This is a genomic window from Methylococcus sp. ANG (genome assembly GCF_040730495.1).
Lineage (GTDB): Bacteria > Pseudomonadota > Gammaproteobacteria > Methylococcales > Methylococcaceae > Methylococcus.
The window spans coordinates 172,061-229,731 of sequence record NZ_CP160399.1 but is presented as its reverse complement, the minus strand read 5'-3'; the positions used below and the strand labels follow the sequence as shown (position 1 = coordinate 229,731).

The 57,671-nt window shown below is 61.9% G+C and carries 50 protein-coding genes and 2 pseudogenes (2 of these 52 running past the window's edge); 19 read left to right on the top strand and 33 right to left on the bottom strand.

Annotated elements, in window-relative coordinates; genetic code table 11:
* The 5 genes in view from ABZN20_RS01060 to ABZN20_RS01040 are tightly spaced (at most 13 nt apart) and all read right to left on the bottom strand, a layout consistent with a single transcriptional unit that may run on beyond the window.
* Positions 1 to 572 carry the 5' portion of an ATPase gene (locus tag ABZN20_RS01060; protein ID WP_218806307.1) on the bottom strand. Its footprint begins 268 nt before the window's first position, so the window shows 572 of its 840 coding nt (coding positions 1-572); its start codon is at positions 570 to 572; its stop codon lies off the left edge, out of view.
* Between the two features lie 10 nt (positions 573 to 582).
* The gene (locus ABZN20_RS01055) at positions 583 to 978 is read right to left on the bottom strand and encodes a group II truncated hemoglobin (protein ID WP_218806306.1); all 396 of its coding nucleotides are present in this window, start codon (positions 976 to 978) and stop codon (positions 583 to 585) included.
* 13 nt (positions 979 to 991) lie between these two features.
* Entirely contained in the window at positions 992 to 1,624 is a 633-nt protein-coding gene (gene nadD / locus ABZN20_RS01050; protein ID WP_218806305.1) for a nicotinate-nucleotide adenylyltransferase, read from the bottom strand.
* A gap of 12 nt (positions 1,625 to 1,636) precedes the next feature.
* Positions 1,637 to 2,929, bottom strand: a complete 1,293-nt coding sequence (locus ABZN20_RS01045; RefSeq protein ID WP_367026503.1) for a glutamate-5-semialdehyde dehydrogenase — start codon at positions 2,927 to 2,929, stop codon at positions 1,637 to 1,639.
* Positions 2,926 to 3,327 carry a hypothetical protein gene (locus tag ABZN20_RS01040; RefSeq protein WP_367026502.1) on the bottom strand — a complete coding sequence of 134 codons (402 nt, stop codon included), beginning with the start codon at positions 3,325 to 3,327 and terminating at the stop codon, positions 2,926 to 2,928. The genes ABZN20_RS01045 and ABZN20_RS01040 overlap by 4 nt, the downstream gene beginning before the upstream one ends.
* 252 nt (positions 3,328 to 3,579) lie before the next feature.
* Here ABZN20_RS01040 and ABZN20_RS01035 point away from each other — a divergent pair, with 252 nt between their 5' ends.
* From ABZN20_RS01035 to ABZN20_RS01005, 7 genes are all read left to right on the top strand, one after another.
* Positions 3,580 to 7,527 (top strand): non-ribosomal peptide synthetase, encoded by a 3,948-nt coding sequence (locus ABZN20_RS01035; RefSeq protein ID WP_367026501.1) that lies wholly within the window; start codon positions 3,580 to 3,582, stop codon positions 7,525 to 7,527.
* Positions 7,528 to 7,554: 27 nt separating this feature from the next.
* Positions 7,555 to 8,508, top strand: coding sequence for an acetylxylan esterase (locus ABZN20_RS01030; protein ID WP_367026500.1), 954 nt, complete (start codon positions 7,555 to 7,557; stop codon positions 8,506 to 8,508).
* The gene (locus tag ABZN20_RS01025; protein ID WP_367026499.1) at positions 8,505 to 9,233 is read left to right on the top strand and encodes an esterase family protein; all 729 of its coding nucleotides are present in this window, start codon (positions 8,505 to 8,507) and stop codon (positions 9,231 to 9,233) included. Before ABZN20_RS01030 ends, ABZN20_RS01025 begins: the two co-directional genes overlap by 4 nt.
* Before the next feature lie 406 nt (positions 9,234 to 9,639).
* Positions 9,640 to 9,912, top strand: a complete 273-nt coding sequence (locus ABZN20_RS01020) for a DUF4160 domain-containing protein (protein WP_218806300.1) — start codon at positions 9,640 to 9,642, stop codon at positions 9,910 to 9,912.
* Positions 9,909 to 10,199 carry a DUF2442 domain-containing protein gene (locus ABZN20_RS01015; protein ID WP_218806299.1) on the top strand — a complete coding sequence of 97 codons (291 nt, stop codon included), beginning with the start codon at positions 9,909 to 9,911 and terminating at the stop codon, positions 10,197 to 10,199. The genes ABZN20_RS01020 and ABZN20_RS01015 overlap by 4 nt, the downstream gene beginning before the upstream one ends.
* A gap of 102 nt (positions 10,200 to 10,301) precedes the next feature.
* Positions 10,302 to 11,372 carry an IS630 family transposase gene (locus ABZN20_RS01010; protein WP_367026497.1) on the top strand — a complete coding sequence of 357 codons (1,071 nt, stop codon included), beginning with the start codon at positions 10,302 to 10,304 and terminating at the stop codon, positions 11,370 to 11,372.
* A gap of 179 nt (positions 11,373 to 11,551) precedes the next feature.
* Positions 11,552 to 12,622 (top strand): IS630 family transposase, encoded by a 1,071-nt coding sequence (locus ABZN20_RS01005; RefSeq protein ID WP_218806107.1) that lies wholly within the window; start codon positions 11,552 to 11,554, stop codon positions 12,620 to 12,622.
* Between the two features lie 114 nt (positions 12,623 to 12,736).
* On the opposite strand, the gene ABZN20_RS01000 is transcribed toward ABZN20_RS01005, so the two are convergent.
* The 18 genes and pseudogenes from ABZN20_RS01000 to ABZN20_RS00910 form a co-directional block, all read right to left on the bottom strand.
* Positions 12,737 to 13,384: an ABC-type transport auxiliary lipoprotein family protein gene (locus tag ABZN20_RS01000; RefSeq protein ID WP_218806278.1), complete on the bottom strand. Its 648-nt coding sequence runs from the start codon at positions 13,382 to 13,384 to the stop codon at positions 12,737 to 12,739.
* Complete coding sequence (locus ABZN20_RS00995; RefSeq protein WP_367026496.1) at positions 13,381 to 14,187, bottom strand: MlaD family protein; 807 nt, start codon at positions 14,185 to 14,187, stop codon at positions 13,381 to 13,383. The genes ABZN20_RS01000 and ABZN20_RS00995 overlap by 4 nt, the downstream gene beginning before the upstream one ends.
* A gap of 104 nt (positions 14,188 to 14,291) precedes the next feature.
* The gene (istB, locus tag ABZN20_RS00990; protein ID WP_367025276.1) at positions 14,292 to 15,047 is read right to left on the bottom strand and encodes an IS21-like element helper ATPase IstB; all 756 of its coding nucleotides are present in this window, start codon (positions 15,045 to 15,047) and stop codon (positions 14,292 to 14,294) included.
* A gap of 26 nt (positions 15,048 to 15,073) precedes the next feature.
* A complete protein-coding gene (gene istA, locus ABZN20_RS00985; protein ID WP_367025277.1) occupies positions 15,074 to 16,612 on the bottom strand; it encodes an IS21 family transposase in 1,539 nt (512 codons plus the stop codon).
* 208 nt (positions 16,613 to 16,820) lie between these two features.
* Positions 16,821 to 16,955: a hypothetical protein gene (locus ABZN20_RS00980; RefSeq protein WP_367026495.1), complete on the bottom strand. Its 135-nt coding sequence runs from the start codon at positions 16,953 to 16,955 to the stop codon at positions 16,821 to 16,823.
* Positions 16,952 to 17,713: an ABC transporter ATP-binding protein gene (locus tag ABZN20_RS00975; RefSeq protein ID WP_367026494.1), complete on the bottom strand. Its 762-nt coding sequence runs from the start codon at positions 17,711 to 17,713 to the stop codon at positions 16,952 to 16,954. The genes ABZN20_RS00980 and ABZN20_RS00975 overlap by 4 nt, the downstream gene beginning before the upstream one ends.
* Before the next feature lie 76 nt (positions 17,714 to 17,789).
* Positions 17,790 to 18,920: an ABC transporter permease gene (locus ABZN20_RS00970; protein ID WP_367026493.1), complete on the bottom strand. Its 1,131-nt coding sequence runs from the start codon at positions 18,918 to 18,920 to the stop codon at positions 17,790 to 17,792.
* A 103-nt stretch (positions 18,921 to 19,023) separates the two neighbouring features.
* Positions 19,024 to 19,338 (bottom strand): BON domain-containing protein, encoded by a 315-nt coding sequence (locus ABZN20_RS00965; protein WP_218806274.1) that lies wholly within the window; start codon positions 19,336 to 19,338, stop codon positions 19,024 to 19,026.
* Positions 19,339 to 19,693: 355 nt separating this feature from the next.
* A complete protein-coding gene (locus tag ABZN20_RS00960; protein WP_367026492.1) occupies positions 19,694 to 20,101 on the bottom strand; it encodes a carboxypeptidase regulatory-like domain-containing protein in 408 nt (135 codons plus the stop codon).
* Positions 20,102 to 20,353: 252 nt separating this feature from the next.
* Positions 20,354 to 21,034 carry a PAQR family membrane homeostasis protein TrhA gene (trhA, locus tag ABZN20_RS00955; RefSeq protein ID WP_367026491.1) on the bottom strand — a complete coding sequence of 227 codons (681 nt, stop codon included), beginning with the start codon at positions 21,032 to 21,034 and terminating at the stop codon, positions 20,354 to 20,356.
* A gap of 135 nt (positions 21,035 to 21,169) precedes the next feature.
* A complete protein-coding gene (gene galU / locus ABZN20_RS00950; RefSeq protein WP_218809093.1) occupies positions 21,170 to 22,048 on the bottom strand; it encodes a UTP--glucose-1-phosphate uridylyltransferase GalU in 879 nt (292 codons plus the stop codon).
* Positions 22,049 to 22,223: 175 nt separating this feature from the next.
* A complete protein-coding gene (locus ABZN20_RS00945) occupies positions 22,224 to 22,445 on the bottom strand; it encodes a hypothetical protein (RefSeq protein ID WP_218806271.1) in 222 nt (73 codons plus the stop codon).
* A 150-nt stretch (positions 22,446 to 22,595) separates the two neighbouring features.
* A complete protein-coding gene (locus ABZN20_RS00940) occupies positions 22,596 to 22,745 on the bottom strand; it encodes a hypothetical protein (RefSeq protein WP_218806270.1) in 150 nt (49 codons plus the stop codon).
* Positions 22,746 to 22,894: 149 nt separating this feature from the next.
* Complete coding sequence (locus ABZN20_RS00935) at positions 22,895 to 23,044, bottom strand: lmo0937 family membrane protein (RefSeq protein WP_218806269.1); 150 nt, start codon at positions 23,042 to 23,044, stop codon at positions 22,895 to 22,897.
* 107 nt (positions 23,045 to 23,151) lie between these two features.
* On the bottom strand, positions 23,152 to 23,517 hold the full coding sequence (locus ABZN20_RS00930) for a Thivi_2564 family membrane protein (RefSeq protein ID WP_255556350.1): 366 nt from the start codon (positions 23,515 to 23,517) through the stop codon (positions 23,152 to 23,154).
* Between the two features lie 139 nt (positions 23,518 to 23,656).
* Positions 23,657 to 32,378, bottom strand: a pseudogene (locus ABZN20_RS20060) (GH36-type glycosyl hydrolase domain-containing protein).
* Positions 32,379 to 32,560: 182 nt separating this feature from the next.
* Positions 32,561 to 33,754: an ISAzo13 family transposase gene (locus ABZN20_RS00915; RefSeq protein ID WP_367025483.1), complete on the bottom strand. Its 1,194-nt coding sequence runs from the start codon at positions 33,752 to 33,754 to the stop codon at positions 32,561 to 32,563.
* Between the two features lie 358 nt (positions 33,755 to 34,112).
* Complete coding sequence (locus ABZN20_RS00910; protein ID WP_266023393.1) at positions 34,113 to 34,400, bottom strand: coiled coil domain-containing protein; 288 nt, start codon at positions 34,398 to 34,400, stop codon at positions 34,113 to 34,115.
* Between the two features lie 506 nt (positions 34,401 to 34,906).
* On the opposite strand from ABZN20_RS00910, the gene ABZN20_RS00905 reads away from it, so the two are divergent.
* Positions 34,907 to 35,686, top strand: coding sequence for a Crp/Fnr family transcriptional regulator (locus ABZN20_RS00905; RefSeq protein WP_218806266.1), 780 nt, complete (start codon positions 34,907 to 34,909; stop codon positions 35,684 to 35,686).
* A 163-nt stretch (positions 35,687 to 35,849) separates the two neighbouring features.
* Positions 35,850 to 36,611: a Crp/Fnr family transcriptional regulator gene (locus tag ABZN20_RS00900; protein ID WP_367026489.1), complete on the top strand. Its 762-nt coding sequence runs from the start codon at positions 35,850 to 35,852 to the stop codon at positions 36,609 to 36,611.
* Here ABZN20_RS00900 and ABZN20_RS00895 read toward each other — a convergent pair.
* Positions 36,568 to 37,434, bottom strand: a complete 867-nt coding sequence (locus tag ABZN20_RS00895; RefSeq protein ID WP_367026488.1) for a transglutaminase family protein — start codon at positions 37,432 to 37,434, stop codon at positions 36,568 to 36,570. The two genes, ABZN20_RS00900 and ABZN20_RS00895, sit on opposite strands and share 44 nt — an antisense overlap.
* Before the next feature lie 154 nt (positions 37,435 to 37,588).
* On the opposite strand from ABZN20_RS00895, the pseudogene ABZN20_RS00890 reads away from it, so the two are divergent.
* Together ABZN20_RS00890 and ABZN20_RS00885 are read left to right on the top strand one after the other, a co-directional pair.
* Positions 37,589 to 37,699: pseudogene (locus ABZN20_RS00890) on the top strand (DnaJ domain-containing protein); the annotation flags it as partial.
* Between the two features lie 47 nt (positions 37,700 to 37,746).
* Complete coding sequence (locus ABZN20_RS00885) at positions 37,747 to 38,046, top strand: hypothetical protein (RefSeq protein ID WP_367026487.1); 300 nt, start codon at positions 37,747 to 37,749, stop codon at positions 38,044 to 38,046.
* Positions 38,047 to 38,441: 395 nt separating this feature from the next.
* Here ABZN20_RS00885 and ABZN20_RS00880 read toward each other — a convergent pair whose 3' ends face one another.
* The 4 genes from ABZN20_RS00880 to ABZN20_RS00865 all read right to left on the bottom strand — a co-directional run bounded on the left by ABZN20_RS00880 (position 38,442) and on the right by ABZN20_RS00865 (position 43,243).
* Positions 38,442 to 39,947 (bottom strand): hypothetical protein, encoded by a 1,506-nt coding sequence (locus ABZN20_RS00880; RefSeq protein ID WP_367026486.1) that lies wholly within the window; start codon positions 39,945 to 39,947, stop codon positions 38,442 to 38,444.
* A 14-nt stretch (positions 39,948 to 39,961) separates the two neighbouring features.
* The gene (gene rlmD, locus ABZN20_RS00875) at positions 39,962 to 41,293 is read right to left on the bottom strand and encodes a 23S rRNA (uracil(1939)-C(5))-methyltransferase RlmD (RefSeq protein WP_367026485.1); all 1,332 of its coding nucleotides are present in this window, start codon (positions 41,291 to 41,293) and stop codon (positions 39,962 to 39,964) included.
* 1 nt (position 41,294) lies between these two features.
* Positions 41,295 to 42,182, bottom strand: a complete 888-nt coding sequence (gene cysM / locus ABZN20_RS00870; protein ID WP_367026484.1) for a cysteine synthase CysM — start codon at positions 42,180 to 42,182, stop codon at positions 41,295 to 41,297.
* Positions 42,183 to 42,298: 116 nt separating this feature from the next.
* Positions 42,299 to 43,243 (bottom strand): cation diffusion facilitator family transporter, encoded by a 945-nt coding sequence (locus ABZN20_RS00865; RefSeq protein ID WP_218806260.1) that lies wholly within the window; start codon positions 43,241 to 43,243, stop codon positions 42,299 to 42,301.
* A gap of 109 nt (positions 43,244 to 43,352) precedes the next feature.
* Between ABZN20_RS00865 and ABZN20_RS00860 the strand changes: the two genes are divergently transcribed.
* Positions 43,353 to 44,174: a hypothetical protein gene (locus ABZN20_RS00860; RefSeq protein ID WP_367026483.1), complete on the top strand. Its 822-nt coding sequence runs from the start codon at positions 43,353 to 43,355 to the stop codon at positions 44,172 to 44,174.
* A 4-nt stretch (positions 44,175 to 44,178) separates the two neighbouring features.
* Here ABZN20_RS00860 and ABZN20_RS00855 read toward each other — a convergent pair whose 3' ends face one another.
* The 4 genes from ABZN20_RS00855 to ABZN20_RS00840 all read right to left on the bottom strand — a co-directional run bounded on the left by ABZN20_RS00855 (position 44,179) and on the right by ABZN20_RS00840 (position 47,626).
* Positions 44,179 to 44,715 carry a hypothetical protein gene (locus ABZN20_RS00855; protein ID WP_367026482.1) on the bottom strand — a complete coding sequence of 179 codons (537 nt, stop codon included), beginning with the start codon at positions 44,713 to 44,715 and terminating at the stop codon, positions 44,179 to 44,181.
* Positions 44,712 to 45,302, bottom strand: coding sequence for an FMN-binding protein (locus tag ABZN20_RS00850; RefSeq protein ID WP_255556347.1), 591 nt, complete (start codon positions 45,300 to 45,302; stop codon positions 44,712 to 44,714). The genes ABZN20_RS00855 and ABZN20_RS00850 overlap by 4 nt, the downstream gene beginning before the upstream one ends.
* An 83-nt stretch (positions 45,303 to 45,385) precedes the next feature.
* The gene (locus ABZN20_RS00845) at positions 45,386 to 46,084 is read right to left on the bottom strand and encodes a hypothetical protein (protein WP_367026481.1); all 699 of its coding nucleotides are present in this window, start codon (positions 46,082 to 46,084) and stop codon (positions 45,386 to 45,388) included.
* A 24-nt stretch (positions 46,085 to 46,108) separates the two neighbouring features.
* Positions 46,109 to 47,626: a hypothetical protein gene (locus ABZN20_RS00840; RefSeq protein ID WP_367026480.1), complete on the bottom strand. Its 1,518-nt coding sequence runs from the start codon at positions 47,624 to 47,626 to the stop codon at positions 46,109 to 46,111.
* A 245-nt stretch (positions 47,627 to 47,871) separates the two neighbouring features.
* Between ABZN20_RS00840 and ABZN20_RS00835 the strand changes: the two genes are divergently transcribed.
* Positions 47,872 to 49,044, top strand: a complete 1,173-nt coding sequence (locus ABZN20_RS00835; protein WP_367026479.1) for a cytochrome-c peroxidase — start codon at positions 47,872 to 47,874, stop codon at positions 49,042 to 49,044.
* A 5-nt stretch (positions 49,045 to 49,049) separates the two neighbouring features.
* On the opposite strand, the gene cax (ABZN20_RS00830) is transcribed toward ABZN20_RS00835, so the two are convergent.
* Entirely contained in the window at positions 49,050 to 50,135 is a 1,086-nt protein-coding gene (cax, locus tag ABZN20_RS00830; RefSeq protein WP_367026478.1) for a calcium/proton exchanger, read from the bottom strand.
* Positions 50,136 to 50,239: 104 nt separating this feature from the next.
* On the opposite strand from cax (ABZN20_RS00830), the gene cax (ABZN20_RS00825) reads away from it, so the two are divergent.
* The 6 genes from cax (ABZN20_RS00825) to ABZN20_RS00800 all read left to right on the top strand — a co-directional run.
* Positions 50,240 to 51,307: a calcium/proton exchanger gene (gene cax, locus ABZN20_RS00825; RefSeq protein WP_218806253.1), complete on the top strand. Its 1,068-nt coding sequence runs from the start codon at positions 50,240 to 50,242 to the stop codon at positions 51,305 to 51,307.
* Positions 51,308 to 51,543: 236 nt separating this feature from the next.
* Positions 51,544 to 51,885 (top strand): hypothetical protein, encoded by a 342-nt coding sequence (locus tag ABZN20_RS00820; protein ID WP_367026477.1) that lies wholly within the window; start codon positions 51,544 to 51,546, stop codon positions 51,883 to 51,885.
* Positions 51,886 to 51,970: 85 nt separating this feature from the next.
* Entirely contained in the window at positions 51,971 to 54,604 is a 2,634-nt protein-coding gene (locus ABZN20_RS00815) for a heavy metal translocating P-type ATPase (protein ID WP_367026476.1), read from the top strand.
* Positions 54,605 to 54,697: 93 nt separating this feature from the next.
* On the top strand, positions 54,698 to 55,219 hold the full coding sequence (locus tag ABZN20_RS00810) for a hypothetical protein (protein ID WP_218806252.1): 522 nt from the start codon (positions 54,698 to 54,700) through the stop codon (positions 55,217 to 55,219).
* 55 nt (positions 55,220 to 55,274) lie between these two features.
* Positions 55,275 to 55,466, top strand: coding sequence for a hypothetical protein (locus ABZN20_RS00805; protein WP_218806251.1), 192 nt, complete (start codon positions 55,275 to 55,277; stop codon positions 55,464 to 55,466).
* A gap of 37 nt (positions 55,467 to 55,503) precedes the next feature.
* A protein-coding gene (locus ABZN20_RS00800) for a cation-transporting ATPase (RefSeq protein WP_367026475.1) crosses the window boundary here: on the top strand, positions 55,504 to 57,671 show its 5' portion. Its footprint extends 193 nt past the window's final position; only the first 2,168 of its 2,361 coding nucleotides appear in the window; it begins with the start codon at positions 55,504 to 55,506; its stop codon lies beyond the right edge, outside the window.

Below are 57,671 nucleotides of genomic sequence, written 5' to 3'. Positions count from 1 at the left end.
GCGGCGCGCTCGACCAGCATCTGCTCCAGTTCCGGGCTGGTGCGGATGTAGAGGATGAGGGTGTTTTCCGCCAGCACTTCCAGGGTTTCCGAGTCGTCCAGTTCGCACACGCTGCCGCCGGCGTCGTTGATGAAATGCTGGTAGCCGTAAATCTCGCGCACCTTGTCGATGAATTCCGGCACGTCCCGCATCGCCGCGATCTCGGCCTGCCGGTGCAGCGCCTGGCGCCGCTTGAACTCCTTCAACGGCAGCCCGCCCTTGGCCGGATCGCCGAGCTTGCCCAGGAAGGACGAGATCGGCGCCAGATTGTCCACGGTGATGTTGCTGCAGATGTAGATCGAATCCGACATCAGCAGATCGCGCAGGAACGGCACGTCCATCGCCTGGCGCTTGATGTTGTCCAGGATCGGCTCGTCCAGATAGCGGGTGCCGATCCGGTAGTCGCCGGAATAATGGAACCAGGTCCGCTTCGGCAGCCTGTTGGCCAGCGTGGTCTTGCCGGTACCGGACATGCCGAGCAGGGTGATCTTCTTGCGGTCCCAGTCCAGGAATTCTTGGGGGGTCAAACGCATCGGGAGTTCTTCAATCTTCGCGGTTGATCATGTGATGGGCGGTGCGTGCCAGCGCCTCGTACAGTGCCTCGCGGAACGGGCCGTCCATCGGGATGTCGTCGAGCGCCTTGCGCATGCACAAGAGCCACTGGTCGCGCTCGGGCACGCCGATCGAAAACGGGAAATGCCGCGCCCGCAGACGCGGATGGCCGAACTCCTGCATGAACAGGTCCGGGCCGCCCAGCCAGCCGGAGAGGAACTTGAACAGCTTGGACTTGGCGCCGGACAAGTCGTCGGCATGCATCGCCCGGATCGGCGCCGCCTCCGGCAGCGTGTCCATGTAGCCGTAGAAGCGTTCGACCAGTTCGTGCAGCACTTCTTCGCCGCCGAGGCGCTGATAGGGCGTCTGTGTCACGGGTTCCTGCATGGCTGAAACGATCTCACTTGGCGTAAAGCGATTCCCGACGGATCAGCTCGAGCACCGCGTCCGGCAACAGGTACTTGGCGTTGCGCCCTTCCCGCAGCATGCGGCGGATCGAAGTGGAGGCGATGGCGAGCTGAGTCACTTCCAGAAAGTAGATCATCCCTTCCGGCTGGGCCGTGAGCTGCGACGGGTCCGCCACCTGACGCTCCTCGACGCAGCGCTCCAGATCTTCAGCGTATTCGACGTCGTAATCCGGCCGCTGCAGCACCACGATGTGCGCCAAGGCGAACAGCCGGCGCCAGCGGTGCCAGGCCGGCAGCGCCAGGAACGCGTCGAGGCCGAGGATGAGGCAGAGCGGCTCGTCGCCGACCTCCTTGCGAATCGAGCCCAGGGTATCGACCATGTAGGACGGGCCGCTTCGTTCGAGCTCCCGCGTATCGAGGGCGAAGCCGCCGTCGGCATCGGCCAGCGCGATTTCCAGCATGCGCAGCCGGGTCCCGGCATCGGCCACGGGCGGCGGACGGTGGGGCGGCTGGCGGCAGGGCAGGAAGCGCAGCTCCCTCATGCCGACCGCCTCCTTGACCTCCAGCGCGGCCCGCAGGTGTCCGTAGTGGACCGGATCGAAAGTGCCGCCGTAGATGCCGATCATCCTTGCGTCATTTTAAGTTCTGACCTGGCCGTCGCCCAGCACGATGAATTTCTGGGTGGTGAGCCCTTCCAGGCCGACGGGCCCTCGCGCATGCAGCTTGTCGGTGCTGATGCCGATCTCCGCCCCCAGGCCGTACTCGAAGCCGTCGGCGAAACGCGTCGAGGCGTTCACCATGACCGAAGCCGAATCGACCTCCCGCAGGAAGCGGCGGGCGCGGCTGTAGTCTTCTGTGATGATGGCGTCGGTGTGGCCGGAGCCGTGCTGATGAATATGCTCGATCGCCTCGTCCAGGCCGACGACCACGCGAATCGCCAGGATCGGCGCCAGGTATTCGGTATCCCAGTCCGTCTCCGAAGCCGGACAGCAATCCGGCACGATGCGGCGGGTTTCGGGGCAGCCGCGCAGTTCGACGCCCTTGTCCCGATAAAGCGCGGCCAGTTCCGGCAGGATCGCCTGCGCGACGCCCGCGGCGACCAGCAGGGTTTCCATGGCGTTGCAGACCCCGTAGCGCTGGGTCTTGGCGTTGATCGCGATGTTGCGGGCTTTGGCAAGGTCCGCGCCGTCGTCGATGTAGACGTGGCAGATGCCGTCCAGGTGCTTGATGACCGGAATCCGCGATTCGGCAACGATGCGCTCGATCAGCGAACGCCCGCCGCGCGGCACGATGATGTCGACATATTTGTCCGCCGCCAGCAGCGCGCCGACCGCCGCCCGGTCGGTGGTCTCGACGAGCTGGACCGCGTCGGCCGGCAGGCCGCCGGCTTCCAGGCCCTGGCGGATGCAGGCCGCGATGGCCTTGTTGGAATGGATCGCCTCGGAGCCGCCGCGCAGAATGCAGGCGTTGCCGGACTTCAGGCACAGCCCCGCCGCATCGGCGGTCACGTTGGGGCGGGATTCGTAGATGATGCCGATGACGCCGAGCGGCACCCGCATCCGCCCGACCTGGATGCCGGACGGCCGGTAGGTCAGCCCGCTGATTTCACCCACCGGGTCGGGCAGCGCGGCGATCTCCCGAAGGCCCGCCGCCATGGCCGCGACCCGTTTGGCGTCGATACCCAGCCGCTCGAGCTGGGCCCGGTCCAGCCCCTTGACCTCACCCGCCTCGAGGTCCTTGCGGTTCGCCTCGATCAGCGCGCCCGCCGATCCCTCGAGCGCATCGGCGATGGCCAGTAGCGCCCGGTTCTTCGCCGCGGTCTCGGCCCGGCCCAGGACCCGGCTGACTTCGCGGGCGCGCCGCGCCAGGCCGTCCACGTATGTCGCCACGGCCTCCGGTTCGGCCGGACGCAATGCGCTCACCGCCGTCATTGTTCCTTCGGCCCGCTGCGTTCGATCGCCTGGCCCATGCAGGTCATGATGTAGTCGGTCATGCGCAGCGCCGCCTGGTTCGCGGCCTTGACCGATCCGAACAGGTCCTTGTACTCCTCTGCGACTTTCTCGAAATCGCCCGAGCCTTTCACCGAATAGAACTTGGCATAAGCCGTCAGATATTGCTTGCGCCGCGGGTCCCCCGGAAAGCCCGGCAAATCGTCCGTCAGATCGTGGATCACGCAGTCCGCGATTTCACCCGGATCGAGCTTGTAATCCTTGAGATCGCTGTCGTCCTGGAGCTTGGTCAGCAGCGCTTCGCGCAGATCGCCCTGTTCCTTGCCGGCGCACGCGGTCAGAAGCGCGAGCACAAGAACCAATGAGAATTTCCCCTTCATGCAATCAACCGTTTGATGATAATAATGCCGACTCGGCCGCTCGCCGCCATCGGTCCGGATTGTACCCGCAACTCGGGTATACGAGGCCTGACAGTGGAAATGATACAGCGAATCCGCACCTTTTGCGGAATGGAGCGGCACCGGCTTTCGCCGGACCCATGAATATCCTATAAATGTCCAATCGCTTACACATCTTGAGGCTATTCTGGGCAAGACCCGTGGCACTACGGTAAGGACGTAAGGGAGCAGAACGTGACAGATTGCTACGCGCTTTCGCCGATGCAGGGAAACATGCTCTCGGCGACCCTGTTCGATCAGCGGGAAGGTACCTATATCCAGCAACTGGTGTTGCGAACCGGCGAAAACCTCGACGAAGACGCTTACCGGGAAGCCTGGACCCGCATGGTCGCGAGGCACGACATCCTGCGGACGGCATTCGTCTGGCGGAACCTGGAGGCGCCGCTGCAACGGGTCGAACCCGCCGTGACGATGCCCTGGTCTGACCTCGACTGGCGCGGGCTGGCGCGGACGGAACAGGAGAGCCGGTTCGACGCCTTCCTCGCCGAGGACAGGCTGCGGGGCTTCGACATGGCTGAGGCGCCTCTCCACCGCCTGACCCTGATTCGCATCGCCGAGGAAGAATACTGGGCAGTCTGGACTTACCACCACGCGCTGCTGGACGGACGGGCGCGGCTCATCATCATGGAAGAGCTGTTCCGGGTCTACCAGGCGCTGCGCGACGGCCACGAGCCGGAACTGCCGCCGGCGACGCCGTACCGCAGCTACATCGACTGGCTGGACTCCCTCGACTTCGCGGCGAGTGAAGGCTACTGGCGCGGTCTGCTGGCGGATTTCGAAGAACCCAACCGCGTCCTGAGCGCCCTGCCCGAGCCGCGGCCCCTGTCGCCCGCCCACACCGGCGGACTGGTTCAAGCCTGGGCGCCTCCGGCCCTTTATGAGGCGCTCCAGGAACTCGCGAAGAAACAGGACGTCACGCTCAACACCCTGGTCCAGGCCGCCTGGGGCCTGCTGATCGCACGCCACAGCGGGCTCGACGACGTGGTGTTCGGCGCCACGCGTTCCTGCCGGAAATCCGTGCCGGAGGGCGAGGCCATCGTCGGACCGATCATCAACACCACGCCGGTGCGCCTGAAGATCGACCCCGACTTGTCCGTCGCCGAATTCATCCGCGAGCTTCGGCGCCAGCACCTGAGCGTGCGCGAACACGAGCATACGCCGACGGCCCGCATCCACGCCTGGAGCGGCCTGCCGGCCGGCATGCCGCTGTTCACCACCATCGTAGTCTTCGAGAACTACCACGTGGTGAAGTCCCGCGGCGGCGACTGGGACAAGCGCCGCTTCGAACTGAAGGAACAGACCGACCACCTCATCCTGGCGGGCTACCTCGCCGACGGCCTGCTGCTCAAGATCGAATACGACCGCCGCCTGTTCGAGGACGGCACCGTCGAGCGCATGCTGCAGCAGCTCCTGACGATCCTCGAGAGCCTGGCGGCCTGCGCCGGCGGCAAACTCGCAGACCTGCGCAGCCTCCCGGACGACGAACTACGCCGCCTGCTGGTGGAGTGGAACGACACCGGCACCAGCTACCCCGAAGCCACGCTGGGCGAACTCTTCTCCGCACAGGCGCGCCGCACGCCGGACGCCATCGCGGTCCAAAGCGGAAACCAACGCCTCAGCTACGGCGAGCTGGAACGGCGCTCGAACCGGTTGGCGGCGCTTTTGCTGCGCAAAGGCACGGGTCCCGGTTCCGTGGTCGCCCTGCTGCTCGACCGCGGTTGCGAACTCGCCGTCGGCCTCCTCGGCGTGCTGAAGGCCGGCGGCGCCTACCTGCCGCTGGACCCCGCCTACCCCGAAGAGCGGCTCGCCTACATGCTCGAGGACTCGGGCGCGCGGATCGTACTGACCCGGACCGCCCTGGCCGATGCCCTTCACCATCCCGGCGTCGAACTGCTGCGGCTGGACACCGGCTGGGAAACCGACCCCGCCGGCTCGGACGAAGCTCCCCCGTGCTGCGCGACGCCGGACGACGTCGCCTATCTGATGTATACCTCCGGTTCCACGGGCCTGCCGAAAGGCGTGATGGTCCCGCACCGCGGCGTCGTCAACCTGTGCGCGGCGATGCGGCGCCGCTACGGGCTGGGACCCCACGACCGCGTCCTGCAGTACGCCTCCATCAGTTTCGACATCTGCGTGGAGGAGATATACCCGACTTGGCACGCCGGCGGCACGGTCGTCTTCCGCGACGAGACCCAGGGCCATTCGGTCCACGAGTTCCTGGAGTGGGCCGCCCGCGAAGGGATCACCGTGTTCGACATCCCTACCGCGTTCTGGAACGAACTGGTACGGGGACTCACCGCCAGCGGCGGAGGTCTGCCCGACAGCCTGCGATTGACCGTGGTCGGCGGGGAAAAGGCCTCCCGTGCCATGCTGGAGGCTTGGGACCGGCTGCCCGGCGCGGAACATGTGGCTTGGCTCAACACCTACGGCCCGACCGAAACGACGGTCACCGCGACCGTCTACCAGCCGCCGCAGTTCTCCCCTGCCGGCCCGTCGGCCGCCGATCCGCCGATCGGCAGGCCCATCGACAACGTCCGCCTGTACGTGCTCGACCGCCATCTGAAACCGCTGCCCATCGGCGTGCCGGGCGAGCTGTACATCGGCGGCGCCGGCGTGGCGAAAGGCTATCTGCGGCGTCCCGAACTCACCGCCGCGGCCTTTCTCCCCGATCCGTTCGCCGGCGACCCCGAGGCCCGGATGTACCGCACCGGCGACTTGGTGCGTTACGGCGCGGATGGCCAGTTGTCATTCGTGGGACGCAACAACGACCAGATCAAGATCAGCGGCTTCCGCGTCGAACCGGGCGAAATCGAGGCGGCGATCGAGCGCCATGACGGTGTGGCGCAGGCCGCGGTGAAGGCCATCGAAGCGGCCGGCGGGAAATATCTCGCCGCCTACGTCGTTCCGGCGCCGGGCAGCCGGTTCGAAGCCGAGGGCCTGGAAGCCTTCCTGCGGAGCACCCTGCCGGAGCACGAAATCCCCCGCGTATTCGTAGCCATGGCGGAATTCCCGCTCACGCCGGGCGGCAAGCTGGACCGCAAGGCGCTGCCCGATCCGGCCACCCCCTCTGCCACAACCAGCAGCGCCGAAGTTCCCCGCAACGACACCGAGCGTAAACTCGCCGCGATCTTTGCGGAAATCTTCCCGGCCCGTTCTATCGGCATCCGGGACAGCTTCTTCGCCATGGGCGGCGACTCCCTGCGCGCCTTCCAGCTCCTCACCCGGATCGAACTGGTTTGCGGCCAACGGCTTTCGTTCGCCGCCCTGGCGAGGGCCGCCACGGTCGAACAACTGGCGGCACTGGTCGACGGCAGCGGCAAGACCGAGGCGCAGAACACCCACATCGTTCCCCTGAGCCTGGAGGCCGCCCAGGCACCCGCGCTTTTCCTCGTCCACGGCGTGGGCGGCAGCGTGCACTGGTATCACGCCCTGGCTGAACTTCTGAAAGCCGACTTCAACGTCTACGGCATCCAGTCGCCCGGCATGGACGAAGGCGAGGACGACATGGTCGGCGCCGATGTCGAAAGCCTGGCCCGGCTCTACATCTCGGAAATCAAGGCCGTCCAGGCACAGGGACCGTATTGGATCGGCGGCCACTCCATGGGGGGCATCATCGCCTTCGAAATGGCCCGCCAGTTCCACGCCCTGGGAGACGGGGTCGCGCTGGTGGCGAACTTCGACAACTGGAACCGCGCGGCGGACGCCCCCGGTTTCATCACCAAGCTGCTCCGCCTCGCCGTCCATTTCCTGAAACTCGGCACCGCGGACAAGCTGCGGTTCCTGCGCGACAAAATGCAGTGGGCGAAACAGTGCTTCAGCGCACGTCTGGCGCGCGACCGAGCCGACGTCCGCCCGCTGGAGGAAATGAAAGCCGCGAACGTCAAGGCCGCCTACCGTTACGCGCCCGGCTTCTATCCCGGCACCCTGACGCTGTTCCGCGCCCGCCAGCAGGCCGCCACGGCGCTGGACGATCCGCTGCTCGGCTGGAACGGACTAGCGGAGGAAATCGACGTCGTGGAGGTGCCCGGCAACCATTACACCCTGCTCGGCGAACCGCACGTCCGCTCGCTGGCCGACGAACTGAGGCGCCGGGCGCGGACCCCCGGAAACAGCGGGCGTTGATCCCGCTCCCACACCTCGCGGGATACCATGCCGTTCAGCCATTCCTACCCGTTCGACCCGGCCTACGGGTTTTCTCTCGACCAGTTGCTCCGGGTGGAACCGCCCGACCCGCCGGAAGACTTCGCCGCTTTCTGGTCGGCGCGGTATGACGAGGCCAGGAACGTTGCGCCCAGGCCGGAACTCCGCCGCTGCGGCTGGAGCCATCCTCGCTTCCAGGCATTCGACCTCACCTACCGATCGACCGGCGCGATCACCATCGGCGGCTGGGCGCTGGTTCCGGCGCACGGCCGGATCCGCCGCGGCTTCGTGGTCGGCCACGGCTATGGCGGCCGCGACGGGCCCGATCTCGACCTCCCCTTCGACGACGCCGTCGTCCTGTTTCCCTGCTTCCGCGGCCTCTCCCGCAGCCGCTGCGCCGACATTCCGGAAACGCCGGACCGCCACGTCCTCTGCGGGATCGAGGACCGCGACCGCTACGTCCTCGGCGGTTGCGTCGAAGACCTCTGGCTGGCCGTCAGCACCCTGCTCGATCTGTTTCCCGAGGTGGAGGGCCGCGTCGGCTACCTCGGCATCAGCTTCGGCGGCGGCATCGGCGCCTTGAGCCTGCCCTGGGAACCACGCCTCCAGAGGGCCCATCTCAACGTCCCGACCTTCGGCCATCAGCCGCTGCGGCTGACCCTGCCGACCGTCGGCAGCGGAGAATCGGTCCGGCGGTATCGGTCCTCACACGGTAACGTGACGGCAACCTTGGCCTACTACGATGCCGCCATCGCCGCGCGTTTCACGGGCATCCCGGTACACGTCGCCGCCGCCCTGTTCGATCCAGCCGTCGCGCCCCCCGGCCAGTTCGCCGTCTTCAACGCGCTCGCCGGACCGAAGGAGCTGTTCGTGTTGGACGCCGGGCATTTCGACTATCCGCGCAAGCCCGAACAGGACCGATCGCTGTCCGCCGCCATCGCGGCATTTTTCGAACCGCTATGAACCGGGAATATCACCGCTGGTACACCGAACGCCTGGGCCGAGACATGGAACTGCTGGTTTTCGGCCATGCCGGCGCCAAAGTCCTGGTCTTCCCGACCCGTGACGGCCGCTTCCACGAGTACGAAGACCTCCGGCTGGTGGAAAGCCTGCGGCACAAGATCAAGGCCGGACACCTGCAACTGTTCTGCCTGGACAGCATCGACCACGAATCGCTCTATTGCTTCTGGCGCCATCCGGCCGAGCGCATCCGGCGCCACGTCCAGTTCGAGGAATACATCCTCAACGAGGTGTTCCCGCTGATGGCCGCGAAAAACCCGCATCCCTGCACCATCGCGCACGGCTGCAGCCTGGGCGCGTTCCACGCCGTCAACATCGCCTTCCGCCACCCTCACCTGTTCCGCAAGGTGGCCGCCTTCTCCGGCCGCTACGATCTGACGCTTGGCGTGGAACACTTCCGCGACCTGTTCGACGGCTATTACGACGACACCATCTACTACCACACCCCCTCCCATTTTCTCCCCAACCTGGAATGCCACTGGCGGCTCGAAGCGCTGCGGCGCATGGACATCGTGCTCGTGGTGGGCGGCGACGATCCTTTTCTAGGCAACAACCGCGACCTGAGCCGGATTCTGTGGTCCAAGGGCATCCCCCACGCCCTCCATACCTGGGACGGGCGCGCCCACCAGGGTCGTGCCTGGCGGAAGATGGCGCCGTTGTACGTCTGAGCCATCCCGTTATACACAACTCCCAGCCCCTCGACTCCCGTCCCCTCTCGCAAAAAGACCGGGAGAATACGGCTTGCCACAACTTGGGTATAACGGGATGCCAATAACCGAGCCACTTCTTCCTGGGTCAGGCGCTTGGCCTGCCAACCCCGATACGCTTCTTCAAATCGCATCTTCCCGATCTCCTGTGACAACTCCGTCCGTCTCATCAGGCACCTCCTTACAGCACCCAATAAAACCGGACAAACCTCGCGCTACGAGTCCGGACAGTTTATTTGCTCTCAACACGGGACGTTGGCTGTTTCAAAGAATTAGTGGTAAAGTCAGGGTTCGTGGTTTCGCTCGAGGTCGGTATCCGGCGCGCCGCTTAGTTGTCACGCTGGACGTAACACAAGAGTTCGTTGTAATGCCTACAATCTCAATGTTCTATGGAATACTTATCCGAATGTTTTTCTATGATACGGATAAGCATAACGTGCCACATATCCACGCCGAATATCAAGGCCAAGTAGCCGTTTACTCGATTCTCGATGGAACCGTCTTGGCGGGTGAACTTCCACAGAAGAAACACAAACTGGTCGTCGCATGGATTGAAATACACCAAGATGATTTGCTTGCTGATTGGCAATTGGCCATCAATGGCAAGAAGCCGTTTCCAATTCGAGGACTCGATCAATGAATATTGCCGAGATCATTCCGAAAGATAACTATATACTATATATAAAAGCCGAAAATGGAAAAGCGGGTTTATTCGATGTAAAACCGTTTCTTGACTCCGATGCCTTTGCTCCGCTGAAAGATAAAGCTGAATTCGAACGAATTCATAACGGTAAGTACTTTATTGAGTGGGACTGCGGAGCAGACCTCTCTGCCGATACTATTGAGGCACGATGGAAAACTACATCAACTGGAGACGCCCTGCAATGCGCCCCAGCGGACTCCACGGACGCTGCGCCGCCGAGCTGATTCGTTCGGGTCTATGAGGACTGATGTGACAACTAGTGTCTAATTGCATTATTAAGCGACTGTAATATCATGTCTCCGTTACCCACAGGAACGGAGGGAAGGATGGCGCGAGTTGCCATATCGGTGAGTTGTACGGACCAAGATCGGCGTGAGTTGGAGCGTTTGAGCAATAGCCGCACCGATGAGGCTCGTCTGGTCGAGCGCGCCAAGATTGTCATGGGCTGCCTGGCGGGCAAGCGCAATGACGAGATTGCTGCTGAGTTGGGCATCCGGCCCGGCACGGTGGGTATCTGGCGCAGACGCTTTGCGGCTGAAGGGTTGAAAGGACTGCGTGATCGAAAAAGACCGGGCAAGCCTCCGCGGTACCCGCCGTCCGAGTTGCGCAATCGATTGCTTGCACAGATTGAACAGCCGCCGCCGGCCGGACAGGCGACGTGGGATGGCGGGTCGTTGTCGAAAGCCTTGGGGGTTTCCGATGATGCCGTCTGGCGCCTGTTGCGCAAAGAAGGCATCCAACTCCAGCGGCATCGCTCGTGGTGCGTCAGCACGGACCCTCAGTTTGCCATCAAGTCGGCCGACATTATCGGGCTGTACCTGAATCCGCCGCAAAATGCGTTGGTCATTTCCGTTGATGAAAAGCCTTCCATTCAGGCGCTGGAAAGGGCCAGCGGTTTCGTCTTTACCAGCAGCGGCAAGCTGGTTCGTGGATTGAAAAGCACCTATAAGCGCCATGGCACGATCAATCTTTTTGCGGCCTTGAATGTGGCGACCGGTACCATTCAGTCCAAAACCACCACGACCAAGAAGCGTCCTGACTTTCAGGCCTTTCTCGATGAGGTGGTCGCCGATGTTCCGGCTGATCGGGAAATTCATGTGATTCTCGACAACTATTGCACTCACAAGAAGAACGATGACTGGTTGGCCGCCCATCCCAACGTGCACTTTCACTTCACGCCCACTTCAGCCAGTTGGTTGAACCAAGTGGAAATCTGGTTTGGCATCATGACCCGCAAGGCCTTACGTGGGGCCAGTTTCAACAGCATCGACCAACTGGCGCAGGCGATCAACGATTTCATCGCCGCCTACAACGACAAGGCCGCCCCATTCGTCTGGCGCAAGCGGGAAGTCAAAGGCTCCCAGCTGCGCAATACTATCGCTAATTTACGCAATTAAACACTAGCTGTCTCTGCACCACGGCACATCACCTGTTCACTCGAAGAACGTAGCGACCCCCGTTAGCCCTCTTTGAACCCCATTACTTTACCCAGCCCACCGGCTGAATCTAGTGTCTAATTGCATTATTAAGCGACTGTAATATCATGTCTCCGTTACCCACAGGAACGGAGGGAAGGATGGCGCGAGTTGCCATATCGGTGAGTTGTACGGACCAAGACCGGCGTGAGTTGGAGCGTTTGAGCAATAGCCGCACCGAGGAGGCTCGTCTGGTCGAACGCGCCAAGATTGTCATGGGCTGTCTGGCGGGCAAGCGCAATGACGAAATTGCTGCTGAACTCGGTATCCGGCCCGGCACGGTCGGTGTCTGGCGCAGGCGCTTTGCGGCTGAAGGGTTGAAAGGACTGCGTGATCGAAAAAGACCGGGCAAGCCTCCGCGGTACCCGCCGTCCGAGTTGCGCAATCGATTGCTTGCGCAGATTGAACAGCCGCCGCCGGCCGGACAGGCGACGTGGGATGGCGGGTCGTTGTCGAAAGCCTTGGGGGTTTCCGATGATGCCGTCTGGCGTCTGTTGCGCAAAGAAGGCATCCAACTCCAGCGGCATCGCTCGTGGTGCGTCAGCACGGACCCTCAGTTTGCCATCAAGTCGGCCGACATTATCGGGCTGTACCTGAATCCGCCGCAAAATGCGTTGGTCATTTCCGTTGATGAAAAGCCTTCCATTCAGGCGCTGGAAAGGGCCAGCGGTTTCGTCTTTACCAGCAGCGGCAAGCTGGTTCGTGGATTGAAAAGCACCTATAAGCGCCATGGCACGATCAATCTTTTTGCGGCCTTGAATGTGGCGACCGGTACCATTCAGTCCAAAACCACCACGACCAAGAAGCGTCCTGACTTTCAGGCCTTTCTCGATGAGGTGGTCGCCGATGTTCCGGCTGATCGGGAAATTCATGTGATTCTCGACAACTATTGCACTCACAAGAAGAACGATGACTGGTTGGCCGCCCATCCCAACGTGCACTTTCACTTCACGCCCACTTCAGCCAGTTGGTTGAACCAAGTGGAAATCTGGTTTGGCATCATGACCCGCAAGGCCTTACGTGGGGCCAGTTTCAACAGCATCGACCAACTGGCGCAGGCGATCAACGATTTCATCGCCGCCTACAACGACAAGGCCGCCCCATTCGTCTGGCGCAAGCGGGAAGTCAAAGGCTCCCAGCTGCGCAATACTATCGCTAATTTACGCAATTAAACACTAGGTATCGCATGTCCGACCCACCTCTATGGTTCTGGATCGACGCTAGCGGCATCTTATCTTCCAACGCGTCACCCAAAGCAGAGTGAATCGAAATAATGCCGCTGTGATTCACCTTTTCATCCCAGCTCGGAGCGCCGCCTCGGCGCAGAACGCGGACAGGTCTTGGAGTACGGTTTGTACCGTCTGATTGGCCGCCACCACTCCTCCGTAGGGATCCTCGCTGGAGGCCGGAACGACGGCCTCGAACTCGCGCCGAGCCAGCACGCGGCGCGTTTTGTCGTCGATGAGATAGGCGCGGAGCGTGAAACGCACGCGGCTGGGCTGGGTTCCGAATTCGTGTTGCAGCCGAATGATCTCGGTATCTAGCCGCAGGTCGCTGCCCGCGGCACTGGGTGTCAGTATCACGGCGCGGAATGCCCCGGAGCGCTCGAGAGCCGCGACCAGCAGCGGCGCGAGCATGCGCGCCGGCGGGTCCACCCATTCGCTGTGCGCGAAATATTCGAGTTTATGGGCCTCCCGCACATAGATGATGCGCGTGCTGTCAAAACCGGCAGCCGCGAGCGGAGGACTGACGGTCAAGGTCGGTGCCGCAGCGGCCAAGGACTCCGTCGGCTCTATGCCCCGCGCGCTGTCGAGCGAATAGAAGGCCGGGTGCGGCGTCGCCGCCGGAAACAGTAGGCTGCAGGCGCAGGACGCCACGAGGGCTGAACCGGCGGCAAAGCGCCGGCACCAGCGAACGATCGCTATTTTGGTCAAGGCTTTGATGATTCCGTCTCCCGTTCTCCCGGCCCTTCTGGGACCGCTGCATGGCCGAACAACAGTCCGGCCGGATTGCGTTCGGTCTGCTCGCTAAGGCGTCGCAAGGAGGTCGACAGGATGTTGAGTTCGCCGAGCAGGCGTTCCAGTTCGGGCAGTGTTTCCCCGGTGAATCGCGTTAGGTCGGCGCCGAACGAGTCGACTACTGTGCCGACACCGGCGCTTGTCCGGGCGACGGTATTACCCATGTTCTCCACCGCATCGGCGCCGCGTCCGATGCGATCGATCACGGGCCCGGCCTGCGCGGTTATCCGCGCTGTGTTGCCGAAAGTGCGGGCGGCATCGGCTATGCCCGCGTCCAGGGTGTCCTTGCGCGCCGCGAGAGTGCGCGCCACGGTGGCGATATCGGCGAGCACGCTGGTGAACGCTGCCCGGTTCTCGCCGCTGAGCAAGGCATTGAGGTTGTTCGAGGTGCTGTCCAACTTGGCAAGCGCGGTGGTGAGCACATTCTCCAGCCGCGCGCTGAGCGAGGGTTTGGTGCGGATCACCGGATATCCGCTTCCCACGGCCGCGCGCAGTGGCGGCGAACTCGGGGTGCCGCCGCTAAGTTCGACATAGGCGATGCCGGTCAGACCCTGGGTTTTCAGAACCGCCAAGGTGTCCTCCTTGATGGGCGTGCCGCGCTCGATGGCGAACACTAGGTTCACCCGTTCCGGGTTGCCCGGGTCAAGCCGGATTTCCCGCACTTTGCCCACGTCGACACCGTTGTATTTGACCGGCGCGTTCAGGTTGAGGCCGGCCACCGATTCGTCCGAGACCGCCAGATATGCGCATTCCGGCGAACGTGACCGTTGATTCCGGTGATCGTGACCGCCGGGGATCTCATGCCGCGCTGGAGGTTGGTTTTTTACTTGGACCGGTCACGTTGGGTCAAGCCGGCGGTGGTTTTGCGCATCGACTCGCCGGTCAGGGGTAGCCGGTGGGCGTTGTGCAGGAGGCGGTCGAGGATGGCATCGGCGAGGGTGGGCTCGCCGAGGTAGTCGTGCCAGTGCTCGACCGGCAGCTGGCTGGCGATGAGGGTGGAGCGCAGGCCGTGGCGGTCTTCGATCAACTCCATGAGGTCGTTGCGCTGAGAGGCGGTGAGCGGCTGGATGCCCCAGTCGTCGAGGATGAGCAGGTCGGTGCGGGCGAGCTGGTTCATGAGCCGGGAATAGGAGCCGTCGCCGCGGGCGACGGCGAGCTGTTCGAGCAGCCGAGGCAGGCGCAGGTAACGGACGGCTAGTCCCTGGCGGCAGGCCTGATTGCCGAGGGCGCAGGCGAGATAGGTCTTGCCGGTGCCGGTGGGGCCGGTGAGGCAGAGATTGTGATGGGCGCGCAGCCAAGAGCCTTCGGCGAGCGCGGCCATTGGGGGACGATGCAGGCCGCGGGGGTGGCGATAGTCGATATCCTCGATGCAGGCGGCAAGGCGCAGCTTGGCGTCCTTGAGCAAACGGCTGAGGCGGCGGTTGTCGCGGTAGAGCAGCTCCCGGTCGACGAGCAGCGCGAAGCGCTCGTCGAAGGAGAGATCGTGGGTGGCGGGCTGTTCGAGCTGTTGTTCGAAGGCCTCGCGCATGCCGGTGAGGCGCAGGGTGTGGAGCTTGTCCAGGGTTTGCTGGGTGAGCATGGTTTTGTCTCCTGTTGTAACGGGTTTCAGTTGTAGTAGTCGGGACCGCGCACGTTGCCGTGGGCCGGCAGCGCCGCGGCGGTCTCGTCATGGGCCTCATGCGGCTGGCGGTCGAGCCCCTTGTCGAGGATGGAGCTGACGGAGCGATAGGACGGTGATTGGATGGCCAAGGCCCGCGCACAGGCCGCCTCCAGCCGCGCTCGGCTGTAGCGCCGAGCGAGATTGAGCAGGCCCAGGCAGGCGCGGTAGCCGTGCTCGGGATGGGGCCGGTTGTTGAGCTGGTGTTCGACCACGTGCAGCGTCGCTACGCCGATGTCTTTGGCCCAGTTCATGAAGCGCCCCGGTGACCACTGGCGGTGCTCGCGGTGGGACTTGGGCATGTGCTCGGGGAGGGTGGAGAAGCGGCCGGCGCCCTGGCGCGGGTGCGCGGCGACGCGGTGTCCCCGGTGCAGCACCTCGATGCTGGTGGCGGTGGCGCGCAGCTCCAGCACCTGGCCGACCAGCGCATGGGGCACGCTGTAGAGGCGACCGCCGAACTCGACGTGGTAGTCGATGCCGGGCTTGACCTGTTTCCACTCGGCGTACTCGTAAGGCACCAGCGGCAGGGGTTTGAGGGCCGGCCGGTCGAGGGACTCGAACAGGTCGCGGCGGCTGTCGGGCTGGCGCTGGAAGGGGCGGCCGTTGAGTGACTCCAGCAGCTCGTGTATGGCCTGGTTGAGGGCCGCCAGGGAGTGGAAGGTGCGATGGCGCAGCCGGGCCAGAATCCACCGTTCCACGACTTGCACGGCCACCTCCACCTTGGCCTTGTCCTTCGGCTGGTAAGGGCGCGCCGGCAGGATGGCGGCGCCGTAGTGGCGGGCCAGCTCGGCGTAGGTGGCGTTGGGCTCGGGGGCGTAGCGGCAGGGCTGGCTCACCGCCGCGCGCAGGTTGTCCGGCACCCACAGCGCGGGGGTGCCGCCGAAGTAGCGCAGGGCGCGCTGATGGGAGGCGATCCAGTCCGGCAGCGCCTGGGTCCAGGTGGCCTCGGCGTAGGTGTAGCTGGAGGCGCCGAGCACGGCGACGAACACCTGCGCCTGGCGCAGCTCGCCGGTGGCGGGGTCGATCACCGGAACGGTGGGGCCGCAGTAGTCGAGAAAGAGCTTCTCGCCGGCGTGGTGAACCTGGCGCATGCTGCGCCGCTGCTGGCCCTGCCAGAGCCGGTAACGGTGGCAGAACTGGCTGTAACGGTAAGCGGCCTCGCCGTGGGTCGCCACGTACTCGGCCCACAGCAGCTGCAGGGTCACCCCCTTGCGCTTGAGCTCGTGGTGAAGGCGCGGCAGGTCCGGCTCCACGAAGCGCGCCGGGGCCGTGGGGGCGGGGAACAGCAACCGCTCCAGGGCCGCCTCGTCCATCGCCCCGGGCAGCGGCCAAGCAACGCCCTTCGCCTGGGCGAGGCTCACGTACTTGCTGACCACGCCCTTGGAGACGCCCAGCGCCCGGGCGATCTTCTCGTGGCTGAGCTTCGCCTCGTGCTTGAGGCGCAGAATCTCGGTGATGTGTCGCATGGAACTCCTCTTTGCCGGCATGTCGCCCCCTTCGAAAGTAAAAGGGCGGCTCTATGCCTGTTGGGGTTGAGAAATTCCAGCGCGGCTGAGGTGATTCCGGGAACGTGACCGCGATTTCCGGCATCGTGACCACCGATTCCGGCCGGAAGGCCAAAATCGGTCACGATCAAACGGAATCGCCGGTCACGTTCACCCGGCATGGGCGGTCACGATCAAACGGAATCGGCGGTCACGTTGGGCCGGAATACGCAAGATACAGGTCGTAGCGTTTTTGGAAGGCGCCGCCCGAGGCGAGCCAGAGCGTTCCGGCGATCATCCCGGCGCCGAGAATGAGGACAAACGCGCCGACGAGGGCGTAGTTCACTTTGGTTTCGATGATGGCCCCCGTGGCCTTGTTCTTGCTTTGGCCTGCTGATTTTTCTGTTCCAGTGCTGCCCTTCCGCGCGGACCGTCGAAGAATTGCCGGATGGCGGGATGGCCCATCGCCGAGAGTTCGGACATCGAGCCGACGCCTTGCACCTTGCCCTCGGCGAGGACGGCGACGCGGTCGGCGACCTGCCACAACAGGTCAAGGTCGTGGGTAATGATGACGAGGGTCAAGCCGAACAGGTCGCGCAGCTTGAGCACCAGCTCATCGACGCCGCTAGCACCTTCCGGATCGAGCCCGGCGGTGGGTTCGTCGAGAAACAGCAGTTCCGGATCGAGCGCCAGTGCGCGGGCGAGGGAGGCGCGCTTCATCATGCCGCCGCTGAGTTCGGACGGATACTGCGCGCCGACCGCTGGCGCAAGGCCGGCCATGGCGAGCTTCCAGGCCGCGATCTCATCGATCAGCCCGTCGGCCAGCCCAGTGTGTTCGCGCAGGGGCAGGCCGACGTTTTCCTTGACCGTCAGCGAGCCGAACAAGCCGCCATGCTGGAACATCACGCCCCAGCGCCGGCGCAGCGCTCGGGCGTCGTCGTCGCCGACTTTTCCAAGATCAACGCCGAGCACCCGGATGGAGCCGGAGTCCGGACGTTGTAGCAGGATCATTTCCCGCAGCAGCGTCGATTTGCCGGAACCACTGCCGCCGATCACCGCGAAGATTTCCGCGCGGCGCACTTCGAGGTCGATGTCGGAATGCACCACATGGTCGCCGAAGCGCGTCGATACCTTGTCCATCTCGATGACCGTTGCGTCCGTGGGCGTATCGCTGGGCATTTCAGAGGTCCAGGGCGCTGAAGGCGATGGAGAACAGCGCGTCGGCGACGATCACCAGGAAGATCGATTGCACGACGCTGCGCGTGGTCTGGCGGCCGACGCTGTCGGCCCCGCCCTTGGTTTGGAAGCCCTGGAAGCAGCCGACCACGGCGATGATGGCGGCGAATACCGGCGCCTTGCCGATGCCGACGCCGTAGGCCGCGACGCCGACGGTCTTGACGAAACGGTCGAGGAATTCGCCATAGCCCACGCCGAGTTGCTCGCGCGCCATGAGCATGCCACCGAACACGCCCAGCGCGTCGGCGAACACGGTTAAGAGCGGCAGGGCGATCATCAGCGCGACGATCTTCGGCAGGACCAGGAGTTCCAGGGGCGCGATGCCGAGGGTGCGCATGGCGTCGATCTCCTCGGTCACGGCCATGGTACCGATCTGCGCTGCGTAGGCAGAGCCCGAGCGTCCGGCGACGATGATGGCGGTGATCAAAGGCGCGAACTCGCGCAGCATCGACAGGCCGACCAGATCGGCCACGAAAATGTTGGCGCCATACTGCCTGAGCTGGTCGGCACCTTGGTAAGCGACCACGATCCCGAGCAGGAACGACAGCAGCCCGACGATAGGCAGCGCGTCGAACCCGGCGCGACGTAGGTTGTAAAGGATGGGACGCCATCTGAATCGCGCCGGGCGCGCTACGCATCCGGCGAACGCGGCCGCGCTTTCGCCCACGAATTCGAGTAGCGCGACAGCCTGTTCGAAGACGGTTCCGGCGCTTCGACCGATGCGCTCCAGCGCCGTCAGGGACGGGACAGCGGGGGGCTGGTCGACCGGGTCGGCAAGATATTGCGCCACGACTTCCAGCAGCTTCGCGAATTTCGGGCGCAAGCCGCGCAGAGTCGCGACCCTGTCTTGTTCGCGCAACCGCAGCAGCAGCTTTTGCAGAACCCACGCTCCAGCTGTATCCAGCGCCTCTATACGCGCGCAGTCGACTCTTGCCTCCGTCACGGAGGGAAGGCTCAGCGATTCAAGCTGGGATTCTATGGCGCCGATGCCGAGCGCGGTCCAGCATCCCGATAACTCGAACTCAGCCGGGGCTTGTTGAGCAATTGCCGCAGGTGCTACCGGCATGGGATTCATAGATAGATATTCCGCGAGCTAACTCAATAACCACCAACTCCCAGCTGATGGGTTGAAGATCGGCGAACTAAATCCGCTGACTGAAAGCCAGTGGTATTCTTCCCTATTTAAGCCGCATGTCGTTTTTGACCGATTTCACGCCGCCAACCCCACGCGCCACCGCAACCGCTCTGTTAATATCGGCGCGGGAGTTCACGAAGCCGCTCAGTTGAACCACGCCCTTGAATGTTTCAACGTTGATCTCCGCAGAACTCAAGGAAGGTTCGCTAAATATGGCCGTTTTGACTTTTGAGGTTATTACGCTGTCGTCAACATATTCTCCCATTCCCTCCTGTGTTTGCGTCGACGCGCAACTTACGGTAGTGAGTAACATCAGAGTCAAAAAAAACGCATAAAATAATCTCACAAGGCATTTCATGGCTAATTCTCCTGTTAAACGGCTATCCCAGCAGACTAAATCAAATCATCAATACCGCAGCAAAAAAGGCCTACTGAGATAAGTTCAAGACGCAATAATATGAAGTTTGGGTCGGGATCTAGGGGCAGGTCAAACTTAGAAAACACCTTAGCTTTAGAATTCGCTGGAGTCGGTACGGTAACGCACATACAGGACGCCACCGCAAACTCCACATCAAGACCGCAATTCTACGGTCCAAATCGCTTCGTTCTCGCCCGCCAAATCCATACATAATTGAGGTCCGCGGTCACAGCCCTCATCTGGCGGCCGTGAAGCCTCCACCAGAGCCCTGGAGTCTTGCCTGCCTTCTCTTAGCTTAGGGCCAGGTGAACGACAGCGAAGTCGTCTGCTTGTTTTCGAGCGTTGCGGCTTTATGGATGACCTGCCCGGCCCGATCGGCGGTAACGATGTAACGGCCGGGCTTGAGTTTGGCGAAAAGTTCAGGGCCGTCAGACACCGTTTCCAGGACAGTGTTGCCCCTAGAATCCGCAATATGGACTTTCACGTCGCTGGCATATTCACCTGTGCGTTTCATCGAAAATAGCAGCCTCAGGTTGTAGTCAGCGCGGATGGCTTGCATAGCGCTCCGTTCATCGGCCCCCACCCCACCGCTGACGAACGTAACTTCGCCTTGGGTTTTGGGTTTGATCGGCGACAGCTCCGCAACCGAAAGCAGGCTGAACAATATGCAAGAAAAAATAACCACTAAGTGCAATCGTTTCATGGGAAGTGCTCCTTGACCGTATAGAATAACGACATTGAACACAGCATACAGACGCTGCCGTCTATGTCTGTACGCTACCGTACCGACTGCAAAATTGCTCAACTGAAATGACTGTCAGGGTTTCAGCCCATCCCGTTTACGCCGAGAAGATGGGTTTTGTCTCTCCATGAAAGCCGTGCTCTAGACATAAGGTTCTGGCCTGGACCTCGTCCTTGGTGTCGCTGCCGACTCTGACGAAAGGATCGCGATTCGTCACGCTACATAGTAGAGAACCGCAACATAATGATTGAAGCTGCCTGCCATTACGAAAAGATGCCATATTCCGTGAAAATAGCTGAGTTTTTCATCGAGCGCATAAAACAACACGCCAATGGTATAGAACAAACCACCCAATAGAAGGCAATAAAAGCCCTCAATGGGCATGGCTCGCAACAAGGGGTCGAGCGCGACGATAATCAGCCAGCCCATCGCGAGACAAATAATTATGCGAAGCACTCGATTCTGGTTCTTCGGTGTCAAATCAAGAATAATCCCAAAGCACGCCATTCCCCAGATGGCGACAAATACTTGCCAACCTACGCTTTCGCGGAGAGTAACCAGGGTGAAAGGTGTGTAGGTGCCGGCAATCAAAAGATAAATGGACAGGTGGTCGAGTTTTGAAAAGACGGCCTTGGCGCGGCCCTCTGAGCCGTGATAGAGCGTTGCAAAAACGTAGACCGAGATGAGCGTAAACCCATAAATGCTGAAGCTTGCTATCTTCCAGAGATCGCCCTGACGGACAGCAAACGCCACCAACCAAACAACCCCAAAAATTGCGGCCATCGCACCCGAGAAGGCACTGAGGGTATTGAATCGCTCGGCTTTATTCTCGACCACGAAACCAAGCCAGCTATTTCTGCGTTTCGGATGCGACGAAAACGAACTGGACTCCATAGTGAACCTCTTTAAATATTTACAATGGGCTCAGCGACTCGTTGATTTCGGTATTAGGTAGCGAGATGGAAAGAGAGTAAAACCAATGGTCCCAAGAGTCGCCGGTGCCTGCGAACGACTGTCAGGGGACGACGCTTAATCTAGATCGAGTGCTTGAAGGAACTTCTTGAACGGTTCTTTGAGTTCGGCATGCTTCAGGCTTTGTTTCACCGTAGCGGCCAGATAGCCAAGCTTCGAACCGCAGTCGTAGCGCTGACCTTCGAATTCGTACGCGAGCACCGTCTCATCCGCCAGTAGCATGGCGATCGCATCGGTCAACTGAATTTCTCCACCTGCGCCCCGCGGCACGACTTTCAGTTTATCGAAAATGGCAGGCGTCAAGATGTAACGCCCTATTACCGCCAAATTCGAAGGCGCTTGGTCGGGCTTGGGTTTCTCAACAATCGCATCGAGCTTGCTCAGACGATCGCTGACGGTAGAAACGGCGACAATGCCGTAATTTCCGGTTTCCGAGGGCTGCACTGTTTGAACGCAAAGCACGGAACACTGCTGATCTTCGAATACTCTCATCATTTGAGCCAGACAACCCGATTGCTCGTCGTCTATCATGTCGTCGGCCAGAACAACGGCGAAAGGCTCGTCGCCGATCACGGCTTTTGCGCAGGCCACAGCATGACCCAGGCCCAATGCTTCGGCTTGTCGAATGTAAACGCAAGTCACATGAGGCGGCACGATGTTCTGAACGATCGTCAGGGTTTCCGCCTGGCCGCGATTTGCCAACTCGGCCTCCAATTCATAAGCCTTATCGAAATGATCCAGTATGGCTCCTTTACTCCGTCCGACGATGAAGATCATTACTTCGATACCCGCCGCCACGGCTTCCTCGAGGGCATATTGAATCAACGGTTTATCCACTACCGGCAGCATTTCCTTGGGACTGACCTTGGTCGCTGGCAAAAAGCGGGTGCCCAGGCCGGCGACGGGAAACACGGCCTTCCTGACGACTTTTTTCATTCCCGCCCGTCGCCCTGACATAGCTCCATGAACCGGCGTTGGCTGTTCCAGGGTGCGAAGCCGATCGCCCAATCGTCCCCTCTGATGTGGCGTCAAATGCTCGATCTGCGCGATCAAGCGCTGGAATTCTGCGGCATTCATGAAATTGTCCTTGGTCTACTCATCGACGTAGCCGCTAGCTCTTCCTGCTTGCAAAAAGCAGGAGCACGCCGCCAGCCACTATGGCTCCCACACCAGCCCAGACCGGGACATTGACCGTTTGGGTGTCTTTAACCGACAGTTCGAATGGGCCCAACTTGGCTTCCTGGGTTTCCCGGGTATAGCTGAAACGGCCATATACCAACCCAAAGATGCCAGCTAGGATCAGCACGGCGGCCACGACCTTGACAGCGTTCATTTTCTCACTCCCATGATTGAAGGCCCTGGATCCCGGCCTCGGACTGCGCGCCCAGAAGTACCGACCTAGGCCGGAACCCTAAGCGCGCCGAACCGGTTCTCGCACTCCTGGCGCATAGATCCATTCAGGCGCGAGTCGTTTTGCCGGGGGTCACCGGAAAAGCCGATGGAATAGACCCACCACAGTATTAACGGCGCTTTTCATTGTGTCGGCGACCGCGTTAACTGTGGTCGTCAGTGCATTGCCAATGGCACCTACCACGCTGCCGATGGCACTGCCAATATCATCGATTAGGCTCATGACCGCATCTCCTGATTTCAATATTAAAATAAGAATTATTGGTACAACTGTAAGCAGCCTGTGCGAATTTTGGATGTAAGCTCCCGGGTGACCTGACGTTTCCGGATCTGCCCGACGGCACTTCGTCGCAAAACCACATTCCAGGGGCGCTACAGTGGCCTTCGACCTTGAATGACACGAAGGACGATCACGATGATCGCGATAACCAATAGAATGTGAATGAATCCGCCCAGTGTGTACGAAGAGACCAAACCCAGCACCCAGCCAATAATCAAGATAATCGCTATAGTTTCTAACATTGTTGCTTCTCAAAAAAAAGGCCATCCGTAGCCGATACTACCGCCTAACACGGTCAAGGGGTTGTCGGAAATGACACATCATGGAAAGTCCTCGACCGGAACTGAAATTAAGGGCTTCCGACGTGGATCCGCGGGAGTCCACTCAAAACACCGAATGCGCTCAGCAGCCACAGAACCACCGCGATGATCACCACGATATTCAGGATCTGCTTGATCCGAGTCTCCATCGGTATATAGCTGTTAACCAGCCACAGTAAAATGCCGACGACAATCAGCGCCACCACTACCGAAAGCAACTCTCTCGGAACGGCGCCCAAGACACCAAATACGTTCAACAGCCATAGCACCACCGCAATGATCACGACGATGTTCAGGATCTGTTTAATCCGTGCTTCCATCGGTATGTAACTGTTGACCAACCACAGCACCACACCGACGACGATAAGAGCTACAACAAGTGAAATTAAGTCCATCGCCCTTCTCCTAGAAATAAAAAATCGGGTTGACGTATAAAACCTTGGCACACATTATTTTACTTTCTCCTCTTCGGCATTTTATGCCATGCTCGAGACTGAGCCGGCGTACAGAGCAGCAAACCATTCGAACAAGTTATTAACCCAGTAGTACCCGCACCCGATGCTGTTGTCTATCATCCTGTAACGCAATGCTATTACCGTCTAACTGGCGTACGCCATCCAGCTCTATCGCGGCGACACCACGTGCCACGCCATTCGGGTTTTCAATCGTGACTTCATAAGAGGCATTTCCGTGCTGATAAACAATGCTGTAATTGTGCCAGGCTCTGGGAATGCATGGGTCAAACACCAATCTGTTGGCGCGGACCTGCAGACCTAAGATCCACTCCAATCCGGCACGGTAAAACCAGCCTGCCGCTCCGGTGTACCAGGTCCATCCGCCACGCCGCACGTGGGGAGGCTCGGCATAGATATCCGCCGGCAGCACATACGGCTCGACCTTATAGGCGTAAACGCCGGTGCGGGTGGCCGTTCGGTTGATTGGATTTAGCATACGCATCAGTTCCGCCGCCTGGTCGCCATCACCGAGCATGGCATAGGCGATGACGGACCAAATCGCCGCGTGGGTATACTGACCACCGTTCTCCCGAACTCCTGGGGGATAACTCTTGATATAACCCGGATCTCGCTCGGTTTTGTCGAAGGGAGGGGTGAATAGCAACACCAGGTCGTCGCCGTAGCGAATGAGGTATTCCCGTACCGACAACATCGCCCGCTGCGCTCGTTCGGCTTCCGCGGCACCGGAAATAACACCCCAGCTCTGAGCAATCGAATCGATGCGGCACTCGGCATTGGCGGCGGAACCTAAGGGTGTGCCATCATCGAAATAGGCGCGCCGGTACCATGCCCCGTCCCATCCTTCCGTTTCCACAGCGGCCTTGAGTTGGCCGGCGTGTTCACGCCAGCGCATGGCGCGCTCGTTATCTCCCCGCGCCTCCGCCACAGTTGCGAATTCGGAGAGCGTGGCGGTCAGGAACCAGGCCAGCCATACGCTCTCCCCCTTGCCTTGGTGGCCGACCCGGTTCATACCGTCATTCCAGTCACCACTCCCCATCAGGGGCAGCCCGTGCGAGCCCGTTTCCAGGCTCAGGTCGAGCGCACGTGCGCAGTGCTCGAAAAGACTCGCTTGCTGGGCCGACGGGGTCGGCTCGTAATAGGCGTCATCCTGCTCCGGCGCCAGCGTGGGGCCCTCCAGAAAGGGTAGTTCCTCCTCAAGCACGCCGGCATCGCCGGTCACTTTGATGTAGTGGGCCACGGCGTAGGGCAGCCAGACCCGGTCGTCGGAAAAATGGGTACGTACGCCGCGGCCGGTGGGTGGATGCCACCAATGTTGCACATCGCCCTCGACGAACTGGCGCGCCGCAGCGCGCAGGAGATGGGCGCGGGTCAGATCGGGCCGAGTAACCACCAGCGCCATGCTGTCCTGCAGTTGATCGCGAAAGCCGAATGCCCCGCCCACCTGATAGAACCCGGCCCGAGCCCACATGCGGCAGCTCAGGGATTGGTACAGCAGCCAGCGGTTCAACAGGAGATCGAGCTCCCGGTCCGGTGTTTTCACTTGAATCTTGCCGAGCATTTGCTCCCACGACTGCGTCACCCGGCTAAACGTCGCGGCGACCTCGGTTGCTCGATAACGCCGAACCAACTCGCCGGCATGGGCACGATCATTGCCTTGTCCCAGCAGGAATACGATCTCGGCTCGACCGTTGGGCTCGAGTTCGATCACCGTCTCCAGTGCTGCGCAAGGATCCAGCCCGGCGCCGACGCGGTTTCTCAGCGCCTTGGGACGCAGCAAGCCCGCCGGTGCATCCAGGCTCCCGTTACGGCCGATGAATTCAGCCCGATTCCCGGTCCACCCGGTCTGCCGACCGGCGAGATCGGCGAATGCGATGCGATGGCCGAATTCCACGTCCCAGGGGTTGTAAGCGAACAGGGCGCCCGTTTCCGGATCAAGCTCGGTGATGATGTGAGCTGCCGTCACGGTACGCGAGGCACCGAGCACCCATTCCACGTAGGCCGCGACCGTCAGCCGGCGGGTTCGCCCGGAAATATTCTTCAGCGTTAAAGACGAGATCTTCACCGGATCGTCCGGGCTGACGAATTGCAGAAGCTCGCTATGAATCCCATGGGAGGCGTGCTCGAAACGGCTGTATCCCTGCCCATGGCGAATCACATAGCTCGCATTATCGACCCTGATCGGCAAGGCGGTCGGACTCCACAACTCGTTCGTCTCATCGTCACGCAAATACAAGACTTCCCCGGGGGGATCACAGACCGGATCGTTCGACCAGGGTGTCAACTGATTTTCGCGGCTGTTGCCACACCAGGTGCAGCCGCTGCCCAACTCCGAGACCATAAAGCCGAAATCAGCATTGGCTATCACATTGATCCAGGGGGCCGGTGTCCATTGGCCGCTGTCGAGCACGATCACGTATTCGCGTCCGTCGTCGCTAAACCCACCGAGACCGTTGAAGAATTCGAGCGTGGGCAACGCCCACCGTGGCGAATGGGCTCCGGGAACGGGCAAGGCTTTTGGAGCAACGAAAGCAGCCGCCGGTCGGGGGTGCCTCAACAGTTGCTCTGCCAGCGTGCCCCGATGGCTGACGAGCACCGCACGTGCAACCGTTTGGAGCAGAAGCCGCTCTTCCGCCGAGAGCTGATCGCCCCGCATGACAAAAATCGCACCGTGGTCCCCATGCTCGTGATGGGCCGAAAGCGCCTGGTTCTCCCGCACCATGCCCTCCAACAGAGTCTGCAGATCCTCGACGTACGACAACTCCTTTGCGTTCAAGATCACCAGGTCGACGGCAAGGCCTTTCATGCGCCAGTACTCGTGGGCGCGCAGCAATTGCTCGACGATGGTCCGGTCTTCAGGCTGCGTGACGCTCAGCAACGCGATCGGCCGATCTCCCGAGATACCGTGCCGCCACAGCCCGGAGCGGTCCAAGGTATTCATCTGCATCAACTTGCCGGCCGGACGCAGCGAGGGATCGGCGTAGAGCAGGCGGTTGGCCAGATTTTGAAACAGCTGGGCCTCGTCCGGCTTGGTCCGCAGATGATGCAGCTGCACATGGGCGTGCGTCCACGCCTGAGCGGACACCCGGTCCCACGCAGCCACGTTGTGGTATTTGTCGGCGGCATCCTCCACTGCCTGGCGTGAGGCAGCGACCAGGGTCGTGAACGTCACGTGTTCGGTTGCACCTGCGGCAATCCGAACCCGTGTGCGCAGACTGAATATCGGATCGAGGACGGCGCCAACGGTGTTGGTCAGGGGACGCCCGTCCATCACCGCAATCGGTTCCCGCAACGTTTGTCCACGTCCGACAAAGCGGGCTCGGTCAGTTTCGTATTGGAGCCCGTCACCGGTTCGGCCGTCGGCCAGCAGGTGGGCTGCCCAGATTTTCGGGTCGCCGGCCGCACGCTGGCGCCGCTGCGCGATCAACCCATGCGCCTGGGGCAGATACTCGGTCTGGACGAACAGATTGGAAAAAGCCGGATGCGCGATGTCCGCAGGAAAGGGTGCGAGTACGACTTCCGCATAGGAGGTGATTTCGATTTCCCGAGCGAGTGCCCCATTATTGGTCAAACTCAAGCGACGGATTTCCGCATCGTCCTCGGGCGACACGACGATCTCCAGGGTACTGACCATGCTGCCGTCCATGCGGGTGATACGGACACGGTCTTCGAGAAAGACCACCTCATAATGGTCGGGAGCTGCCGCCGTCGGCTGGTACCCGGCTGACCACACCTGGCCGCTCGCTACATCGCGCAAATAGATATAACTGCCCCAGGCATCCCGCGTCACGTCTTCGCGCCAGCGCGTCACCGCCAAGTTTCGCCATAGGCTGTAGCCCGATCCGGAGGCGGTGATCATCACCGCGTAACGGCCGTTGGACAGCAGATGCGCCGAAGGGACGGAAGACGTGGGGGAAGGCACGCGCCGGACCGGGGGTTGCACGGATTCCTTGACTTCGGAAAGAACCTGGAGAAACGGCATACTGCGGGTATCCGCGCCCCGCGGAATGCGCTCCTGCAGCAACAAGTCGGCCGCCTGGATCAGTGGCGCGCGGTGGAAGCGATGGCGCATTGCCCCGTCATGCACCACATTGGAGAAGGCCACCAGGGACATGCCCTGGTGGTGGGCCATGTAGCAACGCACCATCGCGAAGCGCTGGCCCTCCGCAAGCCGGATCGGGGTGAAATCGAGCGCTTCATAGAAGCCGAAGCGGCCCAATGCGCCCTCCTTTTCCAATCGCTCGAAGTTTTCCACGGCGGCATGCGGGAGGTACATCGCGGCCAAGGCGGTGGCGTAGGGAGCAATCACCAGTTCTTCGCCGAGGCCTCGCTTCATCCCCAGGCCGGGTACGCCAAATGCGGCGTACTGATAGATGAAGGAGAGGTCGCGGCCGTTGAAAGCCGACTCCGACACGCCCCACGGCACGCCCCGTTCTTTGCCATATTCGATCTGTCGTTTGACCACCAGGCGGCAGGTCTGATCGAGCAGGCTGTAACGTGGGGTAAAGGTCACCAGGGAAGGCATCAGGTATTCGAACATCGACCCCGACCACGACAGCAGCACGGTGCCATGCGCAGCGCGTGTCACCCGGCGGCCGAGGTGGAACCAGTGCGTGCTCGGCACATCGCGCTTGGCGATCGCGACGAAACTGGAGAGGCGAGCCTCGGAGGCAAGCAGATCGTAATAGCTGGGATCGAGGGTACCTTCCGCCACACGATACCCGAGTGCGAACATGTGGCATCCGGCTTCATAAAGAAAGCGGAAATCCATTTCGTGGAACAAGGTGTCCAGCTGTGCGGCCATCTTCTCCAGGCGGTCCGTGAGCGCTTCGGCCCGTTCTCCGGCGCTCCGCAGCACCATCGCCAGTGCGTCCAGATCACTTGGTTCCAAGGGTCCGTCAGGCGATGCCTCAAGGTAGGCCAAGCCCAGGGCATAGCAGCCGGCGAGGTCACTCAGGTGAGTCTCCAGGGTCAGCTGTTGCCGGAACGCCGCAGGATGAGGGCACTGCGATTCCGATTCCGCCCCGGCTTCGAGGCGGTCCGCGAAATGGATCCAGGGAACCAGGCTATCCACATCGCGCGCGTGAGAGCGGATGTCGTCGCACAGCAACGTAGCCCACGCCAACACTTCGCTGTCGCCCGCGTCGCCGCGTTCGGCGGCATAGGCACGTGCCAGGTCCAGCAGCGTGTCGGCGCAGAGTGTCGACTGCCGCCACAACAGACTCCATCCGGCCGGGTCAGCAGGCTGGCTTCCCAAAAGGTCCCCGAGGACGCCTACTTTTTGTCGCAACTCTTTCAGCGTCACGGTGAGCGTACGCCTGTCGTCGCTGATTTTTGCGAGCGCGGCCGTGAGCAGTTGATGGGTATCCAAAAGGCCGGTCAACGCGGTGGAGAACGCGAGCGGTCGCGTCAGTGTTTCCCGGCACGCCTCGGCCAGCGCGAGCAGATGCCCCGCCAGGTTGCCGCTGTCCACGGTCGACACATAGCGGGGTTCCAGCATGTGCAGATCGCGGGTGTCGTACCAGTTGTAGTAGTGGCCGTGCAGACGCGGCAGCGCGGCGAGTGTCGTCAGCGTGGCTTCGATCCGGTCGACGGTGTCTATCAGCCCGAGCCAGCCGAAATCACGGGCGGCCACGACGGACAATAGATAGAGGCCGAAATTGGTGGGCGAACTGCGATGGGCGATAACGGGTAGCGGGTCCTCCTGAAAATTATCCGGCGGCAAATGGTTCTCTTCCGCCGTCACGAAGGTAGTGAAAAAGCGCCAGATCCGCCTTCCGATCAAACGCAATTGCACGCTATCCCGAGGCTCCAGGCATTCTGCCCGATCCAGTCTGGGCGGGAGGCTCAACGCGCGGGCGGCGACCGGTGCCAGCCACCATAACAGCAGGAACGGCGCAGCGTCCTCGATGCCGGCCGGATTGAAAAACAGCACCACGGCGCCGGCACCCATGACGATCGTAGACGAGTTGCGCAGGGGCCGGATGAGGTTTGTGAGCGCGTGACCTGCCGCTGTCTTTGCCTGCAGGGCGGTGACCCACTTCAGCAATTGGCGCCGGGTAATGAATAGCCGCACCAGGGTACTGACGATGGCGTCCACCATCAGCCAAGCGTGTTGCGCGAGCAAGGTCAGCGCCACCAGGCTGTTGCCAATTGCCCATAGCACATCCTCTCCCGCCGCACGCAGATGGGTGCCCAGCGAGATACCGCGACGGGGCCGACCTGAACCCACTCGCGGTCGCCAGAATCGCGGGAAAGGCCAGCGCCGTTAGCACGAACCCGATTAGGATCGACTGCGGTGCATTCGGGATGGCCCAGATTGTGACCAATGCACACAAGGTCCCCGGGGCCGAGAGAGATCGCCGCAAATTGTCGAGCATCTTCCAGCGTCCGATCATGGGCATACCCTTGCCGCGAGCGCCAAAGATCCACGGTAACAACTGCCAATCGCCGCGTGCCCAACGGTGCTCGCGCGATGCTGCGACCTCGGTATGGGAAGGAAATTCCTCGAAAAACTCGATATCGCTCACCAGCGCGCAACGCGCGAATACGCTCTCGAACAAGTCATGACTAAGCTGGGTGTTGTCCGGTACCCGCAGGGCCAGCGCGGCTTCGAAAGTGTCTACGTGATACAAGCCCTTACCGCTGTAAGTACCGAGTGCGAACAGGTCCTGATAAAGTTCGGATACTTCGCTGGCGTAGGCGTCCGTACCGGAGGCGCCGGCAAAGATCTGGTGAAACATCGAGCGCTCCAGCCGCTGCGGCAGGGTCGGTGTCACGCGCGGCTGGAGGATGCCGTAGCCTTCGACAACACGTTGGGTAGCCGGATCGAACACCGGCCGGTTCAGCGGATGGGCGGCCACGCCCACCAATTGCGGCACGACGCCCATAGGCAACTTCGTGTCGGCATCGAGGGTAATGACATAACAGACACCGGGCGGTGCGGCGGCCGGCTTACCGTCGATCGGGAGAAAAGACGTATCGGCGGCGCCACGCAACAGACGGTTGAACTCGTGCAGCTTGCCGCGTTTGCGCTCCCACCCCATCCACTTGCCTTCGCATGGATTCCACAACCGTTTACGGTGGAATACAAAGAATCGTCGTTCGCCGTACTTGGCGTTGAGCGCGGCCACCGAGGCCGCGGCTACACTTAGCAGCCGGTCATCGTTCGGCAGCGTTTCCTCCTCCGCGTCTGCCCAATCGGACAACAGGGCAAAGCGCACCTGGCCGTCCGGATTGGACAGATAGCGGATTTCCATCTGCTCGACCTGCGCCTTAATTCCGGCCTCATTGACGAACATCGTCGGTACGACGACGAACGTGCTCAGCCTCTCGGGCACGCCGTCCTTCAGTTCGAGCCGAGGCAGGTGACGCGGCGGAAGGCTCGCAATGATGAGCCGGTTCACCAGGCCCACGGCGATATCCGAGGCGGGAAATGCGCCGAACAGCGCGAGCAAGAACAGTTCAAATTCGCTAAGCCCCGCCGTGAAGCTCGCGCGCAAAGGAAGTGAGAGCAACAACAGCGTCAACACTCCGAGACTCCCCACATAAGCGAGCCCCGCGTGGGCCATATAGGCGCGCAACAGCCGTTGTTTCAACGACGGCCGATAATCCACTTCCCGTTCGAACGCGTACCGGCCGGCACTGATCAAATAGTAGCCCGGTTCCTGCTGTCGTCCGTCGGTCGTAACGTGCTCGCTGAAGCGCTGGACCTTGTCGATCACCCTGCGAGCGATCTCCACCTCCGAATGCGGCGAGCGTCTGGTGAGATCCTCGATCGCGTGGCGGTAGCGATCACGGGTCAGGAAGTCCATCGCACCGTAGCCGTCGTGAGCGCGCAGGCACTTATCCACCAGGCTGACGTCCTCGACGAATTGGGGCCACTCGAACGCAGAGATGGCGCGCATGCTGGTGATGATGTTACGGACCGTCAGGTTATCGGCGACTTGATCGGCGTGTTCCCGATGCACGATCTCATCGAGACTGACGCCTTGCTCGTTGAGCCAGTCATTCAGAAAATCGAGGGAGAGCGCGGCGCCCGGATGCGGGTCGTGCAAACGCTGCAGGATCTGGACGGCGTACGCCTGACGCAGCGGGGGGGCGGGTAATACCGCCGCGGGAAGCGGCTGGTCTGGCTTATCGGTTTGAGCGGCGATTCGTTCGACCTGATCAACGAATTCATCCGCCGCTCGACGGGCGGTTTGGGAACGCATGATGCGAACCGCCAGACGGCGAAGATTTTCGACCAGCAGGACCCGTAGAGTACTCGGTATCGCCCAGAGTTCACCGAGCGTGAGGGGCTCGACGGTTTGGTACGCCCGCACGAACAGCGTTAGCAACTCCGGGGCGAAGCGGCTGTCCGTATGGGCCATCAAGGCCCAGGCGATGCCGTAGACGCGGGGATAGCCGGCGAGTACGCCCTCGGCCAACTTGGGCAGTTCCCGGTAATAGCTTTCGGGCAAGTCGACATGGTTGTCGATGACCTGCTCTTCGACCACATGAAAATTATCGAGGAGCCACTCCTCGGCCGGCGTGATGGCGTGTTGCTCGCGCACCGCCTTGGCGACGGCTTTATAGGCCGCAAGCAACACCCGGGAATTCTCGCGCACCCTCGGGATCAGTTTCCGTCCTTCCTTGCGGCTACTGATTTTTTGCGCTTGCGCCAAACTCACTGCATGTTGTTCGAGCCGTTCGGCGCTGAACAGCTCGAACCGGATGGGTGTCTCATCTCCCCCCGGATGCTCCACTCTATCGTGCCGCCTTCGTTCTGGCCTTTTCAACATGGTTTGCTCCGAGCCCAAACAAAAAAGCTGTCAGTCGGCTGCATTCGATTGAGCAGAGAGCCTAAGCGACCGGCTTAGGCGACTCTCCAGTAGGCTGAAGAAACCCTTCTATATCTCAGGGCGAGCAGCCTACTGAGACAGGTTCTAAGGCATTGGAACAAAATAAATCTGCCATATGAATGCTACGGCAGGATCGTATAATTCCATTCGCCATGGAAGGCATGGCGCTGTATTTTGAGGCCGTCCATTTCCGCGTCGGTGACCTTGATCCCTTTGGGATATTCGCTATCGTCCAGTTCGCAATAGACCCGCAAGCCTTTGCGATTGGTCGTCGAGGCAATCAAATTCACCACGACCTCGTGACTGATGAGCGGACGACCGCGCCAATTCATCGTGATAAAGGAAAATAGGCGATGCTCAATCTGGTTCCATTTGCTGGTTCCCGGCGGGAAGTGACACACCGTGATGGCCAGTCCTAACTCGGTGGCTAATGCCTGAAGCTCCCGCTTCCATAAGCGCACACGCGAGCCATTGCTCCCACCGCCATCGGCCGTAATCAACAAGTGCCGTGCCTTCGGATAACACGGTGCGCCCATGGAGTGCCACCAGCGGCGAATACTTTCCACCGCGAATTGCGCGGTGTCGTGATCCGTCCCGACATTGACCCAGCCGATATTCAACGTCGGATCGTAAATGCCATACGGTGCCACCTTCCCCAGTTCGGGGTCTTGAAAATCATACACCCGAACGGCTTCCGGCTGCCCTTCGGGGCGCCATTCCAGGCCCTGTTGCTTGAAATTCCCGACCAGTTCCTTCTTCTTGGTGTCCACCGAGATGACCGGATCGCCCCGCCCTTGGAACTGCTTCACCTGGGTGTAGATATGCTCGAACTGGGCATTGCGATCCGGATGCGAACCGCCCTCCAAGGTTTTTCGATTACCTTGCAGGCTATAGCCCAGCGCGCGGAGCAGTTCGCCCACCATCCGATGGCTGGTTCGGTGCCCCATCTCAGTGAGGGCTTCGGCCAATTGCCGCGTGCTCTTACACGTCCAACGCAACGGGGATTCCGGATCCCCGCGCGTCACCGGATCAATCAATCGCTCCAAATCGGCCTTCAGGGTGGAGTCCTGGTCAACCGTCCGTTTCCGGCCTGCCCCCTTCCGGCGAATACGGCCCTGAGGCAAGGCATTCTGTTGTTCCAACTCTTGGCAGCCTTGACGAATCGCCTCTCGACATAAACCGGTTTCCCGTGACACGGCCGAGATTCCGCCTCGGCCAATCGCCAGCGCCTCCGCCCCGGCAACCAAGCGCCGCAGACGCTCGTCCAGGTACCGATCGAGTTTCTCAAAGCGCTTCTTGATTGCGGCATGTTCCATACCGCAACTTTAGAACAAACCCCTCAGTATTTGGAAGAGTTATTTTGTTCCAATGCCTAAGTAAGAGAACAAGTTAGTGGCAGGGTCGCGCGCGGTCTGTACGGTATCGAACAGAAGGTCGCTGTCGGCCGTCCCCGGAACCTTGGCACCGGGCGGGAGTAAGGTTTCCTTTTATTTCCTCCGATCCCGGCGGCTTCGACAAGTTTAGGACAGACTGCTGAGGCGTGGGACGAGCCATAAAGAAAGGCAACGCCATTCAGGCAGGGGAAATCGAATCAGGGCAGGGGGTTTCCGCCCTTGGCGCAGCAATTTATCCCGCTGAGCCGAAAGGCCGCGCTTGCGAGGCGCCGCCATTGGCTTATTTGAGCTTGGAAACAGCATTGGCCAAGCCGGTCCTCAGGTCATCCCAGACCCTATCCGCAGTCTCTTTGACCGTCTCCCACGCATCGCCGCTGTCGTCCTGTAACTCTTTCATCTTTTCAGCGGCCGCATGCTGTTTGGCACGTAAGGCATCGAGTTCTTCGAGATACTTGAGCTTCACATTTGCCGCGGCGTTCTCCGCCTTGGCTGCCAAGAGATCGATCTGAGCGCTCCACTCTTTCAGTTCTGAAGCCAGGCTTTCTATATACTCGTCTTTTGTTTTCATGGGTTTCTCTGTGGTGTTGATCGGCGTTCTTACGTCGTTCCGTATCGGTTTGTGCGGCTTCGAGAGGCGTTGATGCCGATGTGATCCCCGGAAAGAGCGCGCTTTGCGGCAAGTTGTTGCTTGTCGTTTCAGTCACTGGAACGCAGCCTAACCGCAACATCAGGCGCCGTCGGTACGGTAACGCACGTAAGCAGCTGTCGCGGATAGGTTTCCGGATTCCCGTTGGGAAACCGGCAAGGCGGCTTTCCCCTCCAGGCCATAAGAATGGCCGGGTTGGCGGTTGTTCCCGTTCCGGGGCTCAACGCCTCTTGCTATGCCGCGCACAGCGAATCCCACACCGTTCGAATGCGCAGCGAAAAATCTGCTTGCGCTCTTGCAGAACGCCATAGGGTTGCTTTAATTAACGCCGAAATACGAGCTTTGTGCGAATCGCATCACCTGGAATTTTGCGCTTGGCCTCACGGATGCAGGCCTTCGATCTCGATCGGTAAATGTGAGTGCTGCCTATGACCGACCTGGAAAGTCCTCGCCAAAACCATCTCCTCGATGCGCTACCTGCAGCCGAATACGAGCGCCTTTTGCCCCATCTTGAGTTGATCCCAATGCCGCTCGGCCATGTTCTTTACGAGGCAGGGAGCCAGTTGCGTTACGCCTATTTCCCTGCGACTTGCATCGTCTCCAAGCTTTACGTCATGGAGAATGGCGCGTCGGCTGAAATCGCCGTGGTCGGCAATGACGGCGTCATCGGTGTTGCCCTCTTCATGGGCGGTGCGACCATGCCGAATCGTGCCGTCGTGCAGAGTGCGGGCTGCGCTTATCGGCTGCCGGCCCACATCCTTATGCGGGAGTTCGACCGCTCCGGGGAATGCCGAAACGGGGCATTGCACGATTTGTTGCTGCGCTATACCCAGGCGCTGATGACTCAGATGGCGCAGACGGCGGTCTGCAATCGGCATCATTCCATCGACCAGCAACTCTGTCGCTGGCTGCTGCTCAGCCTGGACCGGCTGCCCGGGAACGAGTTGACCATGACCCAGGAATTGATCGCCAATATGCTGGGTGTGCGCCGTGAAGGCGTGACGGAAGCCGCTGGGAAATTGCAGCGAGCAGGATTGATTGATTACAGCCGCGGCCACATCGCGGTGCTGGACCGGCCGGGATTGGAAGCCCGGGTGTGCGAATGCTACCAAGTGGTCAAAGCGGAATTCGAGCGCCTGCTCCCCCCCGGCAGGGCGACCCTCGAGACGATCAGTTTAGCGTGTCCGCCTAAGCCCGATCCAGCGTAGGTGTGTTTGCCAACGCATAGACGGTGGCGAATTTTTTGGATAAATTTAAATTTTTGAGACGCGGGTATCCATCTCCGTGTCTTCGGCCTCCTGCGTCGGGACGACATTGCATCCTCTCCCGGTGTCGCCGGCTGGGTTTTCCAGTGATTTCCGGAGAGTCGCCGTGCCATACACCCAAGCTGTTCCCGCCACCAATCGCCTATTGGCCGCCCTCCCGGAGAAAGACCGTCAACGTTTACTGGCGAGCTGCGAGACGGTCGAACTCGGAGTGGCCGATGTCCTGGGAAACCCCGGCGATCCGATAAGCCATGTCTATTTTCCCACCGGCAGTGTGATTTCGCTGGTGCTGCCCGTCGATGGCAGTACAGGTTTGGAAGTGGCGCTGATCGGCAATGAAGGCATGCTCGGAATCACCCTGATTCTGGGAGTCGATATCGCGCCATTTCAAGCTCTGACCCAGGGGGCAGGTCCTGCGCTGCGCACAACGGCGCAATCGTTTCTCAGTGAGTTCGAACAGAATCCTGCACTGCAGCGGGCGTTGAAGCGCTACCTCTACGTGTTGTTGGTTCAGCTCGCGCAAACGACCGCATGCGCTGGCTTCCATCTGGTGGAGGCGCGCCTCGCCCACCAGTTGCTGACGGCTCGGGACCGGGCGCAGTCCGACACGCTTCATGTCACACCCACCTCTCTTTGGCCTATCGGCTGGGTGTACGGAGCGTGGGCATCACCAAAGCGGCAAATTCGCTGCAGAAGCAAGAACTCATCAGTTACCGCCGCGGGGACGTCACGATTTTCGACCGCGTGGGCCTGGAATCCGCTTCTTGCGGGTGTTATCGGGCCGGGAAAGAAATCTACGAGCGCATACTGGGTTAGGTGGAGGCTTACTGCGCCGGGATTCCGCTCACCTCCACCCTCACCCGCATGACAGGCCATTGGGGGGAGGCAGACAAAAAAGCGCCGGAGACGGGGGGCACCGATTCGGGATGCCGGCCCACGGCCAGGGCGATGTGGTCGTTGCCGACCACTTGGCCGGAGGTGGAGTCGAATCCTTTCCAACCGGCGCCGGGCAGGTAAACTTCCGACCAAGCGTGGGTTGCACCAGCGTTCTCATTCGAGGTGGGCATACACAGATAGCCGCTGACAAAGCGTGCCGCCAAGCCCAAGTAGTGACAGGCTTCGATGAATAAGGCCGCGAAGTCGCGGCAGGAGCCGGTGCGTTTGGCCAAGGTGGCCGCCGGGGTCTGAACGCCCGGTTCTTCCCTTTGCTGATAGGTGAATCCCGTAGCGATGGCTTTATTGATCCATTCGAGCAGGAGATAGGTTTCCACTACTTGACCAGACTTCCAGAAGGACTCCAGCCACTGGCTCAACAGCGGCTCGTCCGGGGCAAATATCGGTACGATATAAGCGTACAAGTCAGCCTGCTCGGCGAGATCGTACCGGAACGGATAGCGCACGGCGTAATCAGCCACGAGAAAGTCTAACGGCTGGTCTTCATAGTGCTGGAGGATGAGGCGGCTGTCGATCGACAGCCGATCGCCCGGCTCGGTGAAAGTGGCCAAGGCCACGGAGTTATCGTACATGTCGCGCTGCCATTGCAGGCGATGGGCGGGGTAAATCGCGAGGTTGGCGGATTCTATGTGGACGTCGTGTCCTTCGCGAGGCCGCAAGATCAGTTTATGCGGCAGCAGGGTTACGGCTTCGGCGTATCGGTAAGTAGTTACATGCCTTATTTGCAGGCGGCGCATCGTCATCACTCCTGGGCTCGGGGCCACGGCGAGCTTCGATCAGCATTCTGACCCAAAGACTGATGTTGCGTCGAATTGGGCGCAGGGCCAATCAAGACAGCGGCACTACAATGCAACCCATTGAACTTGTTTACTGAATATCGCTTCTTGCCCAATGAAATACAAAGACTATTACGGCATCCTGGGCCTCGACCGGAACGCTACCGCCGAGGAAATCAAGAAGGCTTACCGCAAACTAGCGCGCAAGTATCACCCGGATGTGACAGCGCCTACCGCTCGGAAAAACACGAAGAACGTCTGGCCGAAGCGGGGATGGTCAGCCAAATCCACGAAAAAGGCACGCGCGCCGCACCGCTGACGGAAGAACAAACCGTGTCGAACCGCAACAAATCCAAGGTACGGGCGCGGGTCGAACACATCTTCGGCGCCCAGGCCGCCATGGACGGACACATCGTCCGGACCATCGGCCTGGAGCGAGCGCGGGTGAAGGTGGGCCTGCTGAGCCTGGCTTACCACATGAAGCGTCTGGTGCAGTTGACGGCGAACGAAGTCAGAAGGCAGGCCCGCCGGGCGGCAAGCCCGGACGGGATCGGTCTGCCCGCTGTGGCCTGAAACGGGGGAAACACCCCCGCAACAGGCCTTTGCGGACCGGATCAACCCCGAATTTTGCCGTCCTGGGCGCGAAAACCTGAATTTTTCCGGTACGAACGAACTGGAGAGCATGGAATTCGGATTTTTAGAGGTTCCCTATAGCTTTTCATGCTCCGCGGCAATTGCACATCCCTAGTGACCTCCCCCCAACACGGCATGCCAAGCAGTTTCAATCACCCAACCACCGCCGGAATTTCTGATTCGGCCCTGCCCAGCTTGTGGGAGGAGGTCACAGCTTCTCATCCTCTTGCAGCGTTTCCTCTGGCAGCTTGCGCGATGTTGATGGCTGTCTTAAGTCCTCGTCTGGCTCCCAAACTCCAGCTTGGGAGCCAGTGCTCAGCGCACTTCGGTTCCCGTTACTTCACCCCGGCCACCGGCCGCATCTGGGTATCGCATCGCCCGCCGACTACGGCTGTTTTTTCCACCGCAGGCGCTTGGCAATTTTCGCCGCGGTCCTTGATATGGCAGCGCAGCTCCAGCGATTTGCCCGAGTTCAGCCATGCCGGCGTGGTACGGTAGCGTCCGGGTTCGCCGGTTTCGCAGCCGGCCGGGATGCCGTAGGGCACGCAGCGGGCGGTGGGCTTGAGATCGATCTTGCGGGCGTCGATGACGAAACCGGGGTAGTGGTCGGCGATCCTGACCTCGTCCCGGTCGTCCTTTTGCGTCACGATGAAGTCCTGGAAGAAATAGCCGCCGTCGGTGCGATCGTCCACCTGTATCCGGGTGTTGGCGATGAGCGCGAAATCGGTCCCCTTCCTGGCGACCGCGCCGGAGATGTACTCCGCCCGTGTGTGGCCGGGAAAGCATTTGCCCATGGCCGGAGCGTGGTAATAGTGCCTGAGGCTCTTCAGGTCCGCCAGGGAGGCGCCGGGAAAGATGTCCTTGAGGTCGGCGTCATCGCCGAACAGGATGCGCTGCACATCCGGCAGGCTTTGCTCGTACATGGCCTGCAGCTTGGCATAGCGCTCGGCGTGGCTCAGATCCTGGCGCAGGAAGCAGGCCGTGAGGCCCGTGACCTGGGTGAGGTACTCGTCCCAAATGTTGTACTGCGAGGGCTTCGACGCCACCCCCTGGAAATCGCCTGGCCCGCCGCAGCCTTGGCCGCTGCTGCAGCCTTCCTTGCCGCGGTTGCGGATGGACAGGGCGATGACGTTGCGTTCGCAGGCGCCGTAGGCGTTACAGCCCCGCTCCAGGTGCCCCTCGAACAGGGCGGTGCGCATGACGTAGTCGAGATGCCTGGCCTGCTCCAGCGCCCGCGCCGGCCAATGGCCGGGGTTGGCTTGCGAGAACTGGTCCCAGGCGCGGTCCAGGGCGGACCGGCGGCCGGTCAGGTTGCCGTTGCCGCTTCCGCATTGAGGCGAGTCATGGAACGCTTTCACGATCCGGTCCAGTTCACCCTGGTCGGGCCTGGCCGGCCGGCGCGCCGGAGCCGGCGGCGGATCGAAGAAAGGCGCTTTTTCCATGGGATAGAGCTTACGAACATCGATCACGTGCCGGACCGAGCCGTCGCAATGATGGTTGGGAACGGCCATGGCCTTGCGCTCCGCCACGGCCTGCTTGAAGTTCTCCGCCGAGGCGGGAGTGGCGGTGCGGGAATCCACGACGAGCTTGAAACCGACGTAAGGCGTGCCGCCGGCGTCGGTCAGCGGTCGACCGTTTTTCAGAACCAGGCAAGGGATGACCGAACTGCCCTGGCTCAGCGTCCCGGCCGGCGACGCGGGGCCGTTGCGCAGAAAGGCATCGGCATCGTAGTACGGAATATCCAGCGGACCATTGAACTGGTATAGCGTCATCACCGGCGTGGCCGGAATGGCCAGGGCGAGTCCGGGCACGGCGGCCAACGCGAGCAACAGTCTTTTCATGGTGAAAACCCGGTTCAGCGCTCGAACAGAGCGATGGATTCGACGTGGGCGGTGTGCGGGAACATGTCCATCACGCCGGCCCGGAGCAGACGGTAGCCGTATTCATGGACCAGGATGCCGGCATCGCGCGCCAGCGTAGCGGGATTGCAGGACACGTAGACGAGGCGCCCGGCCTTCCACTTCGGCACGCACTGGAGGATTTCCAGGGCGCCGGCGCGGGACGGATCGAGCAGCACCTTGTCGTACTCCCGCTCGGCCCAGGGGCCGCAGCGCTCCGGCTTGGACAGGTCGGCGACGTGGAATTCGACGTTGCCGATACCGTTGTCCGCCGCGTTCCGGATCGCCCGCGCTACCGACTCCGCGCCGCCTTCCACGCCGGTGACATGGGCGGCGCGGCGCGCCAGCGGCAGGGTGAAATTCCCCAGGCCGCAGAACAGGTCGAGCACGCGCTCGTTCGGCTGCGGATCGAGCACCTGCATGACCCGGTCGATCATCTGGCGGTTGATCGCCATGTTGACCTGGGTGAAATCCAGGGGGCCGAAGCGGAAGGTCACGTCCCATTCCGGCAGGCTGTAGCTCAAGTCGTGCGCGGTCTCCGGATAGACCGGCGCGACCGAGTCGCGCCCCTCGCGCTGGACGTAGACGTCCAGCCCCTGGTCCTTGCCGAACTGCGCCAGCCGGGCGAAATCCTCGGGGGTCGGGTCCTCCAGCACCCGGAACACCAGCGCGGTGCGCTCCTCGCCGACCGCCGCCTCGATCTGCGGCAACCGTTCCCGCAGCGAAAGTCCTTCGATCAGCTCGGCGAAAGCCTGGATGCGCTCGCCCAGAGCGGGATGCAGCACCGGGCAATCGGTCATGTCGACGATCTTGGCGCTGGAGTGCTCGCGAAAACCCACCAGCTCCCGGCCCTTCTTGGCGACGTAGCGTGCCCCGAGCCTGGCCCGGCTGCGATAGCCCCAGTGTGGACCGCGTAGCGGCGGAAACCGGGCCGCCGGCTCGACCTTGCCGATGCGGCGGAACTGCTCCAGCAGCAATTCCTGCTTCAGGGCGATCTGGGCGTCCTCGGACAGATACTGCAGGCTGCAGCCGCCGCAGAGGGCGAAATGTTGGCATCGCGCCGGCACGCGGTCGGGCGAGGCCGTGACGATATCCGCCACCCGCCCGGCGGCATAGTCGCGTTTCATTTCGGTGTAGACGAAGGTGACGTCCTCACCCGGCAAGGCGCCGTCGACGAACACCACCCGCCCGTCGACGTGGGCGATCCCCTTGCCGTCGTGAGCGAAGGATTCGATGTGCGCCGCGATCGGCTCGACCGGCAGCGGCTTTCTTTTGCCTCGATAACCCATCTTATTCCGGAAATACGCCGGTGGAGAGATAGCGGTCGCCGCGGTCGCAGACGATGACGGCGATCACCGCGTTCCCGACTTCCCGCGACAGGCGCAGGGCGGCCGCCACCGCGCCGCCGGAGGAGATGCCGGCGAAGATGCCCTCCTGCGCCGCCAATTCCCGTGTGGTGGATTCGGCTTCTTCCTGGGTCACGTCGAGTATCCGGTCCACCAGCGAGGCGTCGTAGATCTTCGGCAGGTAGTCCTCCGGCCAGCGCCGGATGCCGGGAATCTTGGCCTCGTCCTTGGGCTGGACGCCGATGATCTGGATCGCCGGATTCCGCTCCTTGAGATAGCGCGCCGTGCCCATGATGGTGCCGGTGGTGCCCATGGAACTGACGAAGTGCGTGATCCGCCCCTGGGTGTCGCGCCAGATTTCCGGCCCCGTGCCTTCGTAATGGGCGCGCGGATTGTCGGGGTTGGAGAACTGGTCGAGGATCTTGCCCTCCCCTCGCGCCTCCATCGCCCGCGCCAGGTCGATCGCCGCCTCCATGCTGCCCGCCGCCGGCGTCAGGATGATCTCGGCCCCGAAGGCCTTCATCGTCGCCCGGCGCTCGGCGCTCATGTTGTCGGGCATGATGAGCGTCATGCGGTAGCCTTTGATCGCGGCGGCCATGGCCAGGGCGATGCCGGTGTTGCCGCTGGTCGCCTCGATCAGCCGGTCGCCCGGCTGGATATCGCCCCTCGCCTCGGCGCAGCGGATCATGCTCAGAGCCGGCCGGTCCTTCACGGAGCCGGCGGGGTTGTTGCCTTCCAGCTTGGCCAGGATGAGGTTGCCGGTGTCGCCGGGCAGCCGCTGCAGACGCACCAGCGGCGTGTTGCCGACGAAGGATTCTATGGTGGGAAACATGGAGGGGGATGCCTGTGGAAACTTGGGATGACCCTATTGTAGCCGGCAATAGTTTAGCGATTTTCTAAGGATTAGCCGCCAAACGGCCAACGCTCTGTTCATCGCACGACAGCGGCTCATTCTTCGTGATAGCGGTGATTCGGCCGGGAAATGTCGCAATACAGGAGATCCGGCTGGCAGCTCTCGGACTCCAGTTGCAGCGTCGTATGCGCGATGCCGTAACGTTGAGCGAGCAGACGGGTGACCCGCTTCTGCAGCCCCTCGCCTTCGCTGAGCCGGATGTCGTCCGTCACGACATGGGCCGACAGCATGCGCAGTTGCCGCGAGATGCTCCACACATGGAGATGGTGCACGCCGTGCACGCCTTCGACCTGCATCAGATCCCGCACCATCGAACTCATGTCCACGTCCCGCGGGGTGCTCTCCAGCAGGATGTCCAGAACCTCCGCCAGCAGCCCTTTGGCGTTCCAGAGGATGAGCAGGGCGATCAGAATGCTCGCCGCCGGATCGAGCCAGTACAGGCCGGTGTAGCGGATGGCGACGCCCGCGGCGATGGCGCCTAGGGTCGAAGCCACGTCGCCCATCAGATGCAGGAATGCGCTGCGCATGTTCAGGTCGTCGTGGCTGCCGTGATGGACCAGCCAGGCGGTGAAGGCGTTGACCAGCAGCGCCGCTCCCCCTACGCCGATCAGGATGTCGGCCTGAACCGGCGCGGGGCTCTGGAGGCGGAGGTAGGCGTCGTAAATGATGTACAAGGCCACGACCACCAGGCCCGCGGAGTTGCCCAGGGCGGCCAGTATGCCGGCGCGGTGGTAGCCGAAAGTCTTGGCAGCGTGCGCCGGCTGCGCGGTCAGCCGCATGGCGTACCAGCTCAAGCCCAGCGCCAGCACGTCGCTCAGGTTGTGCACCGCATCGGTCAGCAGCGCGAGACTGTTCGCCTTCCAGCCCGCCAGCGCTTCGAACACGACGAAGCCGGCGGTGACGATCAACGCCCAGACCAGTCGCCCTTGTGCTCCGGCGGAATCAGCCGCATGATGATGTTCGTGGTCGTCGTGAGGCACAGCATTCTCCAGGCCGCGCGAAAATACCCATTTTAACGGATTTGCCGCACCGGCAGCCGATCAGCGTCCCGAATCATCCGCTTTACGAAAAATCCGAGCAGGTCATCCCATGGCAAGACTTTTCCGGCGCATCGCATGCGCAATCCTCGCATCCCCTCTTTCCGTCATCCCGGCCTTCGCCGACAGCACTCTGCAATATCAGGTCGCCGGTGAAAAAGCGCCGCAATCGCTGTTCGTCAAGGACGGCCAGGTGCTGATCAAGTCGGCGGGGGGCGACACCAAGCTGGACATTCTGTTCAATCAATCCCGAAACGCGGCTTTTTTGATCGATCACCGCAAACAGGCCTATATGCCCGTGACCGAGCAGCGGGTCGCAGAACTCGCCTCCCAGGTCCAGGACGTGCAGCCGCTCCTGCGCGGCCTGGGCGAACAGTTGAAGAAAGTGTCTCCGGAACAAAAAGCCAAGTGGTCGGACATGCTGGGCGGCGTCGACCTGGACCGGGTCACGGCCAAATCCGAAGACAATCGGCCGATCCTGGTGACGCAGGCCGGCACCGCAAAAACTCAAGGAGGCTATGCCTGCAGCAAAGTGGAATTGCGCCAGGGCGGGGACAAGAAGGGCGACATCTGCCTGGCGTCTGCGGAAACGCTCAAGCTTCCGGCCGGAGACTACGAAACCCTGCGCGCCATGATGATGTTTTCTTCCAGAATCGCCGACAAAGCCAAGGGCGCCGCGGCGCGCTACGTCGATCTCGGGCCGCTGCCCACCGTGAACCTCAGCGAATATCCCGGCATTCCGGTCGAACTCCACGACACCTCGTCCAAACAGGCCGCCACCCTGACCCTGAGCAGGATCAGCTCGGATGCCCTGCCGCCCGGCGTCATGGGCATTCCGGAAGGCTATTCGGCAAAGAAGCTGAAACTCTGGTAAGCGATCAGACGACGTCCGTCACGGCCTGAACGGAGCGCGGCGGTTCCTTGGCCCGCTGCCTCGAACGCTGGGCCAGAAGCGACAGCGACACGACCACGATCAGAGTCGCCAGGCTGAGTTCCAGCAGCAGGAAAGCCCCGATCTTGAAATATGCAAAGGCCGGATGGGCGAAACGGACCAGCCAGCCCGCCGCTTCGTCCGCCACCGCGCCGAAAAACGTCAAGCCGGTCAGCCAGACTTTCAGGCGGGTCGGCAGAGGCGTGAACAGCACCAGGTGTGCGAGCGTGACCACCAGCATCCCCATCGAAAACAGGTGGAAATGCGTAACTTCCAGCAGACTCTGGTAACTCCGGGGCTGGGTGAATTTTTCCGGCGAGCCGAGGTAATACTCGACGACCGATTGCGCCGTCAGCCCCATCTTGTGGAAATACATCAGGCCGTTGCTGATCCAGAACAAGGCGATGTACCCCAGGAACAGAAGCACGACGGCGTTGAGCATCATCTGCCGATTCTGCTCTCCGGTAACGAAAAATCGCATCATTCACCTCCGGCGGGATGCGCCTGCCTGAAAATTGCCTTGACTTTCCTGACGCTGGCCAGCGCGGCCACCGAACTCAGCGTCGCCCCGGAAACGGCGTCGATGCCGTTGCCCGGCATCAACTGTTCGATCGTCCTTCCCTTCATCTGTTCGAACCAGCGGGCCGTGGGCTGATACTCCGGCGGCTCGTGGAACGCCAGCACCTCCACCCGGACCACCTCGCCCTTGGGGGAAAGCACGATCAGGAGACTCTCCGGCTGGGTGCGCACGGTGTGGGACTCGAGGGCGGCGAAGCCCAAGGACTTTCCATCCCGCTCGGCGGTGTAAAAGGTAAAGAGGCTCGACTCGAGCTTCACCCGCGCCTCCCGCTCCACCGCGGCGATCTGCTCGTCGGTCAGGAACACGGGTTCGGACGTCACGGCCACGCCCGGCCCGAAAGCCAGCTCGAAGGCTTCGTCCTGGCTGTAATAAACCGTGGCTCCGCTGTCGGGAACGATCCCTAGCAGGCAGACGCCCATCAGCAGGCCGGCGAAAAACGCGATCTTCCGTTGCCCCTGTTCGCCCCAGGAGACACAAGACTGGCTATGCAAAGGAAAATACTCCTCAATGTCATTTACATGCCCATGCTACACCAAAGACCGCGTCTTCCGGACCACCCGAAGTCACGAAAACGTCAAAATCCGCTGAGAATGCGGTAAACGATCTTGTGGTTGTCGGCCGCCAGCACCTCGGCCTTCAGGTTGCGGAAGGTGATGGTGGTCGGGAAGGCGTCGACCGCGTAGCTCATGTCCAGGGTGACCATGGGCCGGTCGAAATCTCCCCCCTTGTACTCCAGGAACCGGAGACTGAGGGTATTGTTGGCGAACCCCTGATACATCAGCTCGTAGCGGAAGGCGCCCCCGTGCGGCACGACGATGTCCTGGGTCTTGTAAGGCAGCCGCGGCGACAGCGGCTGCTTGAGCCAGGACGATTCCGGCGCCACCCGGACGTGGTCGAAGAGGCCATCACCCGTTTCGTCCGAGAAACAGGCCGTCTTGTAGGCGCCGATCAAGGGATCGATGTACATCAGCTTTTCCGAGCAATAGACCGGATCGTTCTGCACCGTCGCCGGGAACACCGCGTCGCCGGCATCGACGAAGACCGCGCCTTCGCCGACCACCTGCCGGCTCGAATCGGTGAATACGGCCCCCTTGCGGTGCCAGTAGTTGTAGACGGCGAACATGCGGCCACCGGCCGGCGCCTGCGCTTGCTGTCCCAGGGGCGGCTCGAGCCCCGAAACGTCCGAGAAATTCGACTTGTCGACGACCGGCGCCGGCGCGCAGGCGACGCCCGCTATCGCCACCACCGCCAATAAGAGTCCGCGATACAGCATGGATTTTCCTTTCGACTGGATTGATCAGTAAATGAACCCAACACCGAGGTTGAACTGGCCCGGCAGTTGCCCCGCCCCGGAACTGATGTTCTGGTAGTCGGCCTTGATGACGATGTTGGTGATGGGTTTGTAGGTGAGACCGGCCTGGTAGATGCGCTGATCGTAGCGCCCGTCGTAATCGGGGAAGCCGTCCGGCACGGTCGCCAAGGTATTGTAACGTTGGTAACGCACGAACGGCGCGAGGTACTGGGTGGTCCCCTGCCACAGCCAGGGCAGCACATCGTAGGCGCCTTCCACGTACCAGCCGTAATTGGAACTGCCCACCGTCTCGCCTTTGGCTTCGCTGAGTATCGCCGCATCGCCGACCCCGCCCCAGGCGCCCAGGGCCCGGAATTCGAAGCCGCGGTAATGCCATTGGAGATGGCCTTCGTAGAGCTGGGTGAACACGTTCGGCTTCTGCGGACCCGCGGCGGTCATGAAGACATTGCCCTGCCCCGCATCGCCCAGGAATGTCGAGGCGCCGACCATCAGCCCCGGTAACTCGGGCGGCATGTAGTCCACCCGTCCCGTGAATGCCAGGTTTTCCGCCAACGCTTTGCTGCCGCCCTGGCGGCCTTCCTGGATGCCGAGCGAATCGAAGCCTTCCGCATTGAGGCCGTTGATGCCGTAGGCGCGGTAAACCAGGCCGGGCACGATCTCGCCGTGCACGCCAACGCCCATTTCCCGCCAGGTCGTCGGGATGATCAGCTGCTCGACCGCAGGACGCCGGTTGCCGTGGAAGAACGTCGGCTCGTGGATTTCGTTGATGAAGCCCATGGGCACGAGCATCAAACCGGTACGGACGTTGGCCCTGGGGTCGAACAGAAAGTCGAGGTACGAAAATTCGACGGAAACCTCGCCCTTCTCTTCGTCACCCTCGCCGGTCGAACCGTGCTCGAACTCGATTTCGTTGTTCAGCACGATCCAGTCGTTGAACTTGTAGCCCGCGTAGAGAACGAGTCTGGCCATGTCGGCCGTGTTTTTCCGCTGCAGCGATTTTTCCACCCCGTCGTTCTGAAAATTGGTGTAGAAGAATTCGCCGTAGCCGCCGATCGACAGCCCCCGCTTGTTCATGTACACCTGAGAGGCCGCCGGCGCCATGCCATACATGCTCTTGTATTCGCGCTTTTCCGGGATGATCAGCGAGGTCTTGAGCTTTTCGACCTCGGCCGCAAGGATATCGGTCTTGCGGTCCGATTCGGACTTGGCTTTTTTCTTGCCGGCCTCCTCACCCGGCTTTCCCGCCTCGGAGGCCGCCTCCGCCTTGTTGGCCGTCTTGAGGTCCTGCACCTCCTGCTTGACCTCCTTCTGTACGGTCTCGGTCTGGCCGAGTTTGGTCTTCAGCGCTTCGATTTCCTGCTGTTGCTGCTGAATCACTTTCCACAGATCCTCGACCGAGGGCAGCTTCTGGGCGGCAATCGCTTCTCCCGCGATACCGCAGGAAAGAAGGGCGGTGGACAACGCCGCCCGTAGCGGGCTCGGCTTGGCTGCTGGTTCACTCATTGCTGATTCTCCCCTTGTGAAAAAATAACACGCCTGCAAATGCGATTGATTTACGTTTGCGCAGACATTAGCATTAGCATGGAAATCATGCAAGCGCCCACAGGCTGAGCGAATCCATTTCAGGCAACGAACGCTGATGGGACGCGGGAAATCAGGCGGCGGTCAAATGCGGCGCTTGACCCCGCCAGAAAACATAACGAGAATAGTTCTCATTATTTGCATAAACAAGAGTGGGGGAACCTCGAATGAACTACCGTCTCACCGTCGCAGCGGGCATCTTCGGCTTGATGGCGTCCCATTCGGCTTTCACGGAAGAGCTCACCCTGCCGGGCGGAAAACACCTGTCCAAAAAGGCGCAACTCGGCCAAAAGCTGTTCTTCGACACCAACCTGTCCACGCCGCCCGGCCAGTCATGCGGCAGTTGCCATGATCCGGCCACGGCATTTTCCGATCCGAACAAGAACCAGCCGACCTCCAACGGCGTGCTGAAAACCCTCAAAGGCAACCGCAATGCGCCGACCGCGGCCTACGCCGCCTTTACCCCGCCGTTCCACTACGACACCAGTCTGCGCCTGTTCGTCGGCGGACAGTTCCTGGACGGACGCGCGTCGACACTCAAGGACCAGGCGAAGGGACCTTTCCTCAATCCCGTGGAAATGGCCAACCCCGACAAACAAACGGTGGTGAACAAGGTCCGGGAGGCGGAATATGCCTGGATGTTCGACGCGGTCTTCGGGCCCGGCTCGCTCGACAATACCCGCAAGGCCTACGACCGGATCGCCGCTGCGATCGCCGCCTTCGAACGGTCGCCGGTGTTCGCCAGGTTCGATTCCAAGTACGACTACTATCTGAAGGGGAAAGTCAGACTCACACCGCAGGAAATGCGCGGGCTGGTGGTTTTCGAATCCGAGGAAAAGGGCAATTGCGCCGCCTGTCACCCGAGCAGGCCGAGCGCGAACGGTACCCCGCCGCTGTTCACCGATCACACCTACGACAACCTCGGTGTGCCCAAAAACCCGGACAACCCCTTCTACGCCCTGCCGCCGAAGCTGAACCCCGACGGCCCGGCCTTCGTCGACTTAGGGCTGGGCAAGCAGGTGGGCAAATTCTGGGAAAACGGCAAGCTGAAGGTGCCTACGCTGCGCAACATCGCGCTTACCGCGCCCTACATGCACAACGGCTATTTCAGCACCCTGCGCTCCGTGGTGGACTTCTACAACACCCGCGACGTCCGCCCCACCTGCTGGAACGAACTCGTGACCGAAGCCGAAGCCCAACGCCTGGGCTGCTGGCCGGCGCCCGAGGTCGGACAGAACGTCAATGGCGACGAACTCGGCAATCTGCGCCTGAGCGACAGGGAGGTCGACGATCTGGTCGCGTTCCTCAGAACCCTGACCGACGGCTACCGGCCGGAGTGAACGGCTCAGGAGGACGGCGCGGCGGGGATGTAGAAGAACCCGATGGCGAGGATGCAGTAAACGCCTATCAGCAGGAGTCCCTCGAACCAGCTCGACCGACCGTCGCGGACCAGATCGCGCGTGACCACGACGGCAAGCATGACGGCGACGATCTCGAACTGGGAAAACAGGAGGTCCATGTCCTGCCCGATGAGCATGCTGAAAAACACCAGAACCGGAGCCACCAGCAACGCCACCTGGGTGCTGGCGCCGACGGTGACGCCCAGGGCCAGTTCCACCTGGTTGGAGCGGGCGAACCGGATGGAGTTGAAGGTTTCAGCGGCGTTGCCCACGATCGCCAGCAGGAAAACGCCGGCGAACAAGGGCGTCAATCCCATCGCATCGGCCGCCGGCTGGATCGCGTCCGTCATGATTTCGCTCATGACGCCCAGGGCGACGGTCACCACGGCCAACACCCCGAGCGCACGGTTCCTGCTCCACCCGAGCTCCCCGCCCAGCGGCTCCGGCTCGGCCTTGCCTTTTTCTTCGAGCTCCTCGGCGGCCGCCGCGACACCGAACACCGCCTTCTGGCTTCGGAGGGTCAGAACGATGCTCCCGCAGTACACGAAAAAGAGCACGGCGGCGATGTGGACGCTGATTTCCTCCTCGGAGCTCGCACTGAAATGAAACACGGCCGGAATGATCAGAGCGATCGCCGCCAACATCAGCGACCCTGCGTTGCGGCGCGCCGTCTTCGAATCGAACTGCTGCTCGCCCCATTTCGCACCGCCGACGAACAGCGACAAGCCCAGGCCGAGCAACAGATTTCCGATGATGGAACCGGTCAGCGAGGCTTTGACGACGTCGACCAGCCCTTGATGAAGCGCGAACAGCCCCACGATGATTTCGGGGGCGTTGCCGAGGGTCGCGCTGAGGAGGCCACCGTAAGTCGGCCCCAGGTAACTCGCGAGCGATTCGGTGGCATCGCCCATCAGCGCCGCAAGCGGCACGATCGCCAGGGCCGACGCCAGGAACACCAGAATGGGGTGGGCATCTCGCCAGTCCAGGCCCAACGCGATCGGAATGAATACCAGCAACCAGTTCAGTCTCACACTCGGCTCCCAAGGCTCGTGGCCAATAAAAAATCCCTTCAAAAAATTATCACGCCCGCCGACTATAATCGCGCGATTTGAAAAATAGCTGAATGAGGCTGCGGATGAACCTGAACTGGCTGCTTGCGCTGATACCCGTATCGGTTGCGCTGAACTGGTTCCATGCCGATCCGATTCTGGTTTTCTTCTGCTCCGCCCTTGCCATCGTGCCCCTCGCCGGCCTGATGGAAAAAGCCACGGACGCCCTGTCGGAATATCTGGGACCCACGTACGGCGGCCTGCTCAACGCCACCATGGGCAACGCCCCCGAGCTCATCATCGGCGTCTCCGCCTTGCGCAACGGATTGATCGACATCCTGAAAGCCTCCATCGCAGGCTCGATCATGGGCACGCTCCTGTTCGGCATGGGCCTTTCCCTCCTTGCCGGCGGGCTGCGCAAGCCACGCCAGAGCTTCGACAGCGAGATGGTCTCGGTCAACGGCGCGCTGCTGATGCTCGGCACCTTCGGGCTCGTGATACCGGCGGTGTTCAAGTTCGGGGCCAAGCCAGACCAGGAAATCAGCCTGGAAATCTCCATCGTCCTGTTCATGGTCTACCTCGCCAGCATGGTCTTCACCCTGCTCACGCACCGGCCGGCGGTCGGCGCCGTCGCGGTGAAAGCGGAACTGCAGGAAAAAGGAGAAGCCACCAAGGAAGAAAAACCGGCATGGAGCCCCAGGACCGCCTTCTGGATACTCGGCGGGGTGGCCGTCGTGCTGGCGGTCGTGAGCGATGCGCTGACCGACTCCATCGACGACGCAGCCGACGCCATCGGCCTCACCCCCGTGTTTGCCGGTGTGTTCCTGCTTTCCATCGTAGGCAATGTGGCCCAGTACATGAATTCGACCGCTTTCGCCTACCGGAACCAGATGACCCTCGCCCTGTCGGTCAACCTCGGCGCAACGACCCAGCTGGTGCTGCTGGTCGCTCCCGTCCTCGTCATCGCCGGCAACCTCATGGGCATGAGCATGGACCTGCTGTTCACTCAGTTCGAACTCGTCGGCATCATCCTGTCGGTGACGGTCGCCCGGAACCTCCTGGCCGACCAGACCTCGACCTGGCTCGAAGGCGTGATGCTGATCGGAGTCTATATGATGCTCGGCATCGGTTTCTTTTATGCGCCGTCGCCGTAAAACTTACATCTGACCCCAATAAAATCTTAACGGGCCTGCCGGATACTTATACGGCTCGGCCTTGAGAACGGCCCCGCGATATTACGGTAAGGTTAAATCGGGTTCCCGGCGGCATCTTCGTCTTGGCTTTCGCCGGACATGCATGTTAGCCTGGACCCGGGTGCTACAGGCGGTTTCGAACGGCCGGCCTGTCAGGCACAACGAATTTGTCAAACTTCGAGGGAGTATCCAATACCATGGCAGATCCAACCGCGAACAGTACCAGCACCGATGCCGGCGAGGCCGAAGCCCTGAAATCGATCTCGGACGCAATGCGTGACGCTGTACAGAACGCGACGGAAGACGCGGCGAAGGTAAGAGAGAAGCTGGCCGGCATGGACGTGGGACGCTCGCTGTCGCGCTTCGCCTATACCAGTTCCTACATGGTGTCCTACGGCATCGTTTACGGCACCGTCTTCATAGCCCGCGCCATCCCCCAGGACAATCCCATCGTCGAGGGGTTCGTCGACGGCGGCCGTGCAGCGATCGATGCGCTGAACGAAGCCAAGGAAGTACAAACGCCCGCTTCCGGCGCCTGAGCCGCACACGCCGCGGGGCGCGATGACGCCCCTTCATCTCAAGGAATCATCGTAAATTCTCGTTCGTCAATCAGGACAGCTGACAATGCCCCAACTCGCTCCCAACTCCAGCGCTCCGAAACTCTCCGGCTCCACCAGCATCACCGTCTCGTTTCCCGCCCCCGGAACCATTGCGGTCCACGGACAGGAGATGTTCGGCGATCCGGATACGCCGGTCTGCCGGGCCTTCCTGCGGCGGGTATTCCTGGTGCCGGAAATCCGGGGAGCGACGATCAAGGCGGCCCCGGCCTGCTGTGCCGAGCTGCACTTCGACACGAAGCGTCACGCCGCGAAAGAAGTGCTGTGGAAGGTGGCGGATTGTTTGGCGGAAGAAGACGCCGTTCCGGCGGAGGGCGAAGCCGCTCCGGTTTTCGCGCCGATGATCACCGCGCGCGACCGCCACGGCGTCGTGCATTACCATCGTTTCGGCAAGCGGGTCACGGGCTGGCAGGTCGTGAGCGACCAGACCGGTTCGATCAGGCTGAAGAACCCCGTCCTGTACCGCAAGAACAATCTCTGCCAGGCCATCGAGCGGGAGCTGATGAGCGTACTGGGGGTCGATCGCTACAAGACGCACTCGCTGCGCTGCACGGTGCAGATCGACTACGATCCGCGCCGTCTGAGCCAGGCGAATCTCATCGAGATCCTCGACAGCGCCCTGGAAACCGCCGAGCACCAGGAAGAGCTCGATAAACTCGATCTCGACCTGACCATCTGCACCCTGTCCATCCCGCTGGCGGCTACCGCGCAGTTCGCGGTTCCGGCCCTGCTCCCGGTGTCCGCCGCGGTATTCGCCTACACCTCGATCCCCTGCTTCCAGGGCGCGTACGAACATCTCTTGAAGGAAAAGCGGATCGGCTGCGATTTCCTGGATTCGATCGTCGTGCTCGGCTGTCTGGGCACCCTGCAGATTCTGCCCGGCGCGGTGCTGGCCTGGTGCCTGTCCTTCGGCCGGCTGCTGGTCAAGAAGACCGAGGACAACTCCAAGAAGATGCTGCTGAACGCGTTCGGCAAACAGCCTCGCTATGTCTGGCTGGTCAAGGACGGGGTCGAGATCGAAGTATCCATGGACAAGGTCCAGAAGGGCGACATCGTCGCCGTCCACACCGGCGATACCGTGCCGGTGGACGGCCACATCGTCGAAGGCATGGCGATGATCGACCAGCACGCGCTGACCGGCGAATCCACCCCTGCGGAAAAGGGCGTGGGAGACAGGGTGTTCGCTTCCACCATCATGGTGGCGGGCAAGATCTTCGTCTCGGTCGAGCAGTCGGGCAGCGAAACGGCCTCCTCCAAAATCAGCCAGATATTGAACGATACCGCGGGATACAAGCTGTCGTCCCAGAACAAGGGGGAGCGGCTGGCGGATCAAGCGGCCGTCCCGACCCTGGTAGTGGGCGGCATCGCCATGGCGACCATCGGACCGGGCGGCGCCGTCGCCGCCCTGAACAGCGACCTCGGCACCGGCATCCGCATGGCGGCGCCGCTGGCACTGTTGTCCTCCCTGGCACTGTGCGCGCAAAAGGGCATCCTGGTCAAGGACGGCCGGGCGCTGGAACTCATGAGCAAGATCGACACCGTTCTGTTCGACAAGACCGGCACCCTGACTCGCGAGTGTCCGGAGGTGGGCCGCATCATCACTGCGGACGGGTTCGCGGAAAAAGAAGTGCTGATGTATGCCGCCGCCGCGGAGCAGAAGTTCCATCACCCCATCGCCCTGGCCATCCTGAACAAAGCGGAGGAATGGGGGATCGGGCTTCCGGCGACCGATGAGACCCAGTACAAGGTGGGCTACGGCATCGACGTCGGCGTAAACGGCCACCGAATCCGGGTCGGTAGCCCCCGCTTCATGGAAATGGAGGGCATTGCGTTGACGCAGGAGATCAAGGAAGGGCTCGATGCCGCGCATCTCGAAGGCTTTACGATGGTAATGGTTGCGATCGGCGACCGGATCGGCGGAGCGCTGGAACTCCGGGCCGCGGTCCGCCCCGAAGTGAAGGAAATCGTCGCCGGCCTGCGGGCACGCGGCGTCAAGCATCTGGCCATCATCTCCGGCGACCACGAAGCGCCCACGCGCAAACTGGCCGAGGAACTCGGGATGGACCGCTATTTCGCCCAGGTCTTGCCGGCGGACAAGGCGGATTACGTGGATAAGCTGCAGCAGGAAGGCCGCACCGTCTGCTTCGTCGGCGACGGCATCAACGACTCGATCGCGCTGAAGAAAGCCAACGTGTCGATCTCGTTGCGTGGCGCCACCTCCATCGCCACGGATACCGCCCACATCGTGTTCCTCGAGCAGGGCCTGGGCAAGCTCTGCGAACTGCGGGACATCTCCCGGGAACTCGAGCGCAACATCGCGCGCAGTTGGGCCATGATCATCGCCCCCAACGTTGCCTGCGTCCTCGGCGTGTTCACCCTGGGCTTCGGCGTGGCGGCCTCGGTTTTCACCAACAACGTCGCGGCGCTCGCGGCGCTCGCCAACGGCCTGCTGCCGATGCGGAAGGTCGCCCTTCTGGAGGCCGAACGGCGCCATCAGCTCGAACTCGAGTTGAAGCGCGCGGGCTGTGCTAATGTAGACCCGACCGGAATCCATGAAGCCGGCACCGCGGCGGAAGCTGTCGACGCGGCGGCGGAAATCGACGAAGCCGATGACGGCGGGCGGAGCGCGCTGGCGGCCTAGGAGTTCGGTTCCGCCGCTCGCATCACCTCACCCGCATAGCGGCATTCAGGCCATCGCTCACATGCTTCGGAATATTCCAATAGAGGATTGCCCATGTCCGAACCCAGCACACCCGCATCCCGCGGCCGCAGAAGCAAACCAGTACACGCCGCGGCCCCGGAAAGCGCCGGCGGCCGGCCGGCTCCCAGGTTTCGCATATTCATTTTGGATACCGGCTGGACCTCCCCCGCCGCGCAGGTGATCCGGGACAATTTCGAGATGATCCGCTCTTTCCAGGACGGCGATCCGCTTTACGTGCTTTCCCCGGAACAGTCCCGCGACATCGTCAAGAGGCATCCGCAGTTCATCGGCAAGGATCCGGTGCTCATCGTCCGGGACATGCACCGCTCCGGCCCGCGCGACGGCGGCGAATACCACGGATTCCATCTCAATCTGGGACTGATCCAGAAGCCCGTGCGGGCGCTGCACGCTCTGCAGGAGTTCCTGCGCTTCCTGAGCCTACACCACGACAGCCCCAATATCGAACGGGACATCAAGGACAGGCTGCATAAGGACGGGTTCATCGGCACGATCGAGGTGATCCGCGAAGGCGCCAAGGACGCCATGGGCGCCTGACGGAATCGCCCGTCCGATCCGCATTTTCACCACCCCGAAACCGGAGGATAGACGCATGGAACAGGTGACGAACGCACTGACCACCGCCCTGGCGGCCATTTTTCTATCGGCAATGATCATCGAAGTCCGGCGCCGCCAGAGGCAGCTGCAGGAGATCTACAACGTCCTGGACGAGCAGGATAAACAGATCGTCATGGAACTCGACCGTATGGTCGAACTCGGCGAAATCGAGCCCTACGCCGATTAGCCGCCTCTCAAACTAACAGCCCGACAAAAACTGGTATATGGCTGATAGCATCACGTTCGGTTCCAACTGGCTGCGCATCGAGGATGACTCGGTCTTCGGCCCTGGCTGCGGAAGGATTGCCCGCCGCTTTGCCCGGCAGGTCCTGGCCCTCCCGGAAGTCGAATCACTCGGCCTCGAACCCTCCCAAGGAAGCGCGCTCATAAGACACCGCACCGCGAAGGGAGACGCCGGCGCTTTCCGCCGGCGGCTGGCCGCCGCGGTGGGCGCCGATAACGAAGGATTGGAAGACCGGGATTTGCCGCATTGGCCGGCGGATTCCGCGCTGACGCTGCATCGGCACGCGGGCTTGATCTCACTGTTCCGGATCGGAGCGGCCGATGATGGCTGGCTGGAATTGCGGCATCCCCGCCTGAAGGGAAACGCCTCGCTCCTCCGGAACATCGAAACCGGGCTCACCGCACTCGATGCGGTCACGCGCGTCTCCGGCAATGCCGCTTCCGGAACGATCCGGATAAGTTACGACGCCGAGTCGCTGGAACCTTTGACCCTTGTCCGCATCGCCGAGGGACTGCTGACCGGTGAAGTGGCATCGCGTGTTCCCGAACCCGGAGCGGTGGATTTCCGGGTCGCCAACGCCAGCGTCGGACTCGGCGCCGTTGGGGAATTGATGCTGCCGCTTGCGACACCGGTCGCGGCGGGCCTGCTGGTTGCGAGCAATCTCAAGGTCTTGCAGGATGCCGGCAAGCAGATCGGCCGCGGGAAGCTGGGCGTGCCGGTGTTTCATACCGCCCTCCTCGCCTGCTCGATCGCCACCGGCCAGGTCCTCGCCTACGCCCTGACCGAATGGTCTCTGCGCTACTGGCAGCGGAACTGGCGGAAAAATCTGGCACGGGAAGCCCATGCGCTCCTGGAGGACAGCCTGCCACTTCCGGCGCAGACCGTCCTGCTGAATGCCGATGGAAGCGAGTCGCTGACCGCTGTGGCCGATTTGCGCGCCGGCGACCGTGTCAAAGTTCCTGCAACGGAAGCCATCCCGGTCGACGGGGTCGTCCTCGCCGGCCAGGCCCTTGTCCAGGAAACCAGCCTCCGAGGAAGCCAGGGCCCGGTGCGGAAAATTCCCGGCGATGAAGTACTCGCGGGGTCCGTCGTGGTCAACGGCTCCCTGGAAATCGAAGCCGTCCGCACCGGATCGGAAACCCGGGCCGCCGGGCTTACGAGGTCCGTTCTCGAAACCGCCACCCTGATACCCTCCGACCGGGCCATGCGGCGCGAAGCCGAAAACCTGGCGGACCGCACGGTGCTCCCTACGCTGGCCACCGCCGGCGTCGGATGGGCCGCCGGCGACCTGATCACGGTGGGCGCCATCCTGCACCAGGACTGGGTCAGCGGGCCCGGCATGGCGCTGCCGATGCAAGTACTCCGGGACATGCGCCTGGCCTTGCACAGCGGCGCCCTGCTCAAATCGGCTTCCGCCCTCACCCGCCTGAAGGAGAGCGACTTCCTGGTGATCGACGGCGATCTGCCGGGCCTCCTCAATCCGCAGCTCGAACTGGCCGAAGTGGCCAGCCACCTGCCGGACACCGACACGATTCTGCGGCATGGCGCTGGCGCCGCACTCTTCCTCGGCGACGAACGCGCCGAGGCGCTGGCCCAAAGCTGCCTCCGGCGCGGGCTGGTCGTCCGCGAGCCGGAACTGCTGTCGCTGAACGCCGATGCGGTCGAAGTGCGGATCGGCCGCCATACCGTCAGTCTGGTTGGCGGCCCCAGCCGTTCCAAGACGGCCCCGGCGCCGTTGCTGATGCGCATCGACGGCGTCGACGTCGCCGAGCTGCGGTTCGCTTACTCACCCTTGCCGCGCGCGGCCCATACCTTCGCCCGTCTCCGCGCGCTCGGCATGCAGCAGATCTTCATCGTCTCGTCCCGACCGGACGATGAAGCCGCCGAACTCACGCGGCGCCTGGGTGCCGATCTCTCCGGCGGTGGACTGAACGCGGAGCAAAAAATCCGCTTTCTCCAGGGGCTGAAAAAACGGGGCGTGCGTGCCACGCTGATCGGCGACTTCGGCAGGGATCCGGCTGTTGCCGGCGAAGCCCATGTCGCCGTGGCGTTCGGAAGCCAGGCAGCCGACGGCGGCCCCTGCGACATCGCGATCCTGGGCGAGTCGCTCGATCCCCTGGTCGATCTGATGGAGCTGGCCCAAGGCCA

Bases quoted from the DNA above. Each gene is read 5' to 3' on its own strand.
- ABZN20_RS01055 (WP_218806306.1), bottom strand. From the start codon at position 978: ATGCAGGAACCCGTGACACAGACGCCCTATCAGCGCCTCGGCGGCGAA.
- nadD (WP_218806305.1), bottom strand. From the start codon at position 1,624: ATGATCGGCATCTACGGCGGCACTTTCGATCCGGTCCACTACGGACAC.
- ABZN20_RS01045 (WP_367026503.1), bottom strand. From the start codon at position 2,929: ATGACGGCGGTGAGCGCATTGCGTCCGGCCGAACCGGAGGCCGTGGCG.
- ABZN20_RS01040 (WP_367026502.1), bottom strand. From the start codon at position 3,327: ATGAAGGGGAAATTCTCATTGGTTCTTGTGCTCGCGCTTCTGACCGCG.
- ABZN20_RS01030 (WP_367026500.1), top strand. From the start codon at position 7,555: ATGCCGTTCAGCCATTCCTACCCGTTCGACCCGGCCTACGGGTTTTCT.
- ABZN20_RS01025 (WP_367026499.1), top strand. From the start codon at position 8,505: ATGAACCGGGAATATCACCGCTGGTACACCGAACGCCTGGGCCGAGAC.
- ABZN20_RS01020 (WP_218806300.1), top strand. From the start codon at position 9,640: ATGCCTACAATCTCAATGTTCTATGGAATACTTATCCGAATGTTTTTC.
- ABZN20_RS01015 (WP_218806299.1), top strand. From the start codon at position 9,909: ATGAATATTGCCGAGATCATTCCGAAAGATAACTATATACTATATATA.
- ABZN20_RS01010 (WP_367026497.1), top strand. From the start codon at position 10,302: ATGGCGCGAGTTGCCATATCGGTGAGTTGTACGGACCAAGATCGGCGT.
- ABZN20_RS01005 (WP_218806107.1), top strand. From the start codon at position 11,552: ATGGCGCGAGTTGCCATATCGGTGAGTTGTACGGACCAAGACCGGCGT.
- istB (WP_367025276.1), bottom strand. From the start codon at position 15,047: ATGCTCACCCAGCAAACCCTGGACAAGCTCCACACCCTGCGCCTCACC.
- istA (WP_367025277.1), bottom strand. From the start codon at position 16,612: ATGCCGGCAAAGAGGAGTTCCATGCGACACATCACCGAGATTCTGCGC.
- ABZN20_RS00970 (WP_367026493.1), bottom strand. From the start codon at position 18,920: ATGAATCCCATGCCGGTAGCACCTGCGGCAATTGCTCAACAAGCCCCG.
- ABZN20_RS00965 (WP_218806274.1), bottom strand. From the start codon at position 19,338: ATGAAATGCCTTGTGAGATTATTTTATGCGTTTTTTTTGACTCTGATG.
- ABZN20_RS00960 (WP_367026492.1), bottom strand. From the start codon at position 20,101: ATGAAACGATTGCACTTAGTGGTTATTTTTTCTTGCATATTGTTCAGC.
- trhA (WP_367026491.1), bottom strand. From the start codon at position 21,034: ATGGAGTCCAGTTCGTTTTCGTCGCATCCGAAACGCAGAAATAGCTGG.
- galU (WP_218809093.1), bottom strand. From the start codon at position 22,048: ATGAAAAAAGTCGTCAGGAAGGCCGTGTTTCCCGTCGCCGGCCTGGGC.
- ABZN20_RS00945 (WP_218806271.1), bottom strand. From the start codon at position 22,445: ATGAACGCTGTCAAGGTCGTGGCCGCCGTGCTGATCCTAGCTGGCATC.
- ABZN20_RS00940 (WP_218806270.1), bottom strand. From the start codon at position 22,745: ATGAGCCTAATCGATGATATTGGCAGTGCCATCGGCAGCGTGGTAGGT.
- ABZN20_RS00935 (WP_218806269.1), bottom strand. From the start codon at position 23,044: ATGTTAGAAACTATAGCGATTATCTTGATTATTGGCTGGGTGCTGGGT.
- ABZN20_RS00930 (WP_255556350.1), bottom strand. From the start codon at position 23,517: ATGGACTTAATTTCACTTGTTGTAGCTCTTATCGTCGTCGGTGTGGTG.
- ABZN20_RS00915 (WP_367025483.1), bottom strand. From the start codon at position 33,754: ATGGAACATGCCGCAATCAAGAAGCGCTTTGAGAAACTCGATCGGTAC.
- ABZN20_RS00910 (WP_266023393.1), bottom strand. From the start codon at position 34,400: ATGAAAACAAAAGACGAGTATATAGAAAGCCTGGCTTCAGAACTGAAA.
- ABZN20_RS00905 (WP_218806266.1), top strand. From the start codon at position 34,907: ATGACCGACCTGGAAAGTCCTCGCCAAAACCATCTCCTCGATGCGCTA.
- ABZN20_RS00895 (WP_367026488.1), bottom strand. From the start codon at position 37,434: ATGCGCCGCCTGCAAATAAGGCATGTAACTACTTACCGATACGCCGAA.
- ABZN20_RS00885 (WP_367026487.1), top strand. From the start codon at position 37,747: ATGGTCAGCCAAATCCACGAAAAAGGCACGCGCGCCGCACCGCTGACG.
- ABZN20_RS00880 (WP_367026486.1), bottom strand. From the start codon at position 39,947: ATGAAAAGACTGTTGCTCGCGTTGGCCGCCGTGCCCGGACTCGCCCTG.
- rlmD (WP_367026485.1), bottom strand. From the start codon at position 41,293: ATGGGTTATCGAGGCAAAAGAAAGCCGCTGCCGGTCGAGCCGATCGCG.
- cysM (WP_367026484.1), bottom strand. From the start codon at position 42,182: ATGTTTCCCACCATAGAATCCTTCGTCGGCAACACGCCGCTGGTGCGT.
- ABZN20_RS00860 (WP_367026483.1), top strand. From the start codon at position 43,353: ATGGCAAGACTTTTCCGGCGCATCGCATGCGCAATCCTCGCATCCCCT.
- ABZN20_RS00855 (WP_367026482.1), bottom strand. From the start codon at position 44,715: ATGATGCGATTTTTCGTTACCGGAGAGCAGAATCGGCAGATGATGCTC.
- ABZN20_RS00845 (WP_367026481.1), bottom strand. From the start codon at position 46,084: ATGCTGTATCGCGGACTCTTATTGGCGGTGGTGGCGATAGCGGGCGTC.
- ABZN20_RS00840 (WP_367026480.1), bottom strand. From the start codon at position 47,626: ATGAGTGAACCAGCAGCCAAGCCGAGCCCGCTACGGGCGGCGTTGTCC.
- ABZN20_RS00835 (WP_367026479.1), top strand. From the start codon at position 47,872: ATGAACTACCGTCTCACCGTCGCAGCGGGCATCTTCGGCTTGATGGCG.
- cax (WP_218806253.1), top strand. From the start codon at position 50,240: ATGAACCTGAACTGGCTGCTTGCGCTGATACCCGTATCGGTTGCGCTG.
- ABZN20_RS00820 (WP_367026477.1), top strand. From the start codon at position 51,544: ATGGCAGATCCAACCGCGAACAGTACCAGCACCGATGCCGGCGAGGCC.
- ABZN20_RS00815 (WP_367026476.1), top strand. From the start codon at position 51,971: ATGCCCCAACTCGCTCCCAACTCCAGCGCTCCGAAACTCTCCGGCTCC.
- ABZN20_RS00810 (WP_218806252.1), top strand. From the start codon at position 54,698: ATGTCCGAACCCAGCACACCCGCATCCCGCGGCCGCAGAAGCAAACCA.
- ABZN20_RS00805 (WP_218806251.1), top strand. From the start codon at position 55,275: ATGGAACAGGTGACGAACGCACTGACCACCGCCCTGGCGGCCATTTTT.